The 56728-nt window shown below is 39.1% G+C and carries 74 protein-coding genes and 1 tRNA gene (1 of these 75 cut by a window edge); 19 read left to right on the forward strand and 56 right to left on the reverse strand.

Translation table 11 applies throughout. The features are described 5' to 3' along the window. Positions 1-460 precede the first annotated feature (460 nt). The 22 genes from B9T25_RS12885 to B9T25_RS14585 form a co-directional block, all read right to left on the reverse strand. On the reverse strand, positions 461-1450 hold the full coding sequence (locus B9T25_RS12885) for a phage late control D family protein (protein WP_086188815.1): 990 nt from the start codon (positions 1448-1450) through the stop codon (positions 461-463). Beyond that, positions 1441-1650, reverse strand: coding sequence for a tail protein X (locus B9T25_RS12890; RefSeq protein WP_086188816.1), 210 nt, complete (start codon positions 1648-1650; stop codon positions 1441-1443). The genes B9T25_RS12885 and B9T25_RS12890 overlap by 10 nt, the downstream gene beginning before the upstream one ends. Before the next feature lies 1 nt (position 1651). Then, the gene (locus B9T25_RS12895; protein ID WP_086188817.1) at positions 1652-2110 is read right to left on the reverse strand and encodes a phage tail protein; all 459 of its coding nucleotides are present in this window, start codon (positions 2108-2110) and stop codon (positions 1652-1654) included. Next, on the reverse strand, positions 2110-4872 hold the full coding sequence (locus B9T25_RS14710) for a phage tail tape measure protein (protein WP_416202366.1): 2763 nt from the start codon (positions 4870-4872) through the stop codon (positions 2110-2112). The genes B9T25_RS12895 and B9T25_RS14710 overlap by 1 nt, the downstream gene beginning before the upstream one ends. Positions 4873-5077: 205 nt before the next feature. Further along, the gene (locus B9T25_RS12905) at positions 5078-5350 is read right to left on the reverse strand and encodes a phage tail assembly protein (RefSeq protein WP_086188818.1); all 273 of its coding nucleotides are present in this window, start codon (positions 5348-5350) and stop codon (positions 5078-5080) included. 1 nt (position 5351) lies between these two features. After that, positions 5352-5861, reverse strand: a complete 510-nt coding sequence (locus tag B9T25_RS12910) for a phage major tail tube protein (RefSeq protein WP_086188819.1) — start codon at positions 5859-5861, stop codon at positions 5352-5354. Between the two features lie 12 nt (positions 5862-5873). Beyond that, on the reverse strand, positions 5874-7067 hold the full coding sequence (locus B9T25_RS12915; protein WP_086188820.1) for a phage tail sheath C-terminal domain-containing protein: 1194 nt from the start codon (positions 7065-7067) through the stop codon (positions 5874-5876). 74 nt (positions 7068-7141) lie between these two features. After that, positions 7142-7753 carry a hypothetical protein gene (locus B9T25_RS12920; protein ID WP_086188821.1) on the reverse strand — a complete coding sequence of 204 codons (612 nt, stop codon included), beginning with the start codon at positions 7751-7753 and terminating at the stop codon, positions 7142-7144. A 5-nt stretch (positions 7754-7758) separates the two neighbouring features. Next, the gene (locus tag B9T25_RS14600) at positions 7759-10377 is read right to left on the reverse strand and encodes a phage tail protein (protein WP_086188822.1); all 2619 of its coding nucleotides are present in this window, start codon (positions 10375-10377) and stop codon (positions 7759-7761) included. A 2-nt stretch (positions 10378-10379) separates the two neighbouring features. Then, positions 10380-10910: a phage tail protein I gene (locus tag B9T25_RS12930; RefSeq protein ID WP_086188823.1), complete on the reverse strand. Its 531-nt coding sequence runs from the start codon at positions 10908-10910 to the stop codon at positions 10380-10382. Continuing rightward, on the reverse strand, positions 10907-11824 hold the full coding sequence (locus B9T25_RS12935; protein ID WP_086188824.1) for a baseplate assembly protein: 918 nt from the start codon (positions 11822-11824) through the stop codon (positions 10907-10909). The genes B9T25_RS12930 and B9T25_RS12935 overlap by 4 nt, the downstream gene beginning before the upstream one ends. Next, positions 11821-12153 (reverse strand): GPW/gp25 family protein, encoded by a 333-nt coding sequence (locus B9T25_RS12940; protein ID WP_228146883.1) that lies wholly within the window; start codon positions 12151-12153, stop codon positions 11821-11823. Before B9T25_RS12940 ends, B9T25_RS12935 begins: the two co-directional genes overlap by 4 nt. 5 nt (positions 12154-12158) lie before the next feature. Next, positions 12159-12683, reverse strand: coding sequence for a phage baseplate assembly protein V (locus B9T25_RS12945; RefSeq protein WP_086188826.1), 525 nt, complete (start codon positions 12681-12683; stop codon positions 12159-12161). Continuing rightward, a complete protein-coding gene (locus B9T25_RS12950) occupies positions 12680-13258 on the reverse strand; it encodes a hypothetical protein (protein ID WP_086188827.1) in 579 nt (192 codons plus the stop codon). The genes B9T25_RS12945 and B9T25_RS12950 overlap by 4 nt, the downstream gene beginning before the upstream one ends. Then, positions 13243-13752 (reverse strand): phage tail protein, encoded by a 510-nt coding sequence (locus B9T25_RS12955; RefSeq protein ID WP_086188828.1) that lies wholly within the window; start codon positions 13750-13752, stop codon positions 13243-13245. The genes B9T25_RS12950 and B9T25_RS12955 overlap by 16 nt, the downstream gene beginning before the upstream one ends. Then, entirely contained in the window at positions 13749-14048 is a 300-nt protein-coding gene (locus tag B9T25_RS12960; RefSeq protein ID WP_213032998.1) for a head-tail joining protein, read from the reverse strand. The genes B9T25_RS12955 and B9T25_RS12960 overlap by 4 nt, the downstream gene beginning before the upstream one ends. A 29-nt stretch (positions 14049-14077) precedes the next feature. Continuing rightward, complete coding sequence (locus B9T25_RS12965; RefSeq protein WP_086188830.1) at positions 14078-14368, reverse strand: hypothetical protein; 291 nt, start codon at positions 14366-14368, stop codon at positions 14078-14080. A gap of 51 nt (positions 14369-14419) precedes the next feature. Continuing rightward, complete coding sequence (locus B9T25_RS12970; RefSeq protein WP_086188831.1) at positions 14420-16411, reverse strand: phage major capsid protein; 1992 nt, start codon at positions 16409-16411, stop codon at positions 14420-14422. Beyond that, complete coding sequence (locus B9T25_RS12975) at positions 16411-17973, reverse strand: phage portal protein (RefSeq protein WP_086188832.1); 1563 nt, start codon at positions 17971-17973, stop codon at positions 16411-16413. The genes B9T25_RS12970 and B9T25_RS12975 overlap by 1 nt, the downstream gene beginning before the upstream one ends. 9 nt (positions 17974-17982) lie before the next feature. Further along, the gene (locus tag B9T25_RS12980) at positions 17983-18528 is read right to left on the reverse strand and encodes a hypothetical protein (protein WP_086188833.1); all 546 of its coding nucleotides are present in this window, start codon (positions 18526-18528) and stop codon (positions 17983-17985) included. A 119-nt stretch (positions 18529-18647) separates the two neighbouring features. Beyond that, positions 18648-19580, reverse strand: coding sequence for a phage antirepressor N-terminal domain-containing protein (locus B9T25_RS14715; RefSeq protein ID WP_228146884.1), 933 nt, complete (start codon positions 19578-19580; stop codon positions 18648-18650). Positions 19581-19657: 77 nt separating this feature from the next. After that, the gene (locus B9T25_RS14585; protein ID WP_171262791.1) at positions 19658-19813 is read right to left on the reverse strand and encodes a hypothetical protein; all 156 of its coding nucleotides are present in this window, start codon (positions 19811-19813) and stop codon (positions 19658-19660) included. 110 nt (positions 19814-19923) lie between these two features. On the opposite strand from B9T25_RS14585, the gene B9T25_RS12990 reads away from it, so the two are divergent. Then, on the forward strand, positions 19924-20169 hold the full coding sequence (locus B9T25_RS12990) for an Arc family DNA-binding protein (RefSeq protein WP_086188834.1): 246 nt from the start codon (positions 19924-19926) through the stop codon (positions 20167-20169). A gap of 27 nt (positions 20170-20196) precedes the next feature. Here B9T25_RS12990 and B9T25_RS12995 read toward each other — a convergent pair whose 3' ends face one another. From B9T25_RS12995 to B9T25_RS13070, 16 genes are all read right to left on the reverse strand, one after another. Then, entirely contained in the window at positions 20197-20856 is a 660-nt protein-coding gene (locus B9T25_RS12995) for an Ltp family lipoprotein (RefSeq protein WP_228146885.1), read from the reverse strand. Positions 20857-20906: 50 nt separating this feature from the next. Beyond that, complete coding sequence (locus tag B9T25_RS13000; RefSeq protein WP_213032999.1) at positions 20907-22901, reverse strand: phage terminase large subunit family protein; 1995 nt, start codon at positions 22899-22901, stop codon at positions 20907-20909. Continuing rightward, on the reverse strand, positions 22894-23394 hold the full coding sequence (locus tag B9T25_RS13005; RefSeq protein ID WP_086188836.1) for a terminase small subunit: 501 nt from the start codon (positions 23392-23394) through the stop codon (positions 22894-22896). Before B9T25_RS13005 ends, B9T25_RS13000 begins: the two co-directional genes overlap by 8 nt. Before the next feature lie 93 nt (positions 23395-23487). After that, positions 23488-24081 (reverse strand): lysis system i-spanin subunit Rz, encoded by a 594-nt coding sequence (locus tag B9T25_RS13010; RefSeq protein WP_086188837.1) that lies wholly within the window; start codon positions 24079-24081, stop codon positions 23488-23490. After that, the gene (locus tag B9T25_RS13015; RefSeq protein ID WP_086188838.1) at positions 24081-24521 is read right to left on the reverse strand and encodes a glycoside hydrolase family protein; all 441 of its coding nucleotides are present in this window, start codon (positions 24519-24521) and stop codon (positions 24081-24083) included. The genes B9T25_RS13010 and B9T25_RS13015 overlap by 1 nt, the downstream gene beginning before the upstream one ends. Beyond that, entirely contained in the window at positions 24518-24886 is a 369-nt protein-coding gene (locus B9T25_RS13020; RefSeq protein ID WP_086188839.1) for a hypothetical protein, read from the reverse strand. Before B9T25_RS13020 ends, B9T25_RS13015 begins: the two co-directional genes overlap by 4 nt. Positions 24887-24954: 68 nt before the next feature. Further along, on the reverse strand, positions 24955-25374 hold the full coding sequence (locus B9T25_RS13025; protein ID WP_086188840.1) for a Mor transcription activator family protein: 420 nt from the start codon (positions 25372-25374) through the stop codon (positions 24955-24957). 7 nt (positions 25375-25381) lie between these two features. Continuing rightward, positions 25382-25813 carry a hypothetical protein gene (locus B9T25_RS13030; RefSeq protein WP_086188841.1) on the reverse strand — a complete coding sequence of 144 codons (432 nt, stop codon included), beginning with the start codon at positions 25811-25813 and terminating at the stop codon, positions 25382-25384. Beyond that, positions 25810-25974 carry a hypothetical protein gene (locus B9T25_RS14590; protein WP_171262792.1) on the reverse strand — a complete coding sequence of 55 codons (165 nt, stop codon included), beginning with the start codon at positions 25972-25974 and terminating at the stop codon, positions 25810-25812. Before B9T25_RS14590 ends, B9T25_RS13030 begins: the two co-directional genes overlap by 4 nt. Positions 25975-26149: 175 nt before the next feature. Continuing rightward, positions 26150-27601 (reverse strand): DNA cytosine methyltransferase, encoded by a 1452-nt coding sequence (locus tag B9T25_RS13040; RefSeq protein WP_086188843.1) that lies wholly within the window; start codon positions 27599-27601, stop codon positions 26150-26152. Then, positions 27598-28134 carry a hypothetical protein gene (locus B9T25_RS13045; protein WP_086188844.1) on the reverse strand — a complete coding sequence of 179 codons (537 nt, stop codon included), beginning with the start codon at positions 28132-28134 and terminating at the stop codon, positions 27598-27600. Before B9T25_RS13045 ends, B9T25_RS13040 begins: the two co-directional genes overlap by 4 nt. Beyond that, a complete protein-coding gene (locus B9T25_RS13050; RefSeq protein WP_086188845.1) occupies positions 28131-28742 on the reverse strand; it encodes a restriction endonuclease in 612 nt (203 codons plus the stop codon). The genes B9T25_RS13045 and B9T25_RS13050 overlap by 4 nt, the downstream gene beginning before the upstream one ends. Further along, positions 28739-29608: a replication protein gene (locus B9T25_RS13055; RefSeq protein ID WP_086188846.1), complete on the reverse strand. Its 870-nt coding sequence runs from the start codon at positions 29606-29608 to the stop codon at positions 28739-28741. The genes B9T25_RS13050 and B9T25_RS13055 overlap by 4 nt, the downstream gene beginning before the upstream one ends. Beyond that, on the reverse strand, positions 29605-30270 hold the full coding sequence (locus B9T25_RS13060; protein ID WP_086188847.1) for a phage antirepressor KilAC domain-containing protein: 666 nt from the start codon (positions 30268-30270) through the stop codon (positions 29605-29607). Before B9T25_RS13060 ends, B9T25_RS13055 begins: the two co-directional genes overlap by 4 nt. Before the next feature lie 58 nt (positions 30271-30328). Next, positions 30329-30775, reverse strand: coding sequence for a phage regulatory CII family protein (locus B9T25_RS13065; RefSeq protein WP_086188848.1), 447 nt, complete (start codon positions 30773-30775; stop codon positions 30329-30331). A 56-nt stretch (positions 30776-30831) separates the two neighbouring features. Further along, positions 30832-31065, reverse strand: a complete 234-nt coding sequence (locus tag B9T25_RS13070; RefSeq protein ID WP_086188849.1) for a Cro/CI family transcriptional regulator — start codon at positions 31063-31065, stop codon at positions 30832-30834. Positions 31066-31189: 124 nt separating this feature from the next. Here B9T25_RS13070 and B9T25_RS13075 point away from each other — a divergent pair, with 124 nt between their 5' ends. From B9T25_RS13075 to B9T25_RS13095, 5 genes are all read left to right on the forward strand, one after another. Beyond that, positions 31190-31861: an XRE family transcriptional regulator gene (locus B9T25_RS13075; RefSeq protein ID WP_086188850.1), complete on the forward strand. Its 672-nt coding sequence runs from the start codon at positions 31190-31192 to the stop codon at positions 31859-31861. 29 nt (positions 31862-31890) lie between these two features. Continuing rightward, positions 31891-32193, forward strand: a complete 303-nt coding sequence (locus B9T25_RS13080) for a hypothetical protein (RefSeq protein ID WP_086188851.1) — start codon at positions 31891-31893, stop codon at positions 32191-32193. 158 nt (positions 32194-32351) lie between these two features. After that, positions 32352-32561, forward strand: coding sequence for a hypothetical protein (locus B9T25_RS13085; RefSeq protein WP_086188852.1), 210 nt, complete (start codon positions 32352-32354; stop codon positions 32559-32561). Between the two features lie 6 nt (positions 32562-32567). Further along, positions 32568-33116 carry a PH domain-containing protein gene (locus tag B9T25_RS13090; protein WP_086188853.1) on the forward strand — a complete coding sequence of 183 codons (549 nt, stop codon included), beginning with the start codon at positions 32568-32570 and terminating at the stop codon, positions 33114-33116. A gap of 46 nt (positions 33117-33162) precedes the next feature. Beyond that, positions 33163-33405, forward strand: a complete 243-nt coding sequence (locus B9T25_RS13095) for a hypothetical protein (RefSeq protein WP_086188854.1) — start codon at positions 33163-33165, stop codon at positions 33403-33405. A gap of 8 nt (positions 33406-33413) precedes the next feature. Here the strand turns inward: B9T25_RS13095 and B9T25_RS13100 are convergent, their stop codons facing one another. After that, positions 33414-33644 carry a hypothetical protein gene (locus B9T25_RS13100; protein WP_086188855.1) on the reverse strand — a complete coding sequence of 77 codons (231 nt, stop codon included), beginning with the start codon at positions 33642-33644 and terminating at the stop codon, positions 33414-33416. A gap of 168 nt (positions 33645-33812) precedes the next feature. On the opposite strand from B9T25_RS13100, the gene B9T25_RS13105 reads away from it, so the two are divergent. The 10 genes from B9T25_RS13105 (at position 33813) to B9T25_RS13150 (ending at position 38303) form a co-directional block, all read left to right on the forward strand. After that, positions 33813-34142: a hypothetical protein gene (locus B9T25_RS13105; RefSeq protein ID WP_086188856.1), complete on the forward strand. Its 330-nt coding sequence runs from the start codon at positions 33813-33815 to the stop codon at positions 34140-34142. A 53-nt stretch (positions 34143-34195) separates the two neighbouring features. After that, positions 34196-34999 carry a DUF2303 family protein gene (locus tag B9T25_RS13110; RefSeq protein WP_086188857.1) on the forward strand — a complete coding sequence of 268 codons (804 nt, stop codon included), beginning with the start codon at positions 34196-34198 and terminating at the stop codon, positions 34997-34999. A gap of 78 nt (positions 35000-35077) precedes the next feature. Further along, on the forward strand, positions 35078-35332 hold the full coding sequence (locus B9T25_RS13115; protein WP_086188858.1) for a hypothetical protein: 255 nt from the start codon (positions 35078-35080) through the stop codon (positions 35330-35332). Then, entirely contained in the window at positions 35329-35622 is a 294-nt protein-coding gene (locus tag B9T25_RS13120) for a hypothetical protein (protein ID WP_086188859.1), read from the forward strand. The genes B9T25_RS13115 and B9T25_RS13120 overlap by 4 nt, the downstream gene beginning before the upstream one ends. After that, complete coding sequence (locus tag B9T25_RS13125; protein ID WP_086188860.1) at positions 35622-36005, forward strand: hypothetical protein; 384 nt, start codon at positions 35622-35624, stop codon at positions 36003-36005. Before B9T25_RS13120 ends, B9T25_RS13125 begins: the two co-directional genes overlap by 1 nt. After that, positions 36005-36514: a hypothetical protein gene (locus B9T25_RS13130; protein WP_086188861.1), complete on the forward strand. Its 510-nt coding sequence runs from the start codon at positions 36005-36007 to the stop codon at positions 36512-36514. Before B9T25_RS13125 ends, B9T25_RS13130 begins: the two co-directional genes overlap by 1 nt. Then, positions 36507-36689 carry a hypothetical protein gene (locus B9T25_RS13135; protein WP_086188862.1) on the forward strand — a complete coding sequence of 61 codons (183 nt, stop codon included), beginning with the start codon at positions 36507-36509 and terminating at the stop codon, positions 36687-36689. Before B9T25_RS13130 ends, B9T25_RS13135 begins: the two co-directional genes overlap by 8 nt. Further along, on the forward strand, positions 36682-36897 hold the full coding sequence (locus B9T25_RS13140; protein WP_086188863.1) for a hypothetical protein: 216 nt from the start codon (positions 36682-36684) through the stop codon (positions 36895-36897). Before B9T25_RS13135 ends, B9T25_RS13140 begins: the two co-directional genes overlap by 8 nt. 1 nt (position 36898) lies before the next feature. After that, positions 36899-37165, forward strand: coding sequence for a hypothetical protein (locus B9T25_RS13145; protein ID WP_086188864.1), 267 nt, complete (start codon positions 36899-36901; stop codon positions 37163-37165). Between the two features lies 1 nt (position 37166). Next, entirely contained in the window at positions 37167-38303 is a 1137-nt protein-coding gene (locus tag B9T25_RS13150) for a phage integrase Arm DNA-binding domain-containing protein (protein WP_086188865.1), read from the forward strand. 138 nt (positions 38304-38441) lie between these two features. Here the strand turns inward: B9T25_RS13150 and B9T25_RS13155 are convergent. The 7 genes from B9T25_RS13155 to efp form a co-directional block, all read right to left on the reverse strand. After that, positions 38442-38518, reverse strand: a tRNA-Val gene (locus B9T25_RS13155). 31 nt (positions 38519-38549) lie between these two features. Then, a complete protein-coding gene (locus tag B9T25_RS13160; protein ID WP_086188866.1) occupies positions 38550-40562 on the reverse strand; it encodes a transglutaminaseTgpA domain-containing protein in 2013 nt (670 codons plus the stop codon). Between the two features lie 3 nt (positions 40563-40565). Next, complete coding sequence (locus B9T25_RS13165; RefSeq protein WP_086188867.1) at positions 40566-41471, reverse strand: DUF58 domain-containing protein; 906 nt, start codon at positions 41469-41471, stop codon at positions 40566-40568. Positions 41472-41483: 12 nt separating this feature from the next. After that, positions 41484-42443 carry an AAA family ATPase gene (locus B9T25_RS13170; RefSeq protein WP_086188888.1) on the reverse strand — a complete coding sequence of 320 codons (960 nt, stop codon included), beginning with the start codon at positions 42441-42443 and terminating at the stop codon, positions 41484-41486. Between the two features lie 101 nt (positions 42444-42544). Next, the gene (locus B9T25_RS13175; RefSeq protein ID WP_143222479.1) at positions 42545-42847 is read right to left on the reverse strand and encodes a YbdD/YjiX family protein; all 303 of its coding nucleotides are present in this window, start codon (positions 42845-42847) and stop codon (positions 42545-42547) included. Continuing rightward, the gene (locus tag B9T25_RS13180) at positions 42844-44937 is read right to left on the reverse strand and encodes a carbon starvation CstA family protein (protein ID WP_086188868.1); all 2094 of its coding nucleotides are present in this window, start codon (positions 44935-44937) and stop codon (positions 42844-42846) included. Before B9T25_RS13180 ends, B9T25_RS13175 begins: the two co-directional genes overlap by 4 nt. 174 nt (positions 44938-45111) lie before the next feature. Next, positions 45112-45681, reverse strand: coding sequence for an elongation factor P (efp, locus tag B9T25_RS13185; protein ID WP_086188869.1), 570 nt, complete (start codon positions 45679-45681; stop codon positions 45112-45114). A gap of 70 nt (positions 45682-45751) precedes the next feature. Here efp and epmB point away from each other — a divergent pair, with 70 nt between their 5' ends. From epmB to B9T25_RS13200, 3 genes are read left to right on the forward strand one after another with little or no spacing between them, the layout of a single operon-like run. Next, positions 45752-46768, forward strand: coding sequence for an EF-P beta-lysylation protein EpmB (gene epmB, locus B9T25_RS13190; protein ID WP_086188870.1), 1017 nt, complete (start codon positions 45752-45754; stop codon positions 46766-46768). Between the two features lie 14 nt (positions 46769-46782). After that, positions 46783-48528 (forward strand): GTPase, encoded by a 1746-nt coding sequence (locus B9T25_RS13195; protein WP_086188871.1) that lies wholly within the window; start codon positions 46783-46785, stop codon positions 48526-48528. Further along, positions 48510-50627 (forward strand): EAL domain-containing protein, encoded by a 2118-nt coding sequence (locus B9T25_RS13200; protein ID WP_086188872.1) that lies wholly within the window; start codon positions 48510-48512, stop codon positions 50625-50627. Before B9T25_RS13195 ends, B9T25_RS13200 begins: the two co-directional genes overlap by 19 nt. A gap of 86 nt (positions 50628-50713) precedes the next feature. Here the strand turns inward: B9T25_RS13200 and rpmE are convergent, their stop codons facing one another. The 10 genes from rpmE to B9T25_RS13230 all read right to left on the reverse strand — a co-directional run. Further along, positions 50714-50944 (reverse strand): 50S ribosomal protein L31, encoded by a 231-nt coding sequence (gene rpmE, locus B9T25_RS13205; protein ID WP_086188873.1) that lies wholly within the window; start codon positions 50942-50944, stop codon positions 50714-50716. A gap of 197 nt (positions 50945-51141) precedes the next feature. Continuing rightward, positions 51142-52122, reverse strand: a complete 981-nt coding sequence (locus B9T25_RS13210) for a bile acid:sodium symporter family protein (protein WP_086188874.1) — start codon at positions 52120-52122, stop codon at positions 51142-51144. Between the two features lie 145 nt (positions 52123-52267). Beyond that, complete coding sequence (gene gloA / locus B9T25_RS13215) at positions 52268-52669, reverse strand: lactoylglutathione lyase (RefSeq protein ID WP_086188875.1); 402 nt, start codon at positions 52667-52669, stop codon at positions 52268-52270. A gap of 118 nt (positions 52670-52787) precedes the next feature. Then, the gene (locus B9T25_RS14720; RefSeq protein WP_228146886.1) at positions 52788-52985 is read right to left on the reverse strand and encodes a hypothetical protein; all 198 of its coding nucleotides are present in this window, start codon (positions 52983-52985) and stop codon (positions 52788-52790) included. Between the two features lie 127 nt (positions 52986-53112). Continuing rightward, complete coding sequence (locus tag B9T25_RS14725) at positions 53113-53340, reverse strand: hypothetical protein (protein WP_228146887.1); 228 nt, start codon at positions 53338-53340, stop codon at positions 53113-53115. 9 nt (positions 53341-53349) lie between these two features. Further along, entirely contained in the window at positions 53350-53643 is a 294-nt protein-coding gene (locus tag B9T25_RS14730) for a hypothetical protein (protein ID WP_228146888.1), read from the reverse strand. 304 nt (positions 53644-53947) lie between these two features. Next, positions 53948-54451, reverse strand: a complete 504-nt coding sequence (locus tag B9T25_RS14735; RefSeq protein WP_228146889.1) for a hypothetical protein — start codon at positions 54449-54451, stop codon at positions 53948-53950. Next, complete coding sequence (locus tag B9T25_RS14740) at positions 54426-54719, reverse strand: hypothetical protein (RefSeq protein WP_228146890.1); 294 nt, start codon at positions 54717-54719, stop codon at positions 54426-54428. Before B9T25_RS14740 ends, B9T25_RS14735 begins: the two co-directional genes overlap by 26 nt. Before the next feature lie 64 nt (positions 54720-54783). After that, on the reverse strand, positions 54784-54969 hold the full coding sequence (locus B9T25_RS14745) for a hypothetical protein (protein ID WP_228146891.1): 186 nt from the start codon (positions 54967-54969) through the stop codon (positions 54784-54786). Between the two features lie 363 nt (positions 54970-55332). Beyond that, positions 55333-56728, reverse strand: the 3' portion of a protein-coding gene (locus B9T25_RS13230; RefSeq protein WP_086188876.1) for an AmpG family muropeptide MFS transporter. Its footprint extends 752 nt past the window's final position; 1396 of the gene's 2148 nt are visible here — the last part of the coding sequence; the start codon falls outside the window, past its right edge; it ends in the stop codon at positions 55333-55335.

Here is a 56728-nt window from a genome sequence, read left to right on the forward strand (position 1 = left end):
ATATGCACAAGCTTTAGCGGGCCATGCAACTGTGAAAATGACTGATCACTATATTGAAGGTCATGAAGCGCCTAAACCTGAGAAAATCAGCTATAGATAAAGCATTATTTTTAAATTTAAATTAAAGCTTATCCACATTAGAAAACTATTTAATTCCCCGAAAATAGCCCGAAAATACCCCTAACAAAAAGCCCACTACAATGAGTGGGCTTTATTGTGTTGATTAATCAACGAATTTTGGTAGGTATAAGCAGACTCGAACTGCTGACCTCTACGATGTCAAAATGAAGGTCTAACCCTACATAAACTTATGATAACTATAAAAAACATAGGTTTTTAAGCGCATGAATTAAGTCTTAAAAGCAATAAACTAAACCTATAAAAATTAGCTACTTAATGAGTCATTCCCCGAAGTATTTTTAGCTAAAAACTAGGTGTCGCAATAAATCAAAAAACTTGGCTATACATCACTCAAACTTTTCACTGCCTCGATACTACTCTTAAATCCAACAGACTTATCAATGCTATGCGTGGCTTGCTCAATAATCCAATCCCCTGCAATACCCTCCCTAAATCCCACAAGAGTAAGGGGTTTCTCGGCAGAAATTTCAGGATTACCTGGTAAGTTTAAACTTAGTCGCTCCTCACTACGGAGTGATTGATCTAATGATGCTTGAGCTGCTGATTGTGCACTTTTAGCATCTTGATAAATGTGCCTTAGTCTTTTGACTGGCTCTCCCTCACCAACTTTCACCTCATGCTTTTTAGCACCCTTTTTATCATGCCAATAGGCAATAACAGTACCTGCACTATCGCTTGTGCTCGATGTCATTTCCCAATCACTGACCTGCTGTTTTGCTAAAGTTAAACTTGGCAACTCAATTTCACCACGCTTAACGAATAATAACTTGCCACCTGCAGGTTTACACACCACATCGTATCTTTTTGCTACGCGCATTAAAAAGTTCAGATCAGACTCGTCAGACTGATCAAAATGTGGAAGTTTTAAATCAGATACGGAACTACTCACAATAGGATCAAGACCATGTTCTCTCGCAATCTTCGTGACTACAGCAGAGATAGTCGTACCTTTTGACCATGACCGTGTTTTTTGTGAAGATAACGACGTCATTCCGCTTTTACTGGTAAGTTGTGGCACAGCACGACCGCGAATCACCATTTTTTCAGGTGGACCAGATAATGATATTTCACTGACGATAAATAACCCCATATCCGTCATTTCATAGTCATAGCCCATAGAGATTCTTAATTCAGCACCTTTTTTAGGTAACTCAATTGGTCTGATTGGGTCATCTATAAGCGAAATTTCACAAGTATCTGACTCATAGCCTGTACCATCTGTGACCGAAACCGACTCATAGAGGTCTGCAATAAGTGTTGTGATATCCGCACCATTCGCAATAACAGAAAAGCATGGTATTAATCCCATAGTTTCACCTTACGCGTTTCAGTGGTCTGTTTTACTTCTGGTAATTCAATGAGCACACCAGCGGGCAATAACGCCTCATATTGAGATAATCCAAAATTCACATCTAGAATTCGCTCAACAACTTTATTATTGGTGTTTCCATAATATCGATATGCGATTTCATCGAGCATATCGCCAGCTTTAGTGAGGTATTGAGCCATATTACATTGCTACCGCATTTAGAATTGTAGAGAGCAGACCCAATCGCCCTGCACTATCAGAATATTTACGCATATTAATCGTGAATTCTTGACGGCGTGGCACGCCAAATGCAGCAAACTTGGTTTGACCTTCGGTAATGCTATTAATCACCCAATAGCCCAAAATTTTTCCTGTTCCGCTGATCAATAATTGAGGAACACCAGTCGTGGCTAAGGCGCGAAGTTCATCAATCTGCCCGGTGCCGCCCTTAAACTCAGGATAAACCACACCCGTTAAAGACTGAGTATCTTCTCCCGGGCCTAAAAACTGTAAATTATCCCAATCACCAAATACCGCTTGTTCACCCCATTTATAATTTGTGGTTCGATTTAACTCTTGGTAAGCCGCGGTATAAATGCAGAACTTGTATGAGCCGAGTCGCATCATGGTTAAAAATGTGCCGTAGATCTGACCATCCATTATTGACTATACCCCGCATCTATCATTGAGCCACGTTGGGCAACACCTTTTACTCTATTCAACTTCTGCATCACTATGTTGGCAATTTCATCTGCGCTCTGCCCTTGTGCAGCATGAATCGTGATAGTTACGTTCGGAGCTAATCCACTGCTACCATCACCGCCACCCGAAGCTCTCGCGCTATTAGGCTGAATAGCGGCAGATTTTAAACTTGGCGCAGGCGGTGCTTGGTTAAATGAATTCAACACACCACCAAATTGCTGTCTTAAAGCAGGCGTACGCTTCTCCATACCAACGCCAATACCATCAACAATAAATCCCCCTAGGCCTGCCATAACTCGTGACGGTGAGTGAATATCCATCTTCTTTTTCATAAAGTCGGGCATATAGCTATTAATGCTTTTCCAAACACTTTTTAATTTTTCAAAACCCGACAGGATCCCTGAAATCAGACCATCAATAATGTTTTTTCCAATTGCCATGAAGCTACCTGCCAAGTTCGACAGAAACAATTTAATAGCATCAAAATTTTGTACAATGTAGCCAAGAGGTGTGATAGTCAAAAATAGAGTACAAAGACCTGTCCATACAGTAGAAACAATACTTTTGATCCCCACCCACGCACTAGACATAAATGAGCCGATCGCAGTCATTCCAGCACTAATCACACCAGATATAGTTGTAAATGCATATCCAATAAAAGAGGTAATTGAAGTCCATACCGTACTAACCACACCGTAAACAGCATTAAAACCATTCACGAAATAAGTTTTAATTGTATTTACCCCAGCCATAAAATAGCTTGAGATCGTCGCCCATAACTGACTAAAGAAAGATGAAATAGTAGACCAGTTGGCGATAATTAATCGAGGTATACCAATAATAGGAACTAATAAATTCAAAATTGGATTGTTTGCAAATACTTCATCTATACTTTTAATAACACTTTTAATGAAATTAACACCAGTGTCAAATACCCTCTTAATACCATCCCAAGCACCTGACAATGTCGATTTAATACCACCCCAAGCTGAACCAATAGTAGACTGAACACTACTCCACAAATCCGAAAAAAACGCTTTGATCGGCTCCCAATTTTTATAAATCAGATATGCTGCACCTGCCACCACTGCAACAATTGCTGTAATTGCTGTAATTGCTAGAATCATTGGATTAGCTAACATCGCTTTTCCAACAAATCCAAATACAGTACCAATCATCTTGATTGGAGCAATCATTTTTCCAAGCATAGCGATTGCCACACCCGAACTACTACCTAGAACAGAAAAACTACTTATTGCTAGCGCAATTGGCCCAATAATTGTTGTCACACCCAGAGCCACTGCTGCAATACCACCAACGACTGCAACTGCACCCACCGCCACTTTAGTAAGTGTAGAAGCCAACTGTGGGTTTGCTTGCGCCCAACCGGTTACTGATCCAATAACGCGAGACATACTTTCTGCCACTGATGACACGACAGGCAATAACACAGTTCCTATCGTAATTCCTAAGCCAACGGCATTATTTTTTAGCAATTGAAGCTTGTTTGCGGTTGTATTTGCTCGTGCTTCATACTCGGCCTGCATAGAACCGCCCCATGCCTTTTTATTTGCTTGAGATACCCCATTTAAATTTTTCTCCAACGCTTCCATGTTGGTGAGCAATGGCGCTATCGAACCAAGAGACTCAGAGCCAAAAAGATCTTTTAATATGGCACCCTGTTTGTATTTATCTAAAGTAGAAACCTGTTTTAATACATTTAATGTAGTTGCTTCGGCATTGACCTGCATATCTTTAGCCACTTTTTCCGAATCCAACCCAAGATCCTTATAGGCAGCTTTTTGGCTTTTCGTTGCTGATTCGCCTGCGACTAAGGCAAGCATCATATTTTTGATACCTGTTGCTGCCACTTCTTCTGCAACACCCATACCACGGATAGTAGCACCAAGTGCTGCAATAGAGCCTGATGCAAAACCACCCACCTCACCCAATGGGCCAATACGCTGCACAATTTCCATGATGCCTTTTGCTGCGGCAGGTGTATTATTCCCTAGGAAGTTAATCTTATCTGCAAGTGAAGTAACCTCCACTTGAGACATTTTAAATGCGGTGCGCATCTCTGCCATTGCTTGGCCTGATTCTTCGGCACCAATGTCAAATGCTACGCCCATTTTTACAGCAGTTTCAGCAAACTTGGTTAATTCGCCCACTGCAATACCCGACTGTGCACCAGAAGCAACAATTGTTGCGATATCTTTTGCAGCCATTGGTAATGTCGTGGACATTTTAAGAATTTCTGTATTGATTGCTTTAAATTGCGAATCTGTCCCACTAAATACTTTTTTAACATCAGCCATTGAACTTTCAAAATCAATCGCTAATTTGACAGGCACGACCATGGCCACACCAGCCGCAACCGTTCCACCCAACACGGTTCCAGCAGCACTCCTTACTGAAGCATTCTTTTGTCTTAATTCTTCAACCCGATTTAACTTTTCTTGCGCTTTGGTCAGTCGGTTTAATTCATCAGTCACACTTGAATAACGTGCACGTAAATTATCGACATTTTTTCCCATACTACCAAAGGTACGGATCGATTCACCCAGCATGGATTGATTCTTTTTGACCCTTTTAATTTCAGAGCCAATTTTTCCTAATTGAGTAGTCGTACTACCAATGGCTGTTCGCAGAGAACCTGCGACTTCACCTCCAATTGTGATAATTGCATTTAGCTTTTTATTTGACATTGCATCAGACACACTTAAACCTATGTGCCATTTTTTATTTTTACTACATTTTATTCATTATTCACTTATGCAAAGAAAAACCGCATTTAAGCGGTTTCTCTTGGTAATCCGTCGCACCACCACAACAATCTTGAAATTGGTAATTTCTCAACTTCAGAAAGTGGCCATGATGAAAAAGATGATAGTGCAAGCACATACTGGCGAATGTCGATTGCACTTATTCTGTAAAAAGTCGGTATGCCTCTTGGATACGTTTATAGTCCTTTAAGCCTAAACTTTTAATAAAGTCCGGTGCAATTTCACACAGATTTGCAAACATCGTGATTTCCTGCTCAGCATCTGATTTACCCTTTGCCTGTAGTTCAGCAGAGAGTAAGTCTTGCACTGTTGGTTCACGCATACTGATCTCACCTATGCCACCATAAGCACGGCTCAATGTGATCTGATTCATGCCTGCTTTTTCTAGAACATAGTCTTTTTTAGTCGTCATTTTACATTCCTAACGCTGAGCGAATATCTGCTAATACATCTGTGCCATTAATAATACGAACCATGTTGATCACATCAATTTCATGAACAACAGTGCCGCCAATCGTTTGCTTGTAATAAGTCAGAGATAAATCATATTTATCTTTTGGTGCTTCACCTGCTTTTGACGTGCCTTGACCAATTTTCACAATTTTCCCTGTGAGGTTATGCACGACGGGCGTTACTGTACCGTCAAATGATTCCATAGCTTCACGTACAGTAAATGATGTGGTACTACCTTCTTTAATCCCAAAAAGAGACAACACGTCTTTACTGTGTGAATTTAAGGTGAAATCTGCTGTTAGCTTTTCCATCCCCATCGTGATATCAATTGGCGCATCCATACCACCGGCACGATACTCTTCAGTTTGAAGTGCCAGTTCTGGCATATTAGCTTCGTCGGTATTCCCTGCGTACCCCCTACCATCAACAAAGAGATTGAAATTCTTACGAATATCTTGTGCTACACCCATTTCAAATGCTCCTTAAGAAAAAATCTCTTTGATATAGTCGTTGACTAAGTGAGAACGGAAAATGATGTGCTCTGCTGGATACACAGGTGTAAAGTCAAAATCAAAATATACTTTCCCTTGTGCAATCTGATCCGCTGTATTTAGTTCAGGATCTGCCCAGCAAGAACCACCTAAGATCGCACCAATGTTGGTTAAATAGCGTAAATATGCATTCACGCCTTCAATCACATCAGAGACATATGTCTTGGTAATACCACGGTCGACAGCCCATAAATGCGCAGCTTTTAGAGATTCATCAATCATGTCTGCTGTACGAACAACGCACAGGAATGCCCATTTTTTATCACTTGAAAGTGTACGGTTACCCCAAAGACGATAACCATTTTGACGAATAATCGTTGCGACGTTGTTTTCATTAAGTAAATTTGCACGACAATTAGCATCACCCATTGCAAAATCAATTGCTCGTGATGTGCCGATAATACCGTTAATTTCTTGATTCGACGGTGACCACCACCAACCACGGTCATTATCAGATTTAGCCAGAAGACCAGCAACACAGGCACTAGACCATTCTGAAGCTGTTTCACCTTCAACTGTTTTTAAAACTTTAGGATCAACCAAGAAAACACGCTTAGATCCAAAGTCTTTTGAATATGCAATTACATCAGCATCATTGGTGTTGGGGCCATCAGCAATAATGACGGCTTTTAATCGTTCAGCAATGCCCGAAAGCTCTGCAACTACAGGATTTGATGTTGCAGGGGTTTGATCAACTGCTGCAGTGCGCGTATGTGTAAAACCTGGTGCAATTAAAATCTTAGGAACGAAGCCAACAACGTTCTCTGCGGCTAAAAAAGCATGTACACCTTCATAAGTACCCGTATTTGCATCTACGCCCCCCAAAACATTAGCCAACGTCGCAGCCTCTGTTTCCCCCTCATCAATACGCACTACCACCAATACAGCACCAATTTGATCAAAAATAGAATCAATGGCTTGAGGTAAAGTACCAGTCTCGCCTAATTTGGCTGCCTCAAGTCGAGAGCCTGCAATCAGCACAGGTTTATTTAATGGGAAAATTAGAGGATCAGCATTTGGCGCAGACCCAATGATTCCAATGGTCGAACTTCGAACTGTAGTAATGGGACGCGAACCACCATCTACCGTGACGTTTTGAATCCCATGTAAAAAAATATCGCTCATGAACCACAATCTCAGTTTAAGATTTTGGTTCATTTTTGCGATTTATTCAGTACTTTTCATTATTCACTATTGCACTATTGTATCAGCGCTTGTTCCCACATTTGATCCACTTGTTCATCACTAAGATTTAAAATTGATTGCATTGCAATTATACTTTCATCATTGCGTATGAAATTAGTCGCTTCTTTGAAGCCGAGTAATGTTAGCTCGCGTGTAAACTCATCTTCAATTGTTAGAATTTGAGCCTCAATAGCACTTGCCTTGTATCCATTTTCTAACAGACAACGTAAAAATTGATAACGTGTCAATTTTTGATATTGAGAGCGTTTATATTCAAGCTTTTCTTGCTCTGTTCGTGTATCTTCCCAGACGGTGCCGCTCCATGTGTCAAATTGACTTGGAGCTAATAAAGTATAGCCTTTCTCAATTTTTCCAATATTTTTTACTACTTTTGCAGTTTTATCCGCAATTGAATAAATAGTCTTACCTATGTGATTTTCTTTGTACTCCCATTTCTCATCAACCCATACACACGCAAAACCCTGTTTATCATTTGGTGGTTTATTTAGTGTGCTGTTAGGTGCTAAGCCTGTCCCAACAACCCATAAATATTCAAATGAATGCTGATAAACACCCTGATTGTCATAAGAATATACGACAACTTTTTTTGTTTCTTCTGAAAACATAATAATTAACCCGCTTTAACAATATATAAAAATGCAATGTTTTTAACACGAGTTTCCGCTCCGCCTGTTGCACTAGTGTTGAGATCTTCCCCGCCACCCGAGCCGCCAGCAGATGCATACCACCCGCCTATATTGTCTCTAAAATAAGTATGAGTATGGCTCTTAATATCATCTTGTTGCTCACTCAAGATTATTCGATCTGTATCAATGCCACGCCCATAATCTAAGCCACGAATTGAGTAAGCTCGTAAATCAGGAAGGCTTGGGCCATATAATGTGTAAAGTTTTGGATATACTGATTGTGAAATAGCCTGCCCCATCATTGCTAAATAGCCAGTTGGCGGGGTGCTTTTTGGGTATGTAATTGGCATGTATTGAAGTGCATCATCAATAACTTCAATATCTGTTGTACCATCAAAATCTATACCGTTGATTTTACGTGCAGTTGCAAGTTTTGATGCAGTTGCTGCATTGCAATCAATCCCATTTGATGTAATACGAGCAACAATTTCACCGCTAGAGGAACTCATAAAATTAAAAATAGCACCAGGTACAGAAAAATTAATTCTATCTATGGCATATCGTCCGAGATCAATATAGTGATGTTCATCAGATTTTATTATGCCGTCTGATACAGTTATTGTACCCCCAACATCATTTGCACCATCAAAAGTTTGACCAAAAATTTTTCTAGCTGTTTGTAACTTGGTAGCTGTGGCAGCATTACCTGCAAGTTCAATAGCACCAGCAGTATTCGTAATTTTACGACCGTTCAAAAACAAAAATGCTTCTGTTGGTGATGCATCAAGACCACCAACAGCAATATACCCACCAGAGTTGTTCCAATCATCTTCTGGTCTATAGATACCTAAAGATACATTAGTGCGGAACCCCCTCGATGACTGCACAGAACCATGCATGAATGGAACATAGCCAAAAGAAGCACCTACATTTAATGTAGGTGTACGAATAGCTGCTGTTGATCCTGTCCCTAAATCGCCCAATGTTGCTGATACAGTAAGCTCTTTAGTTACTAGAGGGCCAGTCAGTGTTCCACCTGAAAGTGGTAATTTAGAATCATCCCGTGTCCCGATCACACGCCATTCAGACCATGTTGCGCTATTTCCATTCATGTTCTGCGTTTGGCGCATAGCCATCGTGGCATTATTTACACCTAAAGCTTCATGTGGATAGTAGACTTGATGACAAACACCACCACTTCTGAGTACAACTAAAAACCCATAACCCCAAAGCCCTGCAATACCTAATTCAACAACAGCGTATTTACCATCTAGAACAGCTAAAGCGAGTTGCTCTACAGTTGTAATTGTTTCAAGTGTACGTAGTGGCGCTTCAATACTAATATCTTGTGTAGCATCGAAATTAACACCATTAATTTGTCGCGGTGTTTTTAATTTTTCTGCATAAGTAACTGCCGTTCCTGCGCCAGCAATTTTTGTCCACGCTGTCCATAGAGATCCACTATCGCGACACCAACGAACCCATGTGCTCGATGTCATATACTCACTTAGCGTTTGCTTAATTCCTGCGCCTCTTTCAACGAGCAAAGAAAATGGCATACCAGAAATATTATTTGCTATTGTTGGTGCGACTGCATATGAATTACATTCAAAAAATCCTTCACTTTGATAGTCATTAAGATCTGCATCTTCGGGAACAACTTTCGCTTTTGGCTGAATGGTAATATTTACACTGCCATCAAAAGAAACACCATTGATTAATCGAGGTGTTTTTAGTTGAGTTGCTGTGTTTGCATTACCCGTGATATTTGAATCTGTGTATGCAAGTTGTTTTTTTCTTGTCCAAGTTTCATCGTTATAATCAGCTTGAAAATGATATATCGCATGTGCTTGTTTATGAAAAACGAGAGCATTTTTTCCCCCACCAGAAGGCTCACTCCAACCGTTAATGGTTAAGAAGTCACAGAAATTTACGCCATTGTCAGAATTATATGTTCCAAAAAATGCCTGTACTGCTTGAGAGAGTTCAGTTGGTTTTAAAGTCCTATCTTCAAGAATCTGTAAGCCAACTGAATTGGCAATTTTATCAAGTTTATTGTCTTGTAAAACCTTAGCTTGCTTTGCTGATAGTGGCTTGGTTGCATCGTTGGTGGTGAGGTTGTCGACCAATTCATTTCGACGAATATAATTTTCATCCACCCAAGCCTGACTCGCATAGATGAGTGATTCATCTAACGAAATTTCGACAACATTCCCATCACGGACATTTTGGGTAAATTTAAGTCGGTATTCACTTACACCTGTCGGATCGGCAACTTTTTCAAAAGGAGCGTGTGAGCCATGAGAAATTAGTTTTCCATTGGCAATAATCCCCATTTCACGGACCCAAAACCCACCTATATTGGATGGAATAATGGTCTCAATCACAATCCAATTGGCATTAGTCGGATGACGTTCATACTTGGTGACTTCTTGACGATGTACTTCACGTACTAAAGTTGTTCGCGTTTTCGATGGCGTTGGTACAGCACCGTTTCCATCGCCAAATGCGATATGAGTAATGGCCAGTTTGGTATTTGATGCAATCGCTGCAGCAATTTCTGCATCACCGGTATTTGTTGTGACGTTATAGTAATCTGCCATATTTAATCTCTAGGAAGACTGCAGAATGTATTCGCAGTTTGATGAACTAAAATATTGTGAATAGTAAGAATAGGATTAGAAGTAATCGTTAAATTACCCAAATGTCTCGCTGCTGACTTGGCATCGGAAACTAACCGGTTTACTTCGTTAAACACTTCCTGGCTTAATGATTTACCAATCAAATCAAGTTCAAGATTGAACGTACCCGGTGTAAGATTCGGTTCAGCTTTAAACCATTCAATGAGTTTGACCTCATAGCCAAAGGGTTCTAATGCACGTTTGATTGCAGCTGCTGTACCTTTTATTTTGTGTTGTTCTTTTGATGTTTTAATAACCTTGCGTTTTAGAGCGTCTTGCCAATTTTCATCCCAGTAATCCACGGATTTTTGATAAGCAATAAACGGCAAGAATTGAGCCGGCACATGGTCAATATCTTTAATGGTACGAATTGAAGGCAGTTCAAAAGCAGCCTTGCCGACTTCTGTCAGGTTTCGTTCTAGCAGTGTCGAATTTGGTGGTAAAAGACTATTCATTCAACCCCTCCAATAGCGATCGTTTTAGCAATACAAACTGGGTGATGATAACTATCCATAACCAAATCATTTTCTGGCGAAGTAATGACTACACGCTGAATACCACCCACATGCAAAGCAGCATAAATTGCTGACCTATAAATACTTTCCCCGTTCTTTTGTGCATTTTTAATGTATTTATCTAAACGCAAATTTGCGGCTTCAAGCAGTAATATATCTTCTGCATTTTTACCAACATATAGTTGGGCTTCAATTTGATAGTTTGTCGCCACACTAGATTTAACCATCGGTCTATCACAGACTGGCCTTACATGATCAGGATCTAAAGCCTTTTGAACAGCCGAGACCAATTCTGCGGATGCTTCGCCATTTATGCTATCAACCTGCGTAATCACAATATCGAGTAAATATGGATTGGCCTCATCTGAACGAACTTTAATCCCATCAACACGACCATCTGCACTTAATGCAAAATAACGATATGCATTTGCAGATCCAGCAGTATTCATACCGTCAAAAGATAATAAGCAGCGTTCTCTCAAGCGCTCATCTGACTCATAGACTGCGTCAATCGGTGGAATAGCACTATTATCTGCAGGCGTGACTAAAAGTCGGACTAATCCATACTCTGTTAGTGCCAAATGATCCAAATCTGATTTTTCAGCATAAGCCAGTAAAAGTGAGCGTGCATCTGCATTACATTTGGCCACATACAGCATTTCTAAATATGCATTTTCTTGAAGCAACTTAGTCACCGGTTCTGATTCACGCTTAAGTGTTTCACGAATTTCAGCCTGCTTATCTGATTCATGCAGTGCTATAAAGCTTTCTTTTCTTTGTGCAAAAAGCACCTCGAAGCTTAATTCGCTAATCAGGCTTGGCGGTGGTAATTGAGAAAAATCAACTGTACTCATGCGCTCACCACTATTCCGTCTAACTGAACGGTTTTGCCATCTAAAACATATTTACCTGTGATTTTTAAAGTGATCTGACCAAGTTGTGCACTGGTTATATCAACGGCACTGACGACCAAACGATCTTCCCACTTCATTAATGCCTCAGCAGTAGCCGCATAAATATCTACCAATGTGCCTCGATTTAGTGGCGCATCAATTAGAGAAAATAACTTAGAACCATAATCACGGCGCATTACGCGTGAACCGATTGGTGTATTTAAAATATCGGCTATGGATTGTTTTAAATGATCAAGTCCTGTTAGATATCTTCCATTTAACGCATTCATTCCCATTAATTCACCTCCCCGCTGTCTCCATTACCAGGTTGTGTACGGTTATGCGTATGACCCACTCCAATACTTTTCCCTTTGTGCTTTACATCTGGACCGTTAAATTCAGCTTCACCATTTACAACTAAACCACCTTTAATAAAAACTTTTCCACCACTGCTAGATAAATCAATATTTAATGTATGGCTGACTTTGTCATACTCAACCACCGTGCCATCAGCATAAATATGCTTTGGATTTTCAGTGGTACCTGCATTAGGGAATGCGGTTTGAGATAAAGAAAAAGCAATCACACCTTGAGACAAATCACCCGATGGCGAGAGCACTACAACTTGCTCACCTTTGGAATAACCACCATTCCATGAACGATCCTCACCCGCTCGACTTTTAGCCCACTCAAGATCAGAAACAAGCTCACCATCAAAATCAACAGTTGCTGTCCCTGCATCCAAGTCAACAGCATAAATTCGACCAAAACGGATTAAGTTCGCTAGGATTCTATCCATTTGTGCCAGTGCATAACTCATGGCACCTCCTGATTCAAATGAAGCTCTTGATATTTATCTTCATGTCCTAATCCAATTTCAGGCGCGTAACTAAAGACTGGAACAGGCGTTTTACCAGATTCAGCCCATACACTTTCACCCACTATAATTTGAGTAGAGAAGTCCACGCGCCATACTTCAAAACGATCCAGCTCAGGAAAAAATCCATCTTCTGAAATCTCTCCCACTGAACTACTTCCAACACCAAATTTCCCAAGGCGGGTAAAGTGCTTATTCTTGAAAATATAGAAGGCAACGCCTGCCGCCAGTTTTCGGACATTAATCTTGGCTCTACGCTGATTAAACGTATCAATTATTCGTGCTTCAAATCGGGCAATTAAAGGCAGTTGCTCTGTGCCCATATCACCTTGTTCATCAATATCAAAACTGGTGAGTTCAAGGAGTAGTGCTGGTAATTCTTTTGCTGTTGGCGCTTTACGCTCTTCTTCATCACGATAAAACTGAACCAATTGAAAAACTGGAAATTGCGCTTTAAATTTTGCCTCAATCACATCATGTAATTGATCTAAATCCACACCTACTATCGCATCTGCCATTTCAACTCATGCTCCAAAGTTTTGAAAAATTGCTCTTGATACCCATTTGAAAACGCTTGGTCTTCTAGATACGAATCAGCTTTTCCTTTAATTTCGAGTGTTTGTTTTTCAATCGGCAAGCGCCCTCTTCCAGATCGCTTAAACACTTGCCCTTTTGCAATAAAAGCACCGTCTCTTTTATGCTTTCCTGCAGTTACCCCTTTTTTGGTTTCTCTGGCATTTAAGTGAATTAAGGAAATTCCATTCAGTCCATACCAAAGCTTGATCGTCCAACCTGTACTTATTTTCTGAATGCTTGTTTTTCGCATTCTTCTACGCATAACCTTTTGCATCACCTGCAATTCAGAACTTAAACCTTTAACCGTTCTGGTTTGCACCCACTTGGCCATTCGGTTTAAAGTTCGACTCAATGCTGCGTTTACCTGCTTTTCAGTAGGTTCTAACTCTGTAATGATGGCCTCAATGCCTTGTGCACCAATATCAAGTGAAATCATTCGTTAATTTCAATTTTTAGTATCGACATACCTGTGCCATCTTGCTGCGGATAGGTCATGACATAAAATTTACGACCATCTTTGAGCAGCAAAAAATCACCCCGTTTTACATCTAAAACATCTACAGATTTACAGGTAAAACGAGGTTGAGCACCATCAACCTCATATTCACCAAGCTGGGCGTTTAGATACGGTTCATCAAATATACCCACAATGGATTTATCCTCTGACCCATCCTCAAACTGTAAAGTGGCTGTTATGGCAAATCCACCAACCAAATCGGTTTGAAGAAACACATCCAAATTTTCCCAACTTGGCATAGGCTTTACTCGGCTTCTGCAGCAGCTTGAATCGCTTCAATCAATTTATCTTTGGTGAGCGAAGCTTCAAGCTCAAGTTCATATTCACGCAATGCAAACTCAATGAGCTGTGCTTTAGTTAAAGTGGCCAAATCAATTTCTTGATCTTCAGCATCTCCCTCTACCAAAGTGCCACGGCCACGGCGTAACAGATCTTGTGCCAATGCGTGCGAGACTTCGACCTCGTCACCTTTTTTACGAATTTCACCATCAATCACGACGGCAGAAGTTAAAGCAATTAAAACGGTTGTTTTCATGAATATGTGCTCACAAAAATAGAGTGGGAAGCCACCGCAGTGGCTGATCAATTAGACGGTTTTCTTGCCGTAGCAAATGGACTCAGTGTTACGCAAAACAAAATCCACATCTTGGAAGCCCACAATGCGTAAACCACCTTTGGAGCTTAAAGAGTACGGATCAATAGTGATATCCAAGCCACCCCACATTGCAATGATCAAATCTGCGAAGTTACCAAAGAACACATCACCCGCTTCAATTTGATTGGTCACCTCAGTTCGATAACCATTCACAGTATTCCCTGGTTCCCAAATCGTGCTTTCTGTGCCAGCGCCCATTCTTGGTGCTGTTTTAAAATGACCACGCATAACGGCATTAATCACATAAGACATACGATCAATATCGGCATTGTCTGAAGCAATTTCAGATTCCATAGCCACCATTTCAGCAAAGTTCGGATTCACTGCTGCAAAGCTCACCGCGTTCACGCCAGAGATATTCTTCAAACCAAGTGGCTGATTATCCCCACCAGTACCGTAATAAGCTGCTTTATCAATTTTCAAAGCCAAGGCACGGTTTAAATCATTCCAAACCAGTTGTTCTGCAGCTGGCGAACTTTGCTGCATGAGCTTACGGCTGATCTCTACACGACCACCCACCGTTTTAGGGCTTAGTTTTAACTGACCTGTTGCAGGGCTAGATCCCAGCACTTCCTCTTCTTCACCAAGCCAATAAGCAGTTGCACCACCTGTTTGCTTTGGAATTTCTGCATCACCTACCAATCCATCCATAATGAAGCCTAAGTTCATAATGGTTGAACGATTACGTAGCATTTCAATGAACATATCTGCTCGGTGGTCTGTCCCAACCAAGGTTGCACCATTTTGAGAAGTACCCACTTCAAACACTCGACTGAGTACATCTGCAGGTACTAAGATCCCTTGAGCTGAACGACCATAGGCCTTTTGTGCCGCTTCTGAACACTCCAATTCAAATGCTGCTGCCTCACGATCTGCTAGAGTTGCATTCGGCAACATTGCACGTACCGCACGCATTAAACTGAATGAACGTGCTTCATCCCCCGTAAGACCGATATTGGCATTATTGCTTTTAGGCTGTTCAGTAATAGGTTTGCCCTGATTGCCATGCACACGCTCTAGAATTGCATTTTGTAACTCTGCTGATGATTTATTTTCATCAATGTACTGGCGTACCAAATCACCCGCGCCAAATCGCTCACCTAATTGCATCAATTCACTGACACGTTTACGTTCTGCTTCTGCGCCACGTTCTGCGGTGTCATTTACTGCACGTACCATTTCAATGTCGCCATGACGCTCACCTTTATCATTGAGGCGTTGACGGACTTGGTTGCCATCTTTATCTGTAAAGTAATCCCAATTCATAGTCTGTTTTCTCTGCTGATGCGGAATTTGAATATTGCTGATGTTTTCATTTTGCGAATTTGATGCATTGTTTTCATTATTCACAATTGCGGAACGCCCCACGCCCACATTGGTATCCGCAGGAATAGACACGCACGAAATTTCATACGGCTGCCATTCGGTAATCAAATAAACATCATCATGCTCGCGCTGTTCTTTTAAGATGGCCTTTTTAATGGTGTAACCCACACTGATATTGGTACGAATCAGATCATCAATATCTTGTAGGATTTCCTCACCACGCGCGGACTTACTCAGACGGACTAAAGCACGACCTTTACGCTGGGAATGATCCAACCATGCACTTTCAACCACCCCCACCTGATCACGGGAGTTATGATCCATTAAAAACGGCGCACGGGTGTTCAAGCGCGAAAAATCAATCGCACCTTGGCTATGATCCAAAACTTCAACACCAAACCAACGCCCTACTTCCGTTTCACTTGAAAACGAAAGCTCGACTGTCCGTTTTTCTATGTCCACTTTGAAGTCATCAACGACATAGTTACGAACTAATTTGTCTTTATTAAAATCAGGTAATGGCTTTGTTTGAGAAGTATCTCGCGTGAACGTCATACCAGTTAAAGCTATTGCTAGATCAGTTTTCAAAAATTTCATTACATGCCCTCTTTTGGTCGCCCTACTGCGCCAGCTTGCTTTTTACCCATACTTGCCAAAACCATTTCTTCCGCTATTTCTTTACTGATACCCTGTGCCACCATTTCATCAATCATGGTACGAGTATCGCGTGCAATCTCAGCCCATACGGTTTGCGGATCTTTACCCTGTTCACGAATAATGGCTCCTGCAGAAGTCAGCATGTTGTTCTTCGACTTTTCTGCTGCAGTGACATCGGCAGATGGATCAATCCAAGCCCAACGGCGTGGCTGCCAAGTGACTTGCGTATAGCGTTCTATATCCACTGCTTTTAGCGGCACATTACCTTTCTTGATTTGGCCTTTGAGCAAGGCGTATTCCAGCCATGCGTAATAAACAGGCTCAACTAAAGCTTCAATCAACCATTGCTGGAGCTCTTTCCAGTGCTCGCGCTCATCTAAAGTTCCTTGGCGAATACTGGAGAAATTTACGCCCTCAAGGTCTGAAGCTAAGTTGTTATAAAGCACACCCATTCCTGCTGCCATTGAGCGCAACATTGCTTTATGAAAAGGTAGGAATTCACCCGTTGGGTAATTAGGAGACCACTCTTTGAGTTCTGCCCCTTCAGGTAACACTGGGAACTCGCCCGCTTGCGATTCAATTTGAATTTCATCATCATCTTCAAACTTAGGGCCATGACCCTCTTTCCACTGAATGAAACCCATTTTGTTGGCAGATATACGGGCATTCACAATCGCTGAATCTTCAAACTCTGAAAGTTGCTTCATGCGAAATAGACTAGTGGCCGTCCATGGCATGCCTCGCTTTTGCCCTACAATGTCTTCTAAATAGCCATGAATGACTTGTTCTGCAGGTACACGAATATAGTTCCCAGAGCCAACGCGATATTGCTTTTCTTCTTCTGAATCACTATCGAAGTAGTAAGCGATCGGACGCCCAAATTGGTTAAATTCAATGCCTTGACGGATAAAGCGACCACCTGAGAGTTTTGCGCTATACATAATTGGGCAACGTTGCGCATCAATCATTTGCAGTGCAAATCCATATTTCCCTGCATCTGCACCACGAATAATCCTTACGAAGAATTCGCCATCTTTGGCTGCCGAAATCACACAAGAACGTTGAATTGAACGCCAGGACTTTTTACCCTGAATATCGCAGTGATGTTTCTTATTCCAATTTGACCATTCTTGTTCCACCGCATCGCAAAGTTTATTGTCTAATTTCCCCTGTGCATTACGGATCTGAGCCTGAAGCATCACGCCCTGAGGACCAACAATATTTTGATGAGTTAAGCGTAAATAATTACGTCCATAATCATTATTGGCACATTGCTCCCGACTGCGTGCAACTAAGGTTCGTTGATATCGCTCTACGATTAAATCAGCTGGTAATGGTGTAGATGGCCAAGCGGAAGTTAGGCGGTCGCTTACACCTGCTTTAAACCAACGAACAGCATTGCGAAAAACCCGACTCCCTCTTTTTACCACTGACTCATCTTTCACTTGATGCATCTGCGTGACATTTGGTACTTCAGCAATTTGGCGTTTAAAAAGTTCCATCACAAGCGATTACCCCAATTTAACCCGTACAACTCGACCAAAAAGACTTTTACCTGATGCTTTTGCCTGTTCACGGCTAACCTCTGCACGATATTGATTACGCAATTTAATTAGCGTCTCTATTGGCGTGCGGTACAGCTCACGGTTATTAATCCGGTAACGCTCTTGGTCTAGACTGGCACGACCTTCAATGACCGCTTCTAATGCCGTTAAGGTTTTTTGCGCATGGCTTCTTAGATCGGCTTTTTCTGAAATTGACGCGAGATCAGCTTTAATCTCAACTGTGCCTGATTCAAGTTCCTCAACCTCACCGTTGCTAGAATTTACTGCACGAAGTGAAAAACCATAATGCCCAGCGTTATAGTCTTTTGTGATATTTGCAGGTACGTTGAATACATGCATATTTCCCTGCGCTGTAGACTGCAGATCAATTGCACTTACACCACGTAAATATGCATAAATTGTCCAATCAGATGCAGGGTATGCAGTTAAATTCAGATTGAATCTAAACGTCGTACCTGCTTTGATTTGGCTGGGAAACAATTGACCACTCATATATTTTTTTAACCAAAAATGCGCTTTTTCTTGGTTTTATCATCATTTTTTAAGTGGTTTTTTTCATTATTCACAATTGTAAAAAAACCGCCTAATAAGGCGGTTCCATCAGATTTCTTTTACTTAACCAGTCGATCCATTGCATTTTGCACAATCAAAGGTAATTGCTCCTTGCTCACCAAGTCGTGTCGATTCACCAACTCAGGAATATTATTAGCATCCACCATTACAGCATCTTTCGGCACAAGCTCAAGTGAAAATCCACCCTGATAATGCAACTGAAGCATCATTTGTTTACCTTGGAGGATTCGTGACATTAATGCTTGCGCGACATCTTCAGGGTTGAATGTTGGGTATTCAGGCATTTTACCGCCTAAACGCTTAACCTCTGATTCCAAACCTTTATGGTATTCAATCAAGCGGTATTGCAATACACCATGGCAATTTTGGATAGCATTTACATCTACTGGCGCATGATCCTGAAATTTATCAAATGTCAGGATTAGACCATGAACATATTCAACAGCATCACACAATTGATCCAATGGGATTTCTTCAATGCTCTTCACATTAAAGCGCTGCCCAACCATGATGTATGCATCTGAAAAATTAATCTTCACACGTGATACTAAATTTGATACCGCATGACGTAGATTTTCACGATCTTTTGGTGTGGTTTTTCGTGGATTAACTGCTTTACCTTTAGTCCAATAATCCCAAAGTACATCATCACATTCTTCTTGATACTTAATTACTATATCGCGAAGTTCAGGTTTCACTTTGTTTGGGCTGATTGTCATTAGCCAGCCAAATAGTTTTTTAACTGGTAAGCACGTCATCAATCGCCCTTTACCATCATTTGCAACTATTGTGATTTCCACAATGGTTGAAGAAAACCGCTGTTTTAACTTAACAAATTGAGATGCCCAGTCCAAACCAATGCCATCAACAATAGGTTTCATTGGGGTGTAAGGCTGGCCATTATGCTCAATAATATATAATTCAGCATTATAGAAAGGTACGCTTATTTGTTGTAAACTACTTAAAGTCATAGTATTTCCTAATATTTGACACTCAATAAAGCTCCGACTCCGCCAAGATTCAGGGGCTTTTTTGTTGTCTGTTGATTTCATGCTTTCGCACTCTTGTGTTTTTCTACTAATAATTTGACCGCTTCATTTAAAAGATAAACCATTGATCTTTTATCTTCTTTTGCAATCGCCTTAAGTTCTTTGTGGAGGCTACTATCAAGTCGCCCCTTCACATATACAACTTCTTCTCTCACAACCTTCTCCATCGACCCCATATTGGGTACAAAAATATAGTACCCATTCTGGGGTTATTGGTCAATCCCCATTATGGGGTTATTATTAATTTTATTTTGGTCAGTGTTTTATGAGTGAAGATCAAAGCAGTGTTGTTACACTCAAAGTCCGTGTTACACCAGAGTTTCGTGAGAAAATAGTTGAAACAGCTAAGGCTAACAATCGATCAATGAATCAAGAAATTGTTTCTAGGCTTGAGCATACCTTTAATGAAGATAAGGGTTATGTATTTAAGGTTGACACCATAGAGGAGCACCTTAGAAAAATGAAACAAGAAATTATTGATGTTATTAATGACAGTAAAAAAGCACCCTAAGGTGCTTTTTACGAAATACTCTGAAGTTTAAGAACAAGCCCCTGCTTGTTTTGCTCCATGAGAGGCCTGACTTCTTGTATATTTATCCCCTGCACTTGACGAAAGTTGGTCGATTAACCCATTGCAAGAAAACCCACTCATTTCAAGGTACTGGATAGCAGTTCGAGCTGCTTGTTCATTCCAATCAACATTTAAACTATCTACAGCAGCCGTAGCATCGGCTTTATCATAACCATCCCCTGCACTTGACGAAAGTTGGTCGATTAACCCATTACGTGAGAAACCCGATATGTTTAGATATTGGTTGGCTGATCTGACGGCATTGCTCTGTGGTTGAGTTAAACTCTGAACACTCTCCACGACTTCTTGTTCTTCAACCTTAGGGGTTGGTTCAACAGATTTTTTATCTTCAGCAATTGGTGCATCTTCTTGAACAGGTTGTCCTGAAGAAGGCTCTGCCTCACGTTCTACCTTTGCAGTTTGCTGTTGCTGCTCAATACGAGCCCGCTCTTCATCTGACATTGTTGCATTAACAATAAGTGATGAAACAATCATGGCTGTAAAGAATATTAGAAATGCTTTCAGCCTAGTCTTTATTTTAAAAATACTTGGTTTTATCAAAGCCACAATTAAACATATAAAAAATATAACGCTTAAAAGCGTAAATAACCCATTTAAAAAAGCCATTTCGTGCCTATTATTTTAAAGAAACAAAGTTACATATTAACAAAAAATAATCACTTTTTATTCCCAAAAACTCTTTTCTTCTTAATCACAGTATTTTTGGGTTTTGAAACAACCGCTGATATAGATTCTTTTTTAACAGGCTTCCGCTTCAAAATCGTTTTAACTTCCGTTGTATTTTGATCAACCTCTTTTTCAACATTAGGTTCATCAATATCTGTAGACACACGCTCGGAGACACGCTTTAAATTCGGCTGCATAATTTTTAAAGCGGCCAAAGCATAAACACGGCAATCGAGTGCCTCATTACGAGCCCGGTCTGGTTTATGCCATTCACGAATCGGCTGCCCTTTAATATAACGAATAATTAACTTTTCAGCCGTTAATTGTCGGTACCACTCCTTTTCCCGGTCATGTGGAAAGTGACAATAACCTGGTCCTTTCTTTTCCAAATCTAAACGGCGCATGACAGTAAGTTTTGCTTCGTCGACCCCAACAATAAATAAATCAATTTTACGTTTATCTTTACCAGACTGTTTACGCTGTGGGCTTTGCACAATTGGCATTCCCCAACCGGCACGACCTTTAATCGCAAAGACTTTCCTATTTCTACGGCTTTTTACATATTCATAAGCCCGTTGTGTATAACCAGCGGTACCGCCCGTATCCAAACATGCAGCCGAAATACTGAGTTGAGCACCCGACTCATGCATATACGTATCTTCTAAAATATCATCCAGTTCTTCCCAAACATCATCACCCAGTGGATCCCCCCAAAGTACTCGATAATCTATGGACCAACTTTCTTCACCCACACCCCAAGCAACAATTTCCAACTCAAGCCGATCCATCTGCATATCAATGCCACAGGTTAAATACACACCAGCATTCGGTATTTGAGCTGTAAATTCTTCGGCGCGAAGCTGCAGTACTTCAGGATCTGCTTTGTCTCCATTCTCCTCATAAGTTTCACCCAGCGATACGTTTACAAATACCTGCAAGTCATCAAGCGCTAACTTATCTAAATAGGACTGCACAATGTCGCGCATCTTACGGAAAGTCGAAAGCATCTCTGGTGCATGAAAACTAATATGTCCTTTAAATGGTTTTTCTGCCTTCCATCCATGCCCTAATTTTTCAGCATTTCGAATTGCAACAATGCGTTCACCATCCGACCACACTTCACCGCAGCATTCACAGCGATAACAGGCTGTTTCAACTTCATGTTCTTGATCTAAGTCTTCTTTTGCATCTTGGATATTAGTTGATTTACGGCCCTGCCATGTGACATTTTCCCAACGTAAAAACTGTGCTTCATGGCAATGCGGGCATGGTACATAATAACGGCGCATATCACCTTGCTTAAAGGCATTCTCAACACGGCTCGCACCTGCAATGGTCGGTGTACTGGATTCTGTTCTTAATGCCTGATCACCAAATGTTGCTGAACGCTGAGCGAGTAATTCAATTGGATCGCCCTCAGCTGTGGCTTCCATGCCATCAATCTCATCTGCATGAGTAATAGGTGCTGATCGTGAGCGTAATGTTTTTGGAGAACCAGCCCACGAAAACATCAGCCAACCACCAACATAAGAAATCATGCGACTGTTATTTACACCATCACGGCTACGTGGCTTGGCCATCTTTTGTGAAATTGATTTATTGGCCTCAATCATTGGTCGAAGTTTAGTTTCAAGGAAGGTTTGAACATCACCCTGAGTCGGTTGTACAAATATCTGTGATTTGGGTTCGTGAGCAATAAAGTAACCAGTTGCACATTGTTGAATTGTGGTTTTCCCCAGCTGTGCACCTGTCATATACGTAATACGACGTACGCCATATTCTTTAATGGCATCAATCATGCCACGTTGATAAGGTGCATTATCAAAATTGATTGGACCGGGTATGGCGTTACCCACAGGGATTTTAATATTTTTTTCAGCCCAGTCACTTGGCAACATATTCGGTGGTGGCACCAGATGGTGCATTGACCTTTTTATAGCATCTAAAACAGATCCATAATTACTAAAAATAGAAAAATCACTCAATCTCTTCCTCCTCCAGCTCTTCTTCTGCCGAAGTTTCAAGTGCTAAAATAAGTTCTGCTTTTAGTTTTTCTTTAAATGTTCGTTCATCGGTTTCACCAAGCAACTGTAAAACTGCGCGTTGTGGCACGTTCATAATATTGGCACGTATAGCGGCAAATGCCATTGCTTGCACACGTTCAAATTCTTCAATTAAAGCTACTTCACCTTTTTTAGTAGCTAGATCCAATTCAGCCAGCTCGGTTTCGGCCTTTTGTTTTCGAACTCTTAGCAACTCAATATCATCAGGTATTCCACCTGTCGCATCTTCAACGTCTCGCTCGCGTAACCAGCTCGAAACGGCTGCAGTATTAAATTTCCATTCTTGCCCACGACCACCTTTCTGAATATACGGACAACCATTACGAACCCAACTATCAATTGTTGGTAGTGACACACCAAAGATATCGGCCAATCCCTGTCTGGTTACCTCTTGCCCTTTAATTACTGCAGACATGGAATCCCTTTTTTACTTCGATTTTCAGAATTAATATTTAAAAACAAATATTTATAAAAAACGAGACATAAACATAAACTACGCTTTTGAAGTTCACGCAGATATGAAAACCTGCGAGGTCTTCGCCCCCGCCTTGGGTGCCCCTCCGGAAGTACCTTGGGAAACTATTTTTTGATTGGTATTAGATGTTTCGGTCTGACCGTTGCATAACTCTCTATCCTGCTGGATGAGAGCTTGAGCACTCTTGAGTTGCTCGGCTACGGTGTCTGCTCTTGCGGCGTACCGAATAAGAAACTCGACATCTCTGTCGTGAAGTCCGCCTGTTGTGGTTGCATGATTGCCGACGGTGCTGTCGGCAGTGATGGACACATCAGGGCATTGCTTGGCTTTGAGTGAGTCGCGCAAGCTGAGATTGTTAGCGCGATACTCATCAATAAGAATGACTTCATTGTGCTGTAATTCCTTAATCTTTTCAAGGTACTTATCCTCAAGTTGCTCTTGTTTTTTGTAACTATTACGCTCACGATTTAACGCTTGATCAGCCTGTGTTTTAAGGTCTTCGAGCTGCGTCTCATACGTCTGTATTTGTTCTGATTGAGCACTGTTATATCCATAGTCATAACAGCACCATCCGATGAAAGACGTAATAGCCAAAAATACAACGGCAATAATCGCTGATATATTCACTATGTCCCCTGCTTAAATTGCCATATCCCTGTACGCATCTGCTCAGACATACGCTTAGCACGTGCGGGAGTTTGCTTAGCCCATAAAGAATTAAGCATGCCTTTTGATGCAGCAACATAATCCCCACTTTGGATCATTTTTAAAGTGTTATTAAATCCGAGTAAGCCATCCACACCCATCTGAAATGCCATATTTACCAACACACCTTTGCGCGTATCATCGAGTGCAACCCACCAAGGTAGGCGCTTGTTTAATTGATCAATCACTTTATCAATATCATTATTTAACAAGTACGCTGACTCTTCTTTTGTGATACCGCCGCCTTTGCGCTTATCAATTAAACGACCAACGCCAATTGTTGAAAAGCCTAAATGGTCCTTGTATTCATTAAGGATCTCACCTTCTTCACCACGCAACGAACGGATTAGATTGTTTTTCATTTTTTCCCACCACTTTTCCAATTCTTCATCATCTCAACAAAGAATTTTTTAAAACTAATCTGTTTATAAGCGCCAGACTTAATCCAAGCGAAGAACTCTTGCAGGACTAGACCACCAAGTGCTCCAGTAAGAAAGCCAATACCGCCCGCATGACTCGGTGCGAGCTCTGTGTAATGCATGATAAGTAATGTAAGGTAATGTGCTGTAAATGCACCTGACAGTAAAAACACGGCGTAGTCTTTGGGTGTTTTAAGCTGTTCTTTGTTGTATCGAGTTGCCACAGCTGCCCCCATCAATCCCGCAATGAAATATTGGAGCCCACCCAAATACTTCATTAACGCTACTAACCAATCTGGAAATGACATTCTTTCTTGTCTCTGAATTTATGGATTTATTGAGTATTTTTGTTCTTATTTCAGAGATATTTCATTATTCACAATTGCAAACTAAGCTGTTGCTTACTTATCTCAACATTCTGAATTCTTAAAACTATTCGCTCAGTGACATTGAAATATGATGCTAAATCTGCAATTGAAAACCCGCTTTTCATCATTGTTCTAATCCCCTCATCACGTTTTTCTAAAATCATGTGAGTACAGTGTGAGAGCACTAAGAGCTCACCACCAAAAACGGTCGACAGCTTTTGAGCATCAACATAACCCACGGCTCGAACCAAGCCATGCTCTAATGTTAATTTTTTCAGCTTTGGTACATATAGTAATAACTGCCCCTTACCTGAGCGCTTTTCTGTTTTATACCGTGGACACTGACTGACCAAGTAAAGGGCCTGATCTCGACCAATGACTTCTGCAATACTTCTTAAATCACCATTAAAATCCTCAATGTAATCCATACTACCCTCAAAATTTCGCAAATCGTTTAAACACCAACATGGCTGCATCACGTGCATGCTCATTCGTGCGACCAGTCCAACCCGTCATACGTGTAAAATCTGCTGCTTTCTTTTTTGTTGCATTTGCTGCTGGGTGAATCATCTTGAAATTAAGACCTTGTTCTGTGCACCAATCTTCCCAAATTTGCGCATCACGTTTAACTGATCCAACACCTTGAGCCTTTTCACGACCACCAGTAAACCAAGTACGTTTACGTGCATCTTCGATATAAAGCATGATGTCTTTAAGATCGTGCTCATCTTCATATTCAAGAACTCTTTGCATGGCTTGAGTAATACTGAGTGATTCCACTTTTTGAAGCACACCACCTTCGCCATGATCGAATGCCACGGCGAAGCCAGTATTAACACCAGTATCGATACCGATGAGGATTTTCATTCATCATCCTCATCATATTCATTACCGAACATTTCCTCGCATGACCGCTCAAAAAGACAGTCTGTGCAAATTAAGTCACCATCCTCATCCATAACAACATCATCATGGGTTCGGCATTTACCACATTCAGCATCATCTAAAATTAAATATTCAGAACTCATAGCACAAACTCCTTATCTTCTTTGCACCAACACACATATGCGATCTGGACAGTTAAATTGCGATATCCAACCCCCTCATCAAAATCAAATAAGCGCTCACCATGGATGTATTTCAATTGAAGGAAAAAAGGTTGACTCATAAAAAACATTTCAAAGTGAACTCTTGTGGTTTCAATCATGCTGCACCTCGATATTTATTTTCATGTTTGAAATTCGCTTCAACCAATGCACGTGCTAATTGTGGACATACAGAATTACCAACCATTCTTGTTTGTTCGGTCTTCGTTAAAGTGATTTGCTGACCATGCTCATTCGTGCCATGCGTAAAAATGTAATTTTCTGGAAAGCCTTGCGCCTTAAAAAGCTCAACCGGTTGCAGCATGCGAAAACCAATATCTGCAATTTCATAATCTTGCTGCCCAATTGTTACGAGTCCAAAACGGTCACGTGTTGGAATAGTTCTTAATGGCTCATCCACCGAATTACCGTCTTTTTCATTTCCATAAAAGGCTGTTAGAAAGGCGCGAACCTCTGCAAATTGATTTACTGTTGTAAGTGTATGCATCGGATCATCAAGATCCTGACCAATACAGCCGTTTTTCATTTTTGATAAATGGCTAACAACAAGTGAATTGTGATCTTTGGCTGTAATTGTATGTACCGGCTCTCTCAACCCACTCCCAATAACACCTGTGTAATTCTTCGCTAGGAATGCCGAAATAAGCGCATGATGACCACCTTTAGTTTGAGCGCAAATAGTTCGTAATGGCTCATCTATTGGCATTGATCGCTTGTTTGAAGCATTGGCGCATTCTGTTAATACTGGTGCGATGCTATTCACAACAAATGGCTTTTGATTATTAAAGACGAATTTCTTCAAACCACCTGCAATACGCTCAAGTGTGGCTGTGGCCAATGGACGTTTGCGTGTAAAAATACTCGGGCAATCAAGCGACCAATCAATACATTCCGCTGCTGTACGCCAAGGCTTTAAATTACCTTTTTGCACCTGGATGGAATCAGGATGCGCATGTGTAGGTTCAGGCCATTTGATCGATAAGCCATCACGACGAGCAATTAAAAAAAAGCGTTTACGAATAGTTGGTGATCCATAATCACATGCACGCAATTCACGGTAATCAACTGCATAACCCTGACGTTTAAGCGCATTCACAAATGAATTAAAAGTACGTCCTTTCTGTTTTGGACAAGGCTTACCATCCGCACCTAAATCACCCCATGTTTTAAATTCTTCGACATTCTCAAGCATGATTACTCGAGGGCGAACTTTTGCAGCCCAACGTAATGCAACCCAAGCTAAACCACGAATTTTCTTTTCAACAGGTTTACTGCCTTTGGCTTTAGAAAAATGCTTACAATCTGGTGATAACCAAACAAGGCCTACAGGTTGGTTTCCAGTGACTTCAATTGGATCAATATCCCAAACACTTTCACAGTAATGCTTAGTTTCTGGGTGATTGATGCGATGCATCGCTAAAGCTTTGGCATCATGATTTATGGCTACATCAACAGTGCGATTAAATGCTTGTTCTAGGCCAGTAGATGTACCACCGCCGCCAGCAAAGTTATCAATAATTAATTCATGAGGAAGTAAACTGAAGTTCATGCAGCATCCCCAAATTTAAAATTACTAATCAACTTTTTAACCAATGCCCACTTATCATCACCCAACTTAGAATGACCTTTTGCAGCATCACGAAAATGTCGCACGCGATAACCTGCCATTTCCGCAAGACGCTTAAAATCATTCTCATTCTTTGACTTACCAACAAACCGACCCAGCACAGTAATTTGCTCTTTAATCTGAGCATCATATTTTTGCTTTGCCTTAGCCTTGCGTTGTTCTATAGCAGCAGCCTTGTACTCTCTAATTTCCTGATTTTTGGCTTCAATCGCTTTTTCACGATCAATTCGATCTTGTTCGTTCGTTACTGCTCTTGCCTTGCTTGGCGGAATAAGACCATCTCTAAAATTAGAGAATCCATTGGGTAGCACTTGGATCTCAGATCCACTTGCTAAGAATTCTTCTAAATCTCGATCCAGCTGCTCACGTAAATTTTGCTTAGCCATGATTTGAGCATGAGTTATGTCTTTACCTGCTCGAACTGAATCAATTCGTTGTTGAAGAATTTCGTTCATGCTGCACCACCGTCACGACCAAGCGCATTCACATTTTTCAATTTGCTTAATAACTCAGGTGGGCATGGCACACCCTTACGATTTCCTGCATCAAAACCAAGTGTCTTAGCTGCTACTGGCTTTTCCCACATTTCTTGCACACGCCCTTTTTCTTTGGCTTGGCAAAGATAATCTTGATAAATATCTCTAAACGCGTAGTGAGCTGATTTCTGCCCTTCAGCATTCAAAATATGGCGAACCTCTTCGAGTGAGCGCTTAGCCAATTTTGTAATTTTGCTTAATGGGTCTGATTCAAACATCATCGCTTTAGCCCAAGCTTGATCCGCAGTCCACCAATCACCACCCTGTTCGCACCAGCTGCGAAATTTAGGAAGGTTGGGACACCACTCCTCGGAATTCATTCGAACGATGCCACGCGCGATATCAGCGTGATTCAAACCACTCAATACGGTGCATGCGAGCTGTGTTAATTCAATATCAGAATACCCAGCGTATTTTTTTGCGAATTCAGCGCCGTGGAGATCAGCAATGCGGTTTAAAACTAACTCAGCAACTTCGACTGGGAAATTCACAGCAAACGCGTTTTTAAATAATTCGATATTACTCATTGAGTTTGACCTCCAACGGTGCGCATTTGATTTTGATCTGCTTGGTTGCCAAAACGACGGCGTTGGATTTGTTGTTGGTTTTGATTTGCAGAAGATTGGGCTTTTGGCTCGTACACCCCCTGATAATTTCCAATGATTGCGTTTTCCAAAGACTGGTTTGCAGATGGACCAAATCCGATGAGTTTGTTCAGAATTAACTTCACGGCGTTTTCAGTAAGTGGTTTTTTCATCGCTAAACGCATTTCAGAAAATTGAATCCACAAATCACGATTTACGTTCGCTGGTAACTCAATCATGTTTGCATCGAAAGGACTTGGTTTTTCAGAAGCGGTTGATTCAGATTTTTCAGCCTTAGGTTGTTCAGGAACACACTTACTTTTTTTATTTATTTTTTTATTTTGTATAGTGTCTTTTGATAGTGTCTTTTGTGTGTAAAGAATTTTTACTAGCAGGGGTAAAGAATTTTTACTAGCGTAGTTAAAAATTTTTACTAGCAGTGGTAAAGATTCTTTACTAGCAGTATTGTTATTTTCACCTAGTAAAATATTTTTACTAGGGAATTTCACAGTCCAACCAAGGCTAGTTTCATCACCTAATTTGAATGTATTTCCATAAATCGTACTCGGCATTTCAACCAATAAACCGACATTTATTAGTTCATTTTTTGCCTTAATTACGGTTGGGCGACTTTTACCTGTGATTGCCTCAAGCTGACTTAATGAGATTGAATCCATCTCTTTGTTCCAGCCACGAGTTTTACGGCACACAACAAGATAAATCTTGCATGCTGCATCTGAAATTTGATTTAGAACATCATCAACGAAGGCGTTAGGTACCTGAAAACTATTGGGTGTAAATTGGCTCATGCAACAATCCCCTCGCCTACTAATTTCTCAATTACCCAAGCTTCACCCTTGGTGGTAAACATTGGCTGTGAAAAGCCAAATTCTGTCTGTTTAACCTCACCTAGCCCTTTATCGATAAACCATTGCTGAAACAGGCGTGCACGCTTAACGCCACGGTGATAAACATTGAACGCATCAAGACTGCGATTCATTGCAACCGCTGACATTTTGATTTTTTGTACAACTTGTGAGGCATTCAGTAAAGTGTCACGCACTACAATCTTTTCGTAATACTCGACCTTAGGTTTATCCAGTTCGATCTTTTTAGCTTGATCTGCTGCAAGTTGAAGTGCCTCTGAAAACGACTGGGGCAATTTAGTTTGATTTTCTAATTCATACCAACGCTTAACCAATGCCGCTGTAAATTCAGGACAAAGTTGAGCAACCACAGTGATTGAATCTAACTTTCCTTGTTCACCAGTGAAAACGCACACTTCGACACTATAAATTCGGTTATTGGCCTCTTTAGGCATAACCGCCATTGGCGGAAGTGCTATTACGCCTCGCTCAACCAACCTTTCGATTGAACGCTTTACATCATCATGACGAGACAATACAAGCTCTGAAATATCGAGGCTTGTTATACCCTGTTGATTGTGTTTAAAATGTGGCATCATATTCATTGTTTGAATCCCCTTAGATTTGAACAACCAAAAGCCTGAGTTCTGACCTCAGGCTTTTTTATTTGTCTACACATGCACGAACTTGCGCACTTAGTTCGGCTAAAATAATATGTAGCTTATTAATTACCCTCGACATATCCACGACCTCACCTTCCGTAATGCGGCCATCTGCCATCATTTGTTTGAAAACAGCCTGAATATCACCACCGCCAATTCCTGTACTTAAGGCAAGTTCTGTTAATGCTGTATCGCGACATTCTGGAATTACAGGTAAATCAATAGCGACCTTTCCATGTTCCGCATTAAGCTCATGCAAAATACGGAAATCACCAGTGATTCCCATCATTTTTGAAGCCTCTAAAAGCGTTAAGTGATGTGTATCCGTATTGGTATTTACTTTGCTGTTTAATACAGCTGGGCTTCTAATCCCCATACGTGGTGCAAGTGCATTAGCCCCACCCTTAAAATCGTGTACTGTGTGATATGCAGCATCTAATATGTTCATTTACAACCTCTTAGAACGTGTTTTTAAAATATTGAGTGAGGGATAATTGGTTATTCCTAAGCTGTTAGCTTTTCAAGGCTTCCTTTTAGGGATGGGCAAAGATCAATAGCTTTGAATTCTCCTTTAGTGGCAACCTGTGCACGGATCGCAACAAGCTCTGACATGTTTTTGTTTCCACGCACCCAGCTAGAAACAGCTGGCTGTTTAACTTGGAGTGCCTTGGCGGTATTTTCTTGCCCACCAAAATGGTTTACGAGCAACTGATATAAATCGCTGTTTTGCGCGCTCATGGTTATATCTCCGCTTAATATAACCGATATTATAACTATAGTTATTTACAGTCAATAACTATAGTTGTTTGAATGTATATAACCAAAGTTATATATTCTTTACAAATTGGATTGGTGTTGTGATATGTCGCTAAAAGATCGTTTAAAGGAATCCAGAGCGAAGGCAAAAAAAACTCAAGCAGAAGTTGCTGAGGCTGTAAAAATGTCTCAACCGGCTTATCAAGCTCTTGAATCAGGGAGAAATCAAAAGTCAGCTTTTATCCCGCTAATAGCTCAGTATCTCGGTGTCGATCCTTTCTGGTTAACTACGGGATCAAGCTCCGATTCATTTAATGAGTCGGATTTAATGGAACCTACAATCGTTACTGGTGAGATTGCTAATCAGTTTGTATGGATCGATGTTGTTGAGGCTAATTTTTCTTGTGGTGATGGCGTATCTATTGAATTTCACTTCGATGCTATCAATGGGAAAATCCCCTTCCCACCTTCATTTTTAAAAGATAAAAATGTCACTGAAAGCTCTATGAAGATTATCAAGGCTAAGGGTGACAGCATGGCTGACTTCATTAAAGATGGTGATTTAGTTGGAATTAATCTTTCGCAAACAGAAATTATTGACGGCGAAATTTACGCTGTATATCTAGCTGGCGAGGGAATGATTAAGCAAGTATTTAAAGAGGCTGATGGCTCACTGGTACTTCATAGCCTCAATGAAAAATATAGAGATAAGTTGGTAACAGAAGAAAATGGCAAAAACTTCAAAGTAATTGGTCGTCAAATTTGGCGTGCTGGATAATTAACATTTCTTAAAGAAAAGAGAACGTAATGATCGCAACACTTAATAAATCTAAAACTGCACTAACGATTAATCGTCAAGAATTTAAATTGGCATTAGATAAAATTGGCACAGCAATTGATAAACAAATAGTCTCGCTTAAAAAAGCCAAACAAAGCTATGACGCTGCGGAAATGGCACGCGAGGTCATTAGTGAGGCAAATATCTTTGAAGCTATTATTGAAGGGTTTAACGAAGCAGAAGAGACCAATCTAAAGCTAACCGACATAACTAATCTTGATGCAGCACAAGGCTGGATAGATGAATTTTTAGAAAAGTATTCTGAGCTATAACCCGCCTAAATTATCTTTTGTTGGCTGGATTAAATAACTGCGAACCTAACGCAGCCATCCGAAATAGGATGAGAAGGTTATTAAACTAACTGAAGGTTGCTGCTTAGTTGGTAAAGCTGTTGGTTTATATGGAAAAATTAAAACAAGGATATTAAAAAATGTTTGATTTACTGATAAATAGAGTTATTAAAAAACTTAATGATGCAGCAGAAAACAACCAAGAATTACTATTAACCCCTGAGGAGGTTAAGGTCTTAGCAAAAGATAGGGGAAGTAATCACCGCATCCCTGTTCTTACTAATGAGCAAGTTATCCAGCTATGCAATGAAGGTAAACTAGGGCAAAAAATCACAAATAAAAAGGATTAATAAAGCATGCCAAATTTAGAAGAAATCAAACAGCAACTATCACATGTTGGTGGCATAGAAAATCTGTTTGGTAGAAAAGAAATTAAAGAATTGCCAGCCATTTTATGGGATAACGAAATAGTTGAAGGGATGATTACAGGCACCTACAACAATGGTATGGGGGCATTATTCGCTACAAATAAGCGATTAATATTTGTAGATAAAGGGTTGTTATTTGGATTAAAAGTTGAAGACTTTCCTTTAGATAAAATTACCTCTATACAATATGAAACAGGCTTAATATTTGGAAAAATTACAATTTTTGCTTCTGGAAACAAAGCCGTCATTAAAGATACAGAGAAAAATTTAACTAGAAACTTTAGTGAAATCATTCGAGTTAAAATAGATAACTTCAATAAAAAACCAGAAGATGTTAATACTCAAATATCACCAGAAAATATTGAACTAAGTATGGAAGATAAAATTCAACAGTTAGAACGCCTTTTAAAACTAAAAGAAGCCGGAATTTTGACTGATGAGGAATTAGCTACACAAAAAGCAAAAATCTTAAATTAATTGTGAACCCGACACAGCCCCTTAGAACAGATCGGGTGGAGAAAAAATGTACGCAACCCTTATTACGGAATACTCACTACGCAGCATCTTGATGAATAGCGCTAATTTAATAGATGAAATGCTTCAAACTGGTGATGTGAATCAACATATGCAAAATAGTTTTACCTTCCATCTACCTAAAGCAAGTCAACATTTGGCTAACCTGCAATACGTACTAAATAGGGGTCGAAATAGCTTCCAAATCATATACTCAGAAGAAAAACCTGAGAGTTTTACCGCATTATTTTAAGGTTAAATTTACTGAATGTTGGAAGCTCGTTCTCGTTGTTCAATAAATCCTTTTACTATGCCATCAAGCATTTTTCGATCTATTTTATCTGCAACGAAATATGTAGGATGTTCTTGAAACACATAGTCCTCTATCTTTTTTACAGATGAAATAATATCGTCAATTGTTAAGCCATGTGTGTCTATTAATTTAAGTACAACCTTAGATCGAAATGCTTGTTTCTTTCTTACTTCACCCATAATTAACTCCATACAACCCACCCTGTGTGGGTTTTCTTTTGCCTAATATAACCATAAAAATAAATTAATATAACTAAAATGATATTTATATAACTATAGTGTTGACTATAAAAATAACTACAGTTATATTTAACTCGTAAACAACAAAATCATTTCGGGAAAATGAACATGTCAAACAAGCAAACTGATTCACAACAATTCATAGAAGACATCGGTGGCGGTGTTTTCTCAAAACAACTTGGCGTTGTAGTAAGTGAAGTTGCCAATAGCGTTATCAAAACGGGTAAAGCAGGTGAAATCACCATCAAGCTTAAATTGACGCAAATTGCTGAATCGCGCCAAGTTCAGGTTGAAAGCAAGCTCGCATTTAACGAACCGCTTGCAAAAGGTAAGCGTGTTGAAGAACACAACGAAAAAACGCCAATGCACGTGAACCTTGGCGGTGATGTAACCCTATTTGCTTCTCACACAAGCCAATTATTTGAAGAAAAAGCTTAACCCCTAATTTCATCAACCATTTTTTAAACCAACCCAACCAATAAGGTAAAACCATGGAACGTACAGAAGCAGAAGCAATTGTTGAATTAGCTACCCCTGTTTGCGATTTAGCTCGAGGCGGTCTAGTTGCGGTAAATAACGAATACAAAGTTGAAGATTTAGAACGTTTTGAAGTTGGTCGTAATCGTTCACGCGGTGTTTTGATTACACCTGCATTTGAAGACTTTAAAACATATATTTTAGATAATTCTGATTCTGGTCCATCACCTGTATTTGTAGACCATAAAAATGTAAGTGCTATTGCTGTCCTTAATTACTCACAAACAGGTTTTGATCAAGGTCACTGTGACCATAAAGCGGTATTAAAACTTGAGCCTACCGTGGCTTGGAGCAAGTTGAATCAACTTAAAGACACAAAGCTCAGTCAAAAACGCTTTGCCATTCTTCTTGAAGACTGGGCAGGTGTATTTGTTGCAACCACCGAATTTGGTGAAATTATCAATACTGGCGAAGCATTAAATGCTGTTCGCAATATGAAAATTAATGCAAGCGCTACCAAAGATAGCCAAGTAAATAATATGAGCGAATCTAATTCAACACTCGAACGCGTTGAAGCATCTGCCACTGTTGGGAAATTACCAAGCTATTTTGAAATTAATGACACGGCGTATGTGGGTCTTGAAGAAAAGACCGTTAAGTTGCGCTTGGTTGTAAATAGTGCGGATGGCGAGCCTGCATTCGCGTTGCAGATCGTCAAAGAAGAATTACTTCGCAATGAAATTATTCAAGAATTCAAAGCAAAAGTGATTGAGCTTCTCCCTGAAAATCCAGTTCGTATCGGTACATTCACAGCTTAATTTTTGACATTAAAAAGCCCTGATGCTTTCGACGGGATCAGGGCTTCTCGTAAACACTTGCAAGCTTACGGAGTAAGTATGAATCAAATCCCATCACACAGTCAAACACCTACGTTTAACGCCAAGAAAAGCCAAACATCAGCAATTCTGCATCAAGAACCAACGTACGTAGAAATGTACGGCAAGCCTTCAAGCATCATCTCTAATTTTTTCGCATTCCTTTTAATCATCATTACTGTTTTAGCCCTGTCTTACATGTATCACCGCAGTTCTGAAAAAGAATTACAGCATCAAGTAGCGCAAGAGTTGGTGCGTCAAGCTGCATACAAATGAAGCTCTTAGACATTGAACCCAAGGGAACCTCGTTCATTCATTTTCAATTAGCAGCTGCATTTGAAAATTGGCTGTTAAATGATGGTTACCAGGCTAAACCTATTAAACATGCAGCAGTTGTTCGTTACAGCATGGCAAATAAAGAAACGCTTGAAATATATAGCACTGGAAAAATGAATGAAGCAGCTCAGAAACGCTATTCACTTTTCCTAAAACAATATCTTCGACTTGGTAAATCAATGATTGCGTCATTGAAAGGCCAGTCTCCAAAAATGTTAAAGGTGGCGTGATGGGATCTAAAAAATTGTGGTGCGTAGCTATTCGCCCCGAAAGCGATAGCCCATACGAGCAAAGCCCTGCTATTTCAAAAGAAATCGCTGAACGTGCAGTAGCTCGATACAAAGCTATGACTGAAAAGGAAGGTAATCCATTCTCAATTGAATCATTTGATGATTTGATTCAGGTGCAGCAATGGCACGGTACTCGAAAAGAGCATGAGAACGAATGCTTTTATACAGAGGGATGGTTTGAGCAACCAATGTACCAGTGCAAAAACATTGAACAAGCTGAATTAGCTTTTAAATATGGTGAGATTGTTCGTTGTTACGACGATAAGGCGGAATTAATTACCCGTGATTTTGAAGAAGCAAAACGCTTCTATGAGGTGGCGTGATGGATATTAAAAGATTCAAAGCTTGGGCTGAAAGTAAAAAACTAAGCACGGATGGCGAGACTGGTCGTAATTGCAGCTATACATTTTATGACCCAAAAACTAAATATGCATGGGAAGCTACACAAGCCACCAAAGCTCAAACGATGTCGAAATGGTTTGGTGATATTCAATCATGGATTGCAGTCAATTCATTTTCTGCCTTGGACGCTGTTCATGAAAATATGCCGATCATTGATGCTAATGAACTGGCGAAATATATAGATTCATCAAATATCGACCTAGTGGTGCCTGAAGGCTTTGTTTTGGTGCCACGTGTGATTACTGATGATTGGATGGCAACCTATGTTGATCCAGCAGTAAGTAATTACTGCAAGGATTATGAAGATCTACCATTTTCTGTAGATGATAGCGAACTACCTGAAATCCGAGAAGCTTATCGACTACCAATTCGCAATGCACATAAGCGCTTAATGCAGGTGATCAAAGCACAGGAGCAAAGCCATGTATGACTTTAATTGCCCTTATTGCTCTTGGGGAATGGATAAGGAAGACACCAGTATTCACGAGGATGATCATATTGGTGAGTGGGATGTTACTTGCACCAACTGTAAAAAAATATTTGAACTTGAAGCTGAAGCAGACATTTCATATTGGGCAACCCCAAAGGAGCCAGTCAATGACTAACGAACAAATGGTCGAAGTGGCAAAGGATTTAACTGAAGCTCTAGCACCTTTTGTTATTAGTGGCGCTGGTGCGAAGTTACAGCTTGGTTCTGAAAGTATTAATGTTATTTATCACAGTCTTGTTGGTTTCACGAGTCGCAATGATCAACCGAGTGTTGATGTGAAATTGCCTTCTGCTGTAATTCAAAGTTTAAAAGAGGTAAGTTGAAGTGAAAGATAATATTCAACGTATCAAGCTCACTGTCTTTTCAAAGCGCTATTGGGAGGATGAAGAATCTCGACCATGTCGTGAAACTTTAATTAGCCATATAAAACGCGGCTGGCTAAGTGGTAAAAAGATTGGTACGCATTGGTATGTTGAGTGCACAAATTGGGGTGCTCCACTTTTCTATTCTAGTGAAACACCAAAAATTGATTTGCAATCTCCCCCTTTAACTGGAAATGCGATTGCGGATAAGATTTTGTCGGAGATCTAATATGTCACCTCGAGCACGCAAAGTAGGTAACTTGGATTTACCACCACATGTAGAAACGGATAAAAAATCTAATGGTCAGGTTTATTACCGTTATGTGCTACCAAATGGGCAAAGAAAATCTCTAGGTAAAGACAAGTCAGAAGCAGTTAAGGCTGCACAAGCCTTAAATGCTGCGCTTGATAGAAACCCTGACATTGTTTCGAGAATTCTTAATAATGCTAAAAGACCAGATACTCAAATTCCAAATTTTGAACAAGGTCTTAATGAGTTTATTAAGAACCGACTATCTAAAAAGAAATATGCAAATTCCACTATGGAAATCATTAATGCGAATTTAGATAAATATAGAGAAATGTGGGCCAATACTGCCTGCAATGAAATCACGCTTAATATGATTGCGGTTTATTTAAATAATCAGACTGATTATCAAGCTGAAAAACATCGCTCTTTATTAATAGATATTTGGAAATATTTTACGGCGCATGAATGGGCAAATGAAAATATTGTTGAAAAGACATTAAAGCCTATTCGCCCTGAAAAAGTTAAATTACGTCATTCAAATGAAGCTATTGAAAAGATTAAATCCGTTTCACCTGCTTGGCTGTGCCTTGCAATAGATTTAGCACTTCATTCTGTGCAACGGCGTGCCGATCTAGTTGTTATGGAAAGATCTGCAATTAATATCAAAGACAATACCATGACTGTTTTACAGCACAAATCTTTAAACTATGACAAGCCGATCTTCATTGAAGTCGATATGCATCCAGAGTTAAGAGAAACAGTTTTGAAGTGTGTTGAGCATTCTATGCAACTTCGCTGTCCATATTTAATATCTACTCGTCCAGATAAGATTAATGAACAAACTCGTACTGCAAAATTACACCCTTTTGCCGTGACTGAAGACCATTTAACGAAGCAGTTTAAAAAGTATCGAGACTTGGCTGGTGTATATGATGATCTTGAACCAAAGCAGCGCCCATCTCTACATGATTTACGAGCACTAGGTTTATATAACATCACTCAGCAATATGGTAAAAAATATGCACAAGCTTTAGCGGGCCATGCAACTGTGAAAATGACTGATCACTATATTGAAGGTCATGAAGCGCCTAAACCTGAGAAAATCAGCTATAGATAAAGCATTATTTTTAAATTTAAATTAAAGCTTATCCACATTAGAAAACTATTTAATTCCCCGAAAATAGCCCGAAAATACCCCTAACAAAAAGCCCACTACAATGAGTGGGCTTTATTGTGTTGATTAATCAACGAATTTTGGTAGGTATAAGCAGACTCGAACTGCTGACCTCTACGATGTCAACGTAGCGCTCTAACCAACTGAGCTATACACCTAAGTGCTGTGAATAATATTCATTTTTATTTTCTAAGACAAGGGCTTTCTATTGTTTTTTAAAGTATATGCACAAGTTTTAAGCATCTCTTTAAAATTCATTGCGTGTTGATCATTAAATTCGCATGAAAACCGTTGCTGCTGATAATATTCTGCAGTTTGTATAAATATCTCTTGTTGATCTTTTTCAACCCATTCTGCCAAACGATGCATCCACATATAAAAAGTTTCAGCGGGTTGCTTACGTAAGTTTTGTTGCAATTGCTTAGAAAATTGTTGAATCGCTTGCTCATATGCGGAAACATACTGTCTATTGCGATAATAAATCCAAAGAAAATAAAGAGTAATTACGGCCACAATGCTTGATAGCAATACCATTGCACTAGCATAAGTAGAATTCAAACCTAATTTTGACAACCAACTTTGCTGCTTTTCGGCAGTATATCCCACAACTTTACTTTGCCATTGATAACTTGCATAGTCACTCCAAATACGTATATTTTTTAACATTGAAAATCGTTGATATTTCCATTTTTGCTCTTTATTTCCTAAAACACTACGCTCATTTTCAATATAATTTTGCATTCCCCCATCAATCCGTTGTGGAGCAATTATTGCTGTAGGATCAATTCGTTGCCATTTTCCATTCAATTGCACTTCTGTCCATGCGTGTGCATCAAGCTGACGAACTTCCCAACTCGCTTGATCAGGTGCAAATTGACCGCCTTGGTAACCAATAACTACACGTGCAGGAATCCCAACATAACGCATTAACATGACAAAACTCGAAGCATAATGCTCACAAAAACCCTGCCGAGATTGAAATAAAAATTCGTCGATGCGATCCCCCCCTAATAAACCAGGTGACAATGTATATACAAAGTCATTTTTCTTATACCATTGCAAAATATTGCGCACATATTGATTTGGCTGCTGACCACTTTTTATAAACATTTCTAATGCAAATTGACGTGATTTTCCATCTAATGCTTCTGGCATTTGGGTATTCATTTTTTCTAATATATTAGATTTAAATAATATTGGCTCTGGCAACTCAGCATTACCTAACCAATGCAATTTAACAGGCTGATTGCGCAAGATTTGACGAAGCGGTGTAATACCCCAATCTTGTTCTAATTGGTATTCTGGTTCGAGTGGAATTGATTTTTCCAACCCCATCACCCACATCACTCGTGCATCAGCAGCCAAGTATTGATAATCAAAACCACTTTTTGATTTTCCAAAGAATTTATTTTCTAAAACAGGTTGTTGATTGATAAAACTACTAGTCCATGTTTTCCCATCATATTGATCTAAAACCATAGCACGCCAATACAGTTCATTGCGTGACGGAAATCGATCCATATTACCAATAATTCGAAAAGCCAAACTTGTTGATTGTGAAAGTTTAGCAATATCACCAGGTGACATGCTATCACTCATCCCTGTGACACTATTTTGTTCTGGAATTGGAATATGCCAAAGTGGCGGTAAGCGTGGAAAAAATATAAACAATAAAATAAAAAATGGCAAAGCCAAAATTAAAAATCTGGCCACATGTTTTGCATCAGTTTTTAATGCTATCGATTGATTTTGTAAGGGTTTAAACTCACTGGTTTGTAGGCGATAAAGTCCAATTAAGCAGCTAAATAAACACAGTACAATCATTAGTGCCATCCAGATGGATTGGCTATATAAAAAGGAACTTGCACCAACAAACAAAGCAAAATTAAATAAAACAATAACATCGCGCTTATTTTTTGTTTCTAAAGCTTTGGCAAACAAAAAGGTCGATAAAACAGCAACACCTGCTTCAACCCCAATAAAACTTTTATAACTAAAATAGATCGTCACTAAAGCTAAAGTGATCAGTGCAAACGTCCATATTTTAGCGACAGTTTTACTCTCATCCTTTAAACTAAAAAATAAACAAAGTAATATCAGCGCAAAAATAACACTTAATAAAATAGGATTAAAAAATACCTGTGCAAGGAAGACCAATGACATTGTGATTAAAATCGAGGTTCTAATATCAGCATGGATCATAATTTAAGCCTGTGCCAAAAGTTTTTTTGCTTGTCGTAACTGACTTTCGCCAATACCTACAGCTAATTCAGCGTGCGGTAAATACACCGCATAATCACATTGCATCTGCTCACATTGTTCAATCAATCCCATCATTAAATTCAACTTTTCTTCATGTTCTGTACTGGGCATGTTGACATAACGAATTTCAATATTGCTTTGATCATGGTGCTGTTCAAATACTTTAATATATAAACCTTGCCCACGTGCAGCTTGCTTCCATGACACCGCTTGTAATGCATCTCCCAACTGGAAATTACGCAATTCACGAAACTCGTCCATATCCGGTTCAAAATTATGCTTATGCTGTTTATTTTCAGCACTATAAAATGCAGCTTTGGGTGCAATCCATGCATACTCTTTTAAATAAAAATAGGTCCATGCCCGAACTAACCCAAAAGGATAAACTGAATAAATTTGTAGGGTTGGATAGTGAAATCTTCCTCTTTTTTCAGGTAAAAAAGAAAGTGTAATTTTATGCTTTAGCTCTGAAATCAGAACCTTTTCTAAATGCTGATCAGTTTTAATCCACAAATAGCGTGAGTGCTTTTGCGCTTGTTGAAAATGTAATTGCAATTCAACACGCTTGCCAACCTGCCCTATTTCAGCAACAGAGACTTCAATGGCTAAATCATGTAATTGTTTAAAGGTTAAATAAAAACTAATACATAAAATGGCACTAATCAAAAAGCAAAAGCCCAAAATCAAATTATTGGCATAATTCACCCCTGCAACAAACGTAATCAAGACCAATACCAAATACAGATAACCCTGTTGATAGATAAAAATCAGAATATCTTTTTGCGAGAGCTGTTTTACTTTTTCAAATTGAAAACGTGCCGCCAACCATTTTTGCCAAGGCTTGCTCAAATTGATCTTCCTTTAGCTAATATCCACTTGCCGCATCAACTGCACTGTTTCAGCGTCACTTAAGCCAATACGATGAGCAACCACAGCAACAAACACCGCTTGCACATCATCTGGAGTTACAAAACTACGTTGCTCAATAAAGGCAAAAGCTTGTGCGGCTTTTTTCAAGGCCAATAAACCTCGGGTCGATAATCCGTGCTGTTTTTTACGGGTTTCATCGGCAAGATTGAGCAGATATTCCAACACAGCATCAGCAATATGCACCTGAACGACCAATTGTTGCATCGCTAAAATTTCTTGCTCATTAAACACATGCTTTAGCGTTGAAATTAAGGCATAACGTGAATTTTGTTGTAACAGTAATTTTTCTGCTGAACGTGAGGGATAGCCCAGCGACAAACGCATTAAAAAGCGATCGAGCTGTGATTCTGGCAAAGTATAAGTACCACTTTGAAACAGTGGGTTTTGTGTGGCAATCACCCAAAAAGGTTGTGGTAATGGATAACGCACCCCATCCACAGTCACCAAGCCCTCCTCCATTGCTTCAAGCAAAGCACTTTGGGTTTTTGGACTACAACGGTTAATTTCATCTGCCAATAATATTTGGCTGAAGATTGGACCTTGTTTAAACGAAAACTGATGTTCTTTTTGATTAAACATGTTTACACCAATCACATCACTTGCCAGCATGTCATTGGTAAACTGAATCCGCTGAAATTTCAACCCTGCAAGATGTGATAAGGCACTCGACAATGTCGTTTTCCCCAACCCAGGTAAATCTTCAAACAGCACATGTCCACCTGCCAACAAACAACTCAAAGCCAATTTCGTTTGATTTTCTTTATCCAAAATAATGCTATTAATTTGAGTTAAAAATGTTTGAACCTTTAAAGCATAAGATGCAACTTTATGATTGAGTTCTAACTGTTCGTGCGTGAGCTCTTGTTTTTGAACTTTATTCGTCCCCCAAATCACACTTTTGTCCCCAATAAAAAACGGTGCATGATTAACATACACCGTTTTTTTATTTTTCCAAAGAAATCAAAAGATTTCTAATCAATACTTATTCAAAACTAACAAGGACATTTCTTCAATCCACCCGTCGCACTTGGATAACGTGCATCCACACAATAACGGTAAAATGTTTTTTCATCCATTGGCACTAAATCAGCATGATTTTTTTTCATATGCTCTAAATAAGTCTGATAATCAGGCACTCCCACCATTAAGCGGAAACTTTGCTGTAGACGCTGCCAAATAATTTGAATGGTTTTAATGCCATTTAACATTAAAAATTTCTTTGGCTGCGCAAGCACAGTAAATTTAATCATTTTGCCCAAAGCCAGTTTTTGGCGAATTTGATCTTTTAGACTCATTTCACCTCTCCTACTGGAACTTCATCACTATAAATAGCTTCTGACTCATGCACGCTTGGATTAGGATCTGCCAATGCACGTCGAATCACACCAATTGCAGCAACCAACATGACAATTGCAACAATCATAAAGAAACCACAAAGTACGGCATTGATTTGATTGGAGAATACAATGGTTTGCATTTCAGCAATATCTTTAGCTGGTTTTAAAATTTCATTACGTGCAATCGCATCCGAGAATCGGTTGGATTGTGCCAAGAAACCAATTTTTGGATTTTCATGGAAGATTTTTTGCCAACCTGCCGTCATACAGGTAATAAATAGGAAAATGGTTGGAAAAATAGTGATCCAAACATATTTCTGCTTCTTCATTTTGAACAAGATGACCGTACCCAAAATAAGCGCCATTGCCGCAAGCATTTGGTTACCAATACCAAATAGAGGCCATAAGCTATTAATACCGCCAAGTGGGTCAATCACACCTTGATAAACAAAGAAGCCCCATCCCGAAACAGCGACAGCCGTACCAATCATATTACCTACAAAGTTACGTGAGTTTTTAAGTGAAGGAATCACAATACCCACTGTATCTTGCACCATGAAACGACAAGCACGTGTACCTGCATCTACCGCTGTTAAAATGAATAATGCTTCGAATAAAATCGCAAAATGATACCAAAATGCCATCATTGAACGGTTATTAAAAATTTCCGTAATAATGTGCGCCATACCAATTGCGAAAGTTGGAGCACCACCCGTACGTGATAAAATTGTGCTTTCCCCCACTTCTTGAGCAAGTAGCGTCAAGGCTTCAGGCGTCACCACAAAACCTAAAGTACGAATAGCTTCAGCTGCGCTTTCAACCGTTGTACCCAAAACTGCCGCAGGGGCATTAATTGCAAAATAAACACCTGGTTCTAAAATAGTGGCGCAAATCATCGCCATAACAGCAACGAAAGATTCCACTAACATGCCACCATAACCGATCATACGAATATCCATTTCGTTATTGACCAGTTTAGGTGTGGTTCCTGAAGAAACCAAAGCATGGAAGCCTGAAATTGCACCACAGGCAATGGTAATGAATAAGAATGGGAACATAGATCCTGAAAATACAGGGCCAGTACCATCAATAAAATGTGTTACCGCAGGCATTTTTAGTTCAGGTAATGCCACCATAATACCCACTGCAAGACCTGCAATCACACCAATTTTCAAGAAGGTTGAAAGGTAATCACGCGGCGCAAGCAACAGCCAAACAGGCAGCACAGATGCAATAAAACCATAAACAATTAGACACCATGTTAATTGTGTCCCAGTAAGCGTAAACAAAGGTCCCCAATAAGGATCAGCAGCGATATTTCCACCATAAATAATGCCCGCCATCATCAATACAAAACCAATGATTGACACCTCAGCAATTTTACCTGGGCGGATATAACGCATGTATACGCCCATGAACAATGCAATGGGAATGGTTGCCGCAATACTAAATACCCCCCAAGGACTATGCGCGAGTGCTTTTACAACTACCAGTGCTAATACGGCAAGAATGATGATCATCACACCTAATGCACCAAGCATGACAACAATTCCAGCAAAGGAACCTAATTCTTGCTTCGCCATTTCACCTAATGAACGGCCATCACGACGGGTTGAAATAAACAAAACCAAAAAGTCTTGTACAGCACCAGCAAGGACCACACCGACCAACAACCAAATGGTTCCGGGTAAATAACCCATCTGTGCAGCTAGAATAGGACCGACTAACGGCCCTGCACCTGCAATCGCTGCAAAATGATGCCCAAACAAAACATATTTATTGGTAGGCACATAGTCTAGACCATCCGTTAAACGATGCGCCGGTGTTAAACGTCGAGCATTGAGTTCAAAAACTTTATTGGCAATGAATAAACTATAGAAGCGATAAGCAATGCTATACACACAGATAGCAGCCAATACTAACCAAACGGCATTTACATGCTCACCTCTACTCAGCGCAAGCGTCCCAAATGACACTGCACCTAAAATTGCGACTAAAAGCCACACTATTTTTGAAGTTATTGATAACTTCGGTTGAGTCGTTTCCATGTCAATCCCTCATCTATTTCTGCATAAATCAGCGTTCATTTTTTATTGTTCGATATATTGCTGTTTCTTCCTTTGCGACTGTACTCCTCATCTTTTACTTTTCATCTAATACTTTGGCATAAAAAAAGGGACGATTTTCATCATCCCTTTCGATAATAGTCTATTTTTAAACCATTATGCACGTTCTAAATAATCGCCTGTACGAGTATCTACACGAACGCTTTCTTCTTGCTGTACGAATAATGGTACGCGAACTACTGCACCAGTTTCGAGTTTAGCAGGCTTACCGCCACCGCCCGAAGTATCACCGCGTACACCAGGATCAGTTTCAACGATTTTCAAGACAACAAAGTTCGGTGCATTTACTGTCAACGGAATACCATTGAACAGCATAATCGTACATTTTTCGTTTGAATCGTCTTTCAACCATTTAGCAGCATCGCCCATCGCAGTTTTGTCAGCTGTGATTTGCTCGAAGCTTACTGGATCCATAAAGTTCCAAAGTTCACCATCGTTGTAAAGGTAATCCATTTCAACTTCTACAATGTCTGCACTTTCTAGTGTTTCATTGGATTTGAATGTTTTCTCTAAAACTTTACCACTTTTAAGATTACGCAATTTAACGCGGCTGAATGCTTGACCTTTACCAGGTTTCACATATTCATTTTCCATGATTGAACATGGATTACCATCAAGCATGACCTTTAGGCCAGCTTTAAAATCATTTGTCGAATAATTGGCCATGAAAGGCTCACTCCAAACTTACTAACTTAAATCTATTAATGCTAGACTAGCATCATTTTTTACATGCGACATGATAAACTATTTGTATCAAGAGCAAAACTGGCAATCTCAACTCAGTGACCTTATTACAGACCCTTTAGAGTTACTTGAGGTGCTTAAGCTCTGTCCCGAACAATTATTATCAGGGGCAATCCTCGCTTCTGAACAGTTTAAATTACGTGTTCCCCGTGCATTTGTCGGAAAAATGAATATTGGTGATCCACTTGACCCCCTTTTACTGCAAGTATTACCTCATCATTTAGAACTTGAAGAGCATCCTGACTTTGTCACAGACCCATTAGGTGAAGAACAAGCCAATCAACAACCTGGTGTGTTACACAAATATAAATCTCGCTTTTTACTCACTTTAACGGGCGCTTGTGCAGTCCACTGTCGCTATTGTTTTCGTCGCCATTTTCCTTATCAAGAAAATTTACCTAAAAATGAAGATTGGCTAAACATTAAAAATTATATTAAAAGCCAACCATATATCAATGAAGTCATTTTTAGTGGTGGAGATCCACTTACGCTCTCAAATCGCAAACTAAAACTATGGATTGATCGCCTAGAATCATTACCACAAATTAAATTTTTGAGAATTCATTCACGGGTTCCCATTGTAATCCCCAACCGCGTCGATGAAGAGCTTGTTTCCCTATTAAAAAACAGTAGGCTACGGATTATTCTAGTGGTACACTCAAATCACGCAGCTGAGCTTGATGATTTGACTTGCGCTAAGCTTTCGCTATTAGTTCAACAACAAATCACTGTGCTTAACCAAGCCGTTTTATTAAATGGGGTTAATAATTCAGCGCAAGTTTTAGTCGATTTAAGTTATCGTTTGTTTGATGCAGGTGTGATGCCATATTATTTACATGTATTAGATAAAGTAAAAGGTGCGCATCATTTTGACTTAAGTCCTAAAGATATTAATCTTATATATAAAGATGTTTTAGAGAACCTTCCAGGATATTTGGTTCCTAAACTCGTTAGGGAAATAGCGGGCGAAAAAAACAAAACACCGCTTTTTGGGGTTTCAACTTTTTGAGTTAAATAATAACGATGCTTATGAGTACTTCAGATATCTTCCAAACTCCAACAGAGTTAAAGTTGGAAAAACTGAGCTTTTGTCCATCTAATGCAAAAGGTCTGCAAGAATGGGTATCTAATTTATCCATTCTACAACTCGGGAATTCCTCAAAAGAACTTTTCAACGCGTTACTCGAAATATCAGAACTTAAATGCCCAGAAATGCTTCGTTTTGATTTAATTCAAATTTTACACCCTACCATTGATAATGTATTGATTAGTTTAGAGAAACATTTTTTCAACCAAAGTCTAATCACCACAGATCGTAATGATCAAATTATTGAATTGGCGATGTTATTACGCAGTCATTTCGCAAAAATTTATATTGATATTTCAAAAAGATGTAATACACAATTAAGTTTGCAAAAATTTTCACTGTTTGCATTTAATCAAAAGAAAAGTTTACAAACTGCAAGAATGGTTTCGACCTATTACGCATTACAACAACTATCGTTGTTGCTGTACCAACAACACTTATTGTATAGCACACCGTTATTTGGGCAATGGTTAGTGGCGCATCAACTACTTGAATGTGCGATTAAAAACAGCTTTTATCAAACCAATATCAATCAAATTTTAGATACTCAACACCAATTACAAACCATTACTCAAGCTTACTCACAGCTTATTTTGCTCGATATCTTCAACACGCATCAAATTCGCCCTTCTGAAATGCAAGGTCTATATTTATGTAGCTTTGATTGGGCCAAACTGGTTCATATCTTATCTAAAGAAACGACGCTTTCACGCTATATCATCGATATCAACAAAGATCACCCACCTGTTTTCAATACCGATCAATCAAGTTCATATAAACCGACTATTTATATTTCGACCCAAAATTTACTCGATCATTTGTCTGAAACTCAATCCAAAAAAACAGGATATTTATCGCGTAATGAAAAGCTGTTTTTAACACCCGCTTTACATTTTCATATTCATAACCTACTTACAACAAATACCGAACGTCGCTATGAGCGTTACGAATATTCTGCACAATTACAAATCTGTTTTAGTCTTGCAGTTGCACACTTTTACCTCTCTAAAGGTAAAAACTTTCACGAAACTTTGGATTTAGAAAATAATTATCAGTTCCAAAATGAAAGTACATTTATTAATTCAATGAATTCTAATATTCCTGCTGAAATCACGACAGCTAAAACCCTAGATCGAGAAACTAAACAAATTTACCCTACTGACGTTCTTGATATTAGTGTGAATGGTTACAGAATTAAATGGACAGGTATTACCCCTCCGCATTTAAAAACAGGTGAATTTATTCTTATTCAGGAAAACACCAATAGCCCTTGGCGTGGCGGTGTAATTCGTTGGATTAAACAATCGACAGAAAAAAGTTTGGAGCTTGGGCTTGAAGTATTAGCGCAAGATTTATTCCCATGTTCAGCCATGGTAAAAACTGAGCGTCATAACAATAATTATCAACCAGCATTGATCGTTCAGACAACTCAACTAGATAATATTTCAACCAGCCTAATTGTCTCAGGCTCGCACCTATTTAGAGAAAAACAAACCATTCATTTACGATTAGGAAAAGAAGAACTAAAAATTTATCTGACTAAAGCCCAACTGATTACACAAAGTTTTATCCGATTTGAATTTGAGTTACTCAATGATCAACAAGAAATTCTAGTTAAAAACTTTATCAATAAACAAATGAATGAAATCAAAAATCACGATTTATGGGAAGCATTAAAGTGAGAAATCCATTATTGTCTAAAAAGTTAAAACGTACCGAGACACGTTTACTCATTATCGATGATAATCAAATACGTTTTAATCAGATTCGTGATCTTTTAATATCGAACGAACATATCGTACAAGCAACTTTACTTGATGATTTACAAACTTTTGAAAAACAATTACATCAAACTTGGGATTTGGTCATTTTTGGTCGTGCCTATGACTTAAAATACGAACAAGCTTTAAGTTTAATCCAATTATCAAAACAGCCTAACTTACCAATTATCCTACTTAAACCTGATGATTATCAGGCAGATCAGTATGCGAGTTATATTCGTAAGGGAATTTATGATATTTTAAATCTGGATTATCCAGACCGTTTTTATATTGGTTTACTCCGTGCACTTTCATTAAGCCGCATACTCCTTACCCAACAACATTTAATGAATGAGCTAGAGTCAGCACAAACCCAAGCTCAATCTTTAGCACAAGATAGTAATAAAGCCATTGCACTTATTCAGGAAGGGATTCATATTCAAGCCAATGCTGAATATTTGGATCTATTTGGAATAAAAAATGAGGAAGATATTGTTGGTCTTCCTCTACTTGACCTTTTACAACCGAAAGAATTAAATGACTTTAAATTGCGGTTTAAAAAAATTACCCAAGGTCAATTTGATTTCGGTCGTTTTGATATCACCACATTAAATGATCATGTTTCTGTTCCAAATCCGCTTAAAATCGAATTTCTACCTTCTACAGATGAAGATGCATTACAAATTACCATTGATATTGAAAATTCAGAATCAAACCATGCAACTACCAGTACAACTGAAAAACACACACAAAATCCAAATATATATCAGTTAATCAATCGAACAATTACTAAACAACCTTCTGATATTAATGCATTGGTGCTCTTTTCTTTAGCATCATGTCCTGAAGGTATTTTTCAAGCTGACTGGATCACTTCAAAAAATTATTTCAGCCAGATTAATGAGTTTTTGAAAGATCAAACTCATGCCCCATTATTTCAAATTGCTACTGGTGTTTTTATTGGTTTGTTCCAAGCAGAATCTAAAGCAAAATTAGAATCTAAACTCATTGGTTTAAACTCATTAACCAAGCCACAATTATTAACCATCAATCAATCGACTTACCCACTTAATCTAAGAATTGGTTATTCAATTTTAGATGGTGAAATACGTGATGAAAATCACTTCGAACAATTTATTAATTTAGCTTACAGTACTGTTTTACCTAAAAATGAGCCTACACCACAGCTTGAATTAGAAGCTCATATAAACACTCCAATCATTGAAATACAACCTCGAGAAATCAAGTCATTAGATGCTGTACCCGAGTCTTCACTGATTCGAGCGTTACAACATAGCTTAGACCGAGGCGAAGTTCATTTAAAATATCAACAACTTTATGACAAACAAGACACCAATCTATACACCTATGAAGTAACGAGTGGCTTCATTTTTGAAAATACATGGAAAGATTTATCCAGTTTAAGAGAATTGGCAGAAGATCATGAATTATCAATTAAATTGGATCGTTGGATTTTAGTCGAATCATGTAAACAACTACACAATTTCATTACTCAATATCCTGAAGCAAAATTAATTGTAAATTTAAATAAAGCAGTGTTATTGCACGACCGTACGTTCCCTGAATTTATCTCTAAACTAATTACCATTGTACGAAGTAAATTAACTCACCCGCTTATTTTACAATTTTCAGAAGAAGACCTGACTCAGAATATCTCAGATGCACAAAAGCATATTGCGCAATTACGTCAATTTGGTGCTGAAGTATCACTAAGAGACTTTGGCAACACCATTTATAGTGAATCTGCTGCACGTCAACTGGATATTAACGGATTAACATTACACCACAGTCTGACTAAAATGCTCCATTCAGAACAGTCCACAGAAGAATTACAAGAAAAAATCAAAATTTTCCATGAAATTAAACCTGTTGAAATTATGCTACGCGATTTAAATGACATGACACTTTTTGCAAATGCATGGAATGTGGATGCTCGTTTTATTCAAGGTGATTATTTCCAGAAAAAACTAGATCATCTTATTGATGTACAAGACCAATAGGTTTTGTACATTTTTCCTTGATATAGAATATAAATTTTAGATGTAAAAAAACGGACATTTTGCCCGTTTTTTTACATCTAACAGTATTAGTCAGGACGTTTGATAGAACGTGACATACCAGAGAAACGTTGTTTGAACTTGTCGATACGACCGCCTTGATCAGCATTCTTCTGTTTACCAGTATAGAATGGGTGGCATGCAGAACATACGTCTAGGTAAACAGTTTCTTTACCCATAGCTGAACGAGTTTCGATTACGTTACCACATGAACAAGTAGCAACTAATTTTTCATATTTTGGGTGAATATCGGCGCGCATGGTCGATTACTCCTAAGTTAAGAAAGGCTTATGCTGTCATCGCAATTGATCACTCTCATTAAGAGGAAAAGCTTATCCAAAGAAAAGCGAGATCAACACCATAACAGACCATTCTTTTGGCCCACCGAGACGGATACCGCCAGAGCTAAGCACAACAAGTGGGCGCAATTATACGGTAAAAAATATAAGATAGCGAATTATTCTTGCAGCTCAGGCACTGGATGTTTCGACCAATAATTCGCAATCACGCCACAAACCATCAACTGAATTTGATGAAAGATCATAATCGGTAAAACAATCATTCCAAGAGGTTGTCCAATAAATAAAATCTGTGCCATCGGCACACCACTGGCTAACGTTTTCTTAGAACTACAAAAGAACATCGCAATTTGATCTGCTTTATTAAAACCCAACCATTTTGGAATATAAAAAGCCAACAGCATAATCAGAGTTAAAAATATTGAACAAACCAAAGTCAGGATCAATAAGGTTTGCCAACTGACTATACTCCACAGTCCAGCAACAACAGCCCCACTAAAAGCACCATAGACCACCATCAAAATGGTACTCTGATCGAAAAATTTGACCAAATTTGGTGTTTTTAACATGTGAGGATAAACATAAGGACGTAATAGCTGTCCTAAAACAAAAGGTACCAATAATAATAAGGTAATTTTAATAATCGCTGAGGTTGGGTCAAAGCCTTGTTGAGACTGACCTAAAATAAAGAAACTCACTAATATTGGCGTTATAAACATCCCGATCAGATTAGAAAATGAAGCACTGCATACCGCACTGGCAACATTGCCTTTTGCAACAGAAGTAAAGGCTATAGAAGATTGTACTGTCGATGGTAAAAAGCACATAAATAAAAAGCCCCAGTACAGCTCCTGCCCCAAAATTGGCAATAAAATGGGCTTAGCCATCAGACCTAAAAGTGGAAATAATGCAAAGGTAAAAGCAAAAACGACGAGATGGAATTTCCAATGCATAATGCCATCCACAAGCGCTTCTCTGGAAATTTTTGCACCATGTAAGAAAAATAAAATCGCAATTGCGCCAGAGGTGATAAAGCTAAAGATATTTGCAGCCAAACCAGATACTGGAATAATAGTTGCCAAGATCACCATAACAATAAGTAAAATGGTAAAGCGATCCAATGCCAATAATTTTAACATTGCTACTTCCTGTAGTTATTTAAAGATAAAAAAGCCCAATAAGTGAGTTTACCTAATGGTAAAGTTTCATCTTACTGGGCTAGATAAATAAAGCTAGTTTTTCAATTTAATGTTGAATATTTAGTTTATCTATATCACTTTTTCATTAATTATTTCGCGCATTTACATCTTGCTGAATCAACTCGATCTTATAACCATCTGGATCTTCAACAAAAGCAATGACCGTTGTACCGCCTTTCATCGGGCCTGCTTCACGTACTACTTTACCACCGCGTGCTTTAATTTCTTCACATGCTTTATAAGCATCATCCACCGCAATAGCAATATGACCATAGGCATTGCCTAATTCATAGCTTGTCGTATCCCAGTTATGAGTTAGCTCTAATACCGTATGATTTTCTTCATCACCATAACCAACAAAGGCCAAAGTGAAACGACCTTCTTCATAATCACGTTTGCGAAGTAAAGTCATACCGAGTACTTCAGTATAGAACTTTAAAGATTGTTCTAAATTGCCTACACGTAACATGGTATGCAGCATGCGCATGATTGATTTTCCTGTTTCATGAAATATGGTCTGCCAATATAGGCAATACAGTTGAATATTTCAATTTACACAAAGTAAAAGTAGCCATTGATAGGCTACTTTTTAATTCACTTAATGACTATTTTTTTAATGGATAATCTGCAAAGTATTGATCAATTTTATTCCATGGTGCGCTATTTGGTGCTTTACCAACAATATTTGCAGAAATACCACCATACAAATCTGCAGTATTCGCCAAATGAAGTTTATTTACATTTGGATCTAAATATGGCAAATCCTTTTGATGTTGTAGGTAGAAATGAAGGTTATCTATCATAGGTTGGAATCCATATCCACCATTTGATCAAGCACTGCTATGACTACCCCAGTGATGTTCCAACTCATGCGCAACAATGCCTAAACCAGACTAGCGATAATGACCATATAAATCCAAGGATCGACACCTAAAATAGCACCACCACCAAGCCCCCCATACTGGTGATTCCAAGTGAGATTCCGCCTCGGTTGAAAATATCTTGATATACACGGGTATAATCAGCCTCTTTAAAGAAACCGTTTGTTCCCTCAATCATTCCATCATTACCAAAAAAATCATGTCCCATCACTTTTTTATGATTAAACCATAGGTGTTTAAACTCAGAACTGCTCAAGGTGTAAGCAAAATTAGTCATCATGATGACCTATTCACGAGCATACAGTGGCGTTATACGACGCCATTTAGAGTCTTTATCCTGATCGTATGTTCCGAAGTAAATGTTCCACTTGGCTTTGATTTTTGATAATTTTTGAACGTGCCTATCCGTTTGAGATGTGACTTTAAGATCAAAGATATCCACAGGCAGTTGATTAAACTGACTCAAACCTGCCAATTGAATTGAACCTGAGCCATCAACAAAGTTAAATCGTGAATCATTATTAATTTTCAATTTTAAAGAAACATTTGAAAATGCATCCAATTGATCTAGTTTAGCCAACACCACCCATTGCTCAGTACCTTTGAGCCTTGCTCGAATCTCTAAGTCTGTTATTGGTATAGCACTATAACTTTATAGCTGTATCGTTTCACGATTGGGCTGCGCTGAAAGAATCTCATTCATAATTACATGACGTTGATTAATATTGGTCAATATTTCCCAACTTTCACCGTCTTGCAACATCTATCTTATAACTGCTGACTTTTTGCGCCTGTTGTAACTGTAATGGATTGACTACAGCAGAAGTTTGTCGTTGCTGCAAGGTACGAAAAGGCATGCTGATGACTTTGTTATTGACCAAACTCTAGACATTATTTTCATACACGGAAAGATCAGAAGTTTGAGTTAAACTCTGCAATTGATCTTGACCTTGCGTACGATAAGATTTCACGCTATCGATTGCTGTCGGCAAAACATTGCTGATTGTCGCCAACTGATCTATCGCATAAATTTCAATTGCACCAGCGCTACGCAACGCATAAAGCAAGCCATCACTGGCAAGATGCGTCACTGAAGCGATACCTGCTTGTTGGCGCGTTGATGCAACATCAGAAGCACCTTGTTGTAAATTGCTCACATCATAAACAAATGTATTGCCATTACTCAGATTGGCATAAAGCAAATTCCCTACTGTTTCCAAACGCACCACACAACTACGCTCACATTTTGGCAATGACAAACGTGCATATTTACGTGCTTTTAAACTCTTCTCTGCAACAACCTGACTTTGTGACCAGACATTAATACGATTTTCCATATCCGCTGAAAATATGTATTGATCATTAGTTGCAACAGAATGAGTATGCACAATTGATCACATCGCCCGACCATTGCCCTGTACCTAAAGCCATAATAAATTGTGGCATACCAGTACTGATATCAAAAACATCAACACAACTTGATGGGAAAGATGAAACGTACAGACGACTTTTATAAATACTCACATCATTTAAGGTATTCCACTGTTTTAAAATACCAGTGACCTTTTCAGGATCAATGGCAGTGAGAACTTTTTTATTTTTTAAGTCATAACGTAAAATTTTAGATTTTTCATTGCTATTGGCGATATACAGCACATCGCCATCTCTTGCAATTGCACGTGGATTCCATGCTTCTAAACCAAATGTATTTTGATCTAGTTTAGATGCACCATCGGCTGTACGAGTTTTTTAATAATGTGGATTGATCATTGTTATTTTCAGAAGGTGACTTTGGTGCAGTTTCACTCCCTAAAGCTGAGTTACCATTATCGGAGCCGCCACCGCCCCCACACCCCGATAATGCCAATACGATAGCTAAACTTAAAGCAGAAAACTGCTTATTCATCCTGATCCCCAATAAAAACTCAACTCAAACAAACAAACAAACAAACAAACAAACAAACAAACAAACAAACAAACAAACAAACAAACAAACAAACAAACAAACAAACAAACAAACAAACAAACAAACAAACAAACAAACAAACAAACAAACAAACAAACAAACAAACAAACACAACATAACATAACATAACTAGCTGATAAATATATTTATTTTTAAATAAAAAAGATCACTATAAATACTTATTCCTACATTTCAATCACATTATAAAATTTAAAAATCCTATTTCATCAATAAGATAAAATAGGCTTTTAAATGAGAACGGTGCGTAATTATACAATCCTCATCTCACAACCATTCACTCGTTCAAATTTGACGACTTGAATGCTCTTTTAATAATTTAGCCACCCACACCACTAAAACTAAAATTGGAATCCCAATTAAGGCAGTCATGAGGAAGAAATTCGGATAACCAATATTGCTCACTATAGTCCCCGAATACCCGCCTAAAATCTTAGGAGTTAAGGTCATAAGTGAGCTAAAAATGGCATATTGCACGGCCGTAAATGACACACTGGTTAAACTGGATAAAAATGCAATGAATGCTGCGCCAGCAAGTCCTGAAGCCAAATTATCCACAATGATGGCGAAATATAACCACAAAGAGCTATAAGGTTTAATCACCTTGCCTGTAATTTCCACTTCATCGGCAGATTGAGGGTTTACAGCAGGCAAAGGATCAATATTAAGATCTAAATTTTTGGCTGTCGTTAAATTCATATTAGTCGCATAGTTGTGCTGGGTGCTTGAAAGAGTGCTATTATTTTCAACAACTTCCGCGATGAGCTGCTTTGAAGCAGAATTCACTAAAGTCTCTGCTGGAATTGCCGCACTAAATACACCTGTTTTATCTAGATTAGCATCAAAACTTTGATCATCTAATTTTAAGATAATTTTTTGTGATTCAGCTAATGTCGGTCCAACATATTGACCACGAACCACTAAACTATTATTTCGCTCAGACAACGTAATTACATTGTCACTCGTCACAGGTAAAATTTGCATACTGAATTGCTGATCAGCAAGCTTTAAATATGGCAAAGTAGTAACTGCTGATTTTTGCGAAGCATCTTGATATTGTGCAGTGACCTGCACTTCATTGGCTTGTGCTAATACCTGACTCGGTACTTTTAGCTTCCAATATCCCACTTCATCAGACTGCACCTGATAACGATGTTGACCGATTGTGACATTCACATCATTGAGCTGCTGCCCTGATTTTACCAACCCGATAAAAATAAGATTGGTTGAGCTGGCCAATACAGCACCGACAAACATTAACTTCATAATATTGATACGCTGTGCAAGTAAGCCACCTAAAAAACCACCCAGCAAACTAAAAATCACCCCATAAATTTTAACGGCTTCGGCAATTTGTTCTTTGCTAAAGTTCAGATCTTGATAGAACACATTTGAAATGACCCCCGCAATAATGTCAGAAATGCGGTAAAAACCAATCAATAACAATAAGACCAATGCCAGTTTAACGCCATAACGCCTAAAGAAATCTGCAACGGGATTAACCCAAGTTTCAAATGCCATTTGCTTATTTACAGCGCCCATTTTCACCAGTAATGAACCAGCCAATAATGCAACAGCAGCAGAGCCAATAAAACGTAATGCTTCAAAGCAAAAAAGTAGGAAAGAATCTGAAATTTCAAATTGTGATTTAAGGGCTTCAGTTAAAGTTCCAGAGAAAATA

The organism is Acinetobacter sp. ANC 4470 (assembly GCF_002135335.1).
In the GTDB taxonomy this organism is placed as follows: Bacteria; Pseudomonadota; Gammaproteobacteria; order Pseudomonadales; family Moraxellaceae; genus Acinetobacter.

Coding starts and splice junctions, on each gene's coding strand:
- B9T25_RS13200 (WP_086188872.1), top strand. CDS start 48,510: ATGGGAAGCATTAAAGTGAGAAATCCATTATTGTCTAAAAAGTTAAAA.
- B9T25_RS13160 (WP_086188866.1), bottom strand. CDS start 40,562: ATGATCCATGCTGATATTAGAACCTCGATTTTAATCACAATGTCATTG.
- B9T25_RS14715 (WP_228146884.1), bottom strand. CDS start 19,580: ATGACTTTAAGTAGTTTACAACAAATAAGCGTACCTTTCTATAATGCT.
- B9T25_RS12935 (WP_086188824.1), bottom strand. CDS start 11,824: ATGAGTACAGTTGATTTTTCTCAATTACCACCGCCAAGCCTGATTAGC.
- B9T25_RS12990 (WP_086188834.1), top strand. CDS start 19,924: ATGAGTGAAGATCAAAGCAGTGTTGTTACACTCAAAGTCCGTGTTACA.
- B9T25_RS13100 (WP_086188855.1), bottom strand. CDS start 33,644: ATGGGTGAAGTAAGAAAGAAACAAGCATTTCGATCTAAGGTTGTACTT.
- B9T25_RS12940 (WP_228146883.1), bottom strand. CDS start 12,153: ATGAATGCGTTAAATGGAAGATATCTAACAGGACTTGATCATTTAAAA.
- B9T25_RS12915 (WP_086188820.1), bottom strand. CDS start 7,067: ATGAGCGATATTTTTTTACATGGGATTCAAAACGTCACGGTAGATGGT.
- rpmE (WP_086188873.1), bottom strand. CDS start 50,944: ATGCGCGCCGATATTCACCCAAAATATGAAAAATTAGTTGCTACTTGT.
- B9T25_RS13210 (WP_086188874.1), bottom strand. CDS start 52,122: ATGTTAAAATTATTGGCATTGGATCGCTTTACCATTTTACTTATTGTT.
- B9T25_RS13110 (WP_086188857.1), top strand. CDS start 34,196: ATGGAACGTACAGAAGCAGAAGCAATTGTTGAATTAGCTACCCCTGTT.
- B9T25_RS13060 (WP_086188847.1), bottom strand. CDS start 30,270: ATGAATATGATGCCACATTTTAAACACAATCAACAGGGTATAACAAGC.
- B9T25_RS14720 (WP_228146886.1), bottom strand. CDS start 52,985: ATGATAGATAACCTTCATTTCTACCTACAACATCAAAAGGATTTGCCA.
- B9T25_RS13020 (WP_086188839.1), bottom strand. CDS start 24,886: ATGTCATTTCCAGATTGGTTAGTAGCGTTAATGAAGTATTTGGGTGGG.
- B9T25_RS13175 (WP_143222479.1), bottom strand. CDS start 42,847: ATGAGTCTAAAAGATCAAATTCGCCAAAAACTGGCTTTGGGCAAAATG.
- B9T25_RS12995 (WP_228146885.1), bottom strand. CDS start 20,856: ATGGCTTTTTTAAATGGGTTATTTACGCTTTTAAGCGTTATATTTTTT.
- B9T25_RS13040 (WP_086188843.1), bottom strand. CDS start 27,601: ATGAACTTCAGTTTACTTCCTCATGAATTAATTATTGATAACTTTGCT.
- B9T25_RS13195 (WP_086188871.1), top strand. CDS start 46,783: ATGCTTATGAGTACTTCAGATATCTTCCAAACTCCAACAGAGTTAAAG.
- B9T25_RS13085 (WP_086188852.1), top strand. CDS start 32,352: ATGTTTGATTTACTGATAAATAGAGTTATTAAAAAACTTAATGATGCA.
- B9T25_RS13135 (WP_086188862.1), top strand. CDS start 36,507: ATGTATGACTTTAATTGCCCTTATTGCTCTTGGGGAATGGATAAGGAA.
- gloA (WP_086188875.1), bottom strand. CDS start 52,669: ATGCGCATGCTGCATACCATGTTACGTGTAGGCAATTTAGAACAATCT.
- B9T25_RS13050 (WP_086188845.1), bottom strand. CDS start 28,742: ATGAGTAATATCGAATTATTTAAAAACGCGTTTGCTGTGAATTTCCCA.
- B9T25_RS13125 (WP_086188860.1), top strand. CDS start 35,622: ATGGGATCTAAAAAATTGTGGTGCGTAGCTATTCGCCCCGAAAGCGAT.
- B9T25_RS13030 (WP_086188841.1), bottom strand. CDS start 25,813: ATGAAAATCCTCATCGGTATCGATACTGGTGTTAATACTGGCTTCGCC.
- B9T25_RS12970 (WP_086188831.1), bottom strand. CDS start 16,411: ATGAAATTTTTGAAAACTGATCTAGCAATAGCTTTAACTGGTATGACG.
- B9T25_RS12980 (WP_086188833.1), bottom strand. CDS start 18,528: ATGAGTGGTCAATTGTTTCCCAGCCAAATCAAAGCAGGTACGACGTTT.
- B9T25_RS13015 (WP_086188838.1), bottom strand. CDS start 24,521: ATGAAAAACAATCTAATCCGTTCGTTGCGTGGTGAAGAAGGTGAGATC.
- B9T25_RS13055 (WP_086188846.1), bottom strand. CDS start 29,608: ATGAGCCAATTTACACCCAATAGTTTTCAGGTACCTAACGCCTTCGTT.
- B9T25_RS13095 (WP_086188854.1), top strand. CDS start 33,163: ATGTACGCAACCCTTATTACGGAATACTCACTACGCAGCATCTTGATG.
- B9T25_RS14590 (WP_171262792.1), bottom strand. CDS start 25,974: ATGAGTTCTGAATATTTAATTTTAGATGATGCTGAATGTGGTAAATGC.
- B9T25_RS14600 (WP_086188822.1), bottom strand. CDS start 10,377: ATGGCAGATTACTATAACGTCACAACAAATACCGGTGATGCAGAAATT.
- B9T25_RS13105 (WP_086188856.1), top strand. CDS start 33,813: ATGTCAAACAAGCAAACTGATTCACAACAATTCATAGAAGACATCGGT.
- B9T25_RS12885 (WP_086188815.1), bottom strand. CDS start 1,450: ATGGGATTAATACCATGCTTTTCTGTTATTGCGAATGGTGCGGATATC.
- B9T25_RS12965 (WP_086188830.1), bottom strand. CDS start 14,368: ATGAAAACAACCGTTTTAATTGCTTTAACTTCTGCCGTCGTGATTGAT.
- B9T25_RS12930 (WP_086188823.1), bottom strand. CDS start 10,910: ATGAATAGTCTTTTACCACCAAATTCGACACTGCTAGAACGAAACCTG.
- B9T25_RS12920 (WP_086188821.1), bottom strand. CDS start 7,753: ATGTTTTCAGAAGAAACAAAAAAAGTTGTCGTATATTCTTATGACAAT.
- B9T25_RS14745 (WP_228146891.1), bottom strand. CDS start 54,969: ATGAATAAGCAGTTTTCTGCTTTAAGTTTAGCTATCGTATTGGCATTA.
- B9T25_RS13180 (WP_086188868.1), bottom strand. CDS start 44,937: ATGGAAACGACTCAACCGAAGTTATCAATAACTTCAAAAATAGTGTGG.
- B9T25_RS14725 (WP_228146887.1), bottom strand. CDS start 53,340: ATGACTAATTTTGCTTACACCTTGAGCAGTTCTGAGTTTAAACACCTA.
- B9T25_RS12955 (WP_086188828.1), bottom strand. CDS start 13,752: ATGATTTCACTTGATATTGGTGCACAAGGCATTGAGGCCATCATTACA.
- B9T25_RS13120 (WP_086188859.1), top strand. CDS start 35,329: ATGAAGCTCTTAGACATTGAACCCAAGGGAACCTCGTTCATTCATTTT.
- B9T25_RS13115 (WP_086188858.1), top strand. CDS start 35,078: ATGAATCAAATCCCATCACACAGTCAAACACCTACGTTTAACGCCAAG.
- B9T25_RS13065 (WP_086188848.1), bottom strand. CDS start 30,775: ATGAACATATTAGATGCTGCATATCACACAGTACACGATTTTAAGGGT.
- B9T25_RS12890 (WP_086188816.1), bottom strand. CDS start 1,650: ATGGCTCAATACCTCACTAAAGCTGGCGATATGCTCGATGAAATCGCA.
- B9T25_RS12910 (WP_086188819.1), bottom strand. CDS start 5,861: ATGGGTGTAGCACAAGATATTCGTAAGAATTTCAATCTCTTTGTTGAT.
- B9T25_RS13025 (WP_086188840.1), bottom strand. CDS start 25,374: ATGGATTACATTGAGGATTTTAATGGTGATTTAAGAAGTATTGCAGAA.
- B9T25_RS13080 (WP_086188851.1), top strand. CDS start 31,891: ATGATCGCAACACTTAATAAATCTAAAACTGCACTAACGATTAATCGT.
- B9T25_RS12975 (WP_086188832.1), bottom strand. CDS start 17,973: ATGGAACTTTTTAAACGCCAAATTGCTGAAGTACCAAATGTCACGCAG.
- B9T25_RS13130 (WP_086188861.1), top strand. CDS start 36,005: ATGGATATTAAAAGATTCAAAGCTTGGGCTGAAAGTAAAAAACTAAGC.
- B9T25_RS13045 (WP_086188844.1), bottom strand. CDS start 28,134: ATGAACGAAATTCTTCAACAACGAATTGATTCAGTTCGAGCAGGTAAA.
- B9T25_RS13075 (WP_086188850.1), top strand. CDS start 31,190: ATGTCGCTAAAAGATCGTTTAAAGGAATCCAGAGCGAAGGCAAAAAAA.
- B9T25_RS12905 (WP_086188818.1), bottom strand. CDS start 5,350: ATGACGACTAAAAAAGACTATGTTCTAGAAAAAGCAGGCATGAATCAG.
- B9T25_RS13070 (WP_086188849.1), bottom strand. CDS start 31,065: ATGAGCGCGCAAAACAGCGATTTATATCAGTTGCTCGTAAACCATTTT.
- B9T25_RS12945 (WP_086188826.1), bottom strand. CDS start 12,683: ATGAGTTATGCACTGGCACAAATGGATAGAATCCTAGCGAACTTAATC.
- B9T25_RS13090 (WP_086188853.1), top strand. CDS start 32,568: ATGCCAAATTTAGAAGAAATCAAACAGCAACTATCACATGTTGGTGGC.
- B9T25_RS13005 (WP_086188836.1), bottom strand. CDS start 23,394: ATGTCTGCAGTAATTAAAGGGCAAGAGGTAACCAGACAGGGATTGGCC.
- B9T25_RS12895 (WP_086188817.1), bottom strand. CDS start 2,110: ATGGATGGTCAGATCTACGGCACATTTTTAACCATGATGCGACTCGGC.
- epmB (WP_086188870.1), top strand. CDS start 45,752: ATGATAAACTATTTGTATCAAGAGCAAAACTGGCAATCTCAACTCAGT.
- B9T25_RS12950 (WP_086188827.1), bottom strand. CDS start 13,258: ATGGCAGATGCGATAGTAGGTGTGGATTTAGATCAATTACATGATGTG.
- efp (WP_086188869.1), bottom strand. CDS start 45,681: ATGGCCAATTATTCGACAAATGATTTTAAAGCTGGCCTAAAGGTCATG.
- B9T25_RS13140 (WP_086188863.1), top strand. CDS start 36,682: ATGACTAACGAACAAATGGTCGAAGTGGCAAAGGATTTAACTGAAGCT.
- B9T25_RS13150 (WP_086188865.1), top strand. CDS start 37,167: ATGTCACCTCGAGCACGCAAAGTAGGTAACTTGGATTTACCACCACAT.